The 57,654-nt window shown below is 44.0% G+C and carries 56 protein-coding genes, 2 tRNA genes and 2 rRNA genes; 3 read left to right on the forward strand and 57 right to left on the reverse strand.

Going from position 1 to position 57,654, the window contains the following annotated elements:
- The 20 genes from M3204_RS21795 to spoIIE form a co-directional block, all read right to left on the reverse strand.
- A 16S ribosomal RNA gene (locus tag M3204_RS21795) occupies nucleotides 1-76 on the reverse strand; the annotation flags it as partial.
- A 400-nt stretch (nucleotides 77-476) separates the two neighbouring features.
- Entirely contained in the window at nucleotides 477-1,961 is a 1,485-nt protein-coding gene (gene lysS, locus M3204_RS21800) for a lysine--tRNA ligase (protein WP_251487922.1), read from the reverse strand.
- A gap of 226 nt (nucleotides 1,962-2,187) precedes the next feature.
- Nucleotides 2,188-3,192, reverse strand: a complete 1,005-nt coding sequence (dusB, locus tag M3204_RS21805; RefSeq protein ID WP_251487925.1) for a tRNA dihydrouridine synthase DusB — start codon at nucleotides 3,190-3,192, stop codon at nucleotides 2,188-2,190.
- 208 nt (nucleotides 3,193-3,400) lie between these two features.
- The gene (locus M3204_RS21810) at nucleotides 3,401-3,604 is read right to left on the reverse strand and encodes a helix-turn-helix domain-containing protein (RefSeq protein ID WP_251487941.1); all 204 of its coding nucleotides are present in this window, start codon (nucleotides 3,602-3,604) and stop codon (nucleotides 3,401-3,403) included.
- A complete protein-coding gene (gene folK / locus M3204_RS21815) occupies nucleotides 3,556-4,083 on the reverse strand; it encodes a 2-amino-4-hydroxy-6-hydroxymethyldihydropteridine diphosphokinase (protein WP_251487944.1) in 528 nt (175 codons plus the stop codon). Before folK ends, M3204_RS21810 begins: the two co-directional genes overlap by 49 nt.
- 2 nt (nucleotides 4,084-4,085) lie before the next feature.
- Complete coding sequence (gene folB, locus M3204_RS21820; RefSeq protein ID WP_251487961.1) at nucleotides 4,086-4,445, reverse strand: dihydroneopterin aldolase; 360 nt, start codon at nucleotides 4,443-4,445, stop codon at nucleotides 4,086-4,088.
- Entirely contained in the window at nucleotides 4,438-5,283 is an 846-nt protein-coding gene (gene folP, locus M3204_RS21825; protein WP_251487965.1) for a dihydropteroate synthase, read from the reverse strand. Before folP ends, folB begins: the two co-directional genes overlap by 8 nt.
- Complete coding sequence (gene pabC / locus M3204_RS21830) at nucleotides 5,276-6,154, reverse strand: aminodeoxychorismate lyase (RefSeq protein ID WP_251487967.1); 879 nt, start codon at nucleotides 6,152-6,154, stop codon at nucleotides 5,276-5,278. The genes folP and pabC overlap by 8 nt, the downstream gene beginning before the upstream one ends.
- Nucleotides 6,154-6,744 carry an aminodeoxychorismate/anthranilate synthase component II gene (gene pabA, locus M3204_RS21835; RefSeq protein WP_251487969.1) on the reverse strand — a complete coding sequence of 197 codons (591 nt, stop codon included), beginning with the start codon at nucleotides 6,742-6,744 and terminating at the stop codon, nucleotides 6,154-6,156. The genes pabC and pabA overlap by 1 nt, the downstream gene beginning before the upstream one ends.
- Entirely contained in the window at nucleotides 6,741-8,141 is a 1,401-nt protein-coding gene (locus M3204_RS21840; RefSeq protein ID WP_251487972.1) for an anthranilate synthase component I family protein, read from the reverse strand. Before M3204_RS21840 ends, pabA begins: the two co-directional genes overlap by 4 nt.
- Before the next feature lie 189 nt (nucleotides 8,142-8,330).
- Nucleotides 8,331-9,257, reverse strand: coding sequence for a cysteine synthase A (gene cysK, locus M3204_RS21845; protein WP_251487975.1), 927 nt, complete (start codon nucleotides 9,255-9,257; stop codon nucleotides 8,331-8,333).
- Between the two features lie 451 nt (nucleotides 9,258-9,708).
- A complete protein-coding gene (locus tag M3204_RS21850; RefSeq protein WP_251487978.1) occupies nucleotides 9,709-10,593 on the reverse strand; it encodes a peptidyl-prolyl cis-trans isomerase in 885 nt (294 codons plus the stop codon).
- Nucleotides 10,594-10,614: 21 nt separating this feature from the next.
- The gene (gene hslO / locus M3204_RS21855; protein ID WP_251487982.1) at nucleotides 10,615-11,493 is read right to left on the reverse strand and encodes an Hsp33 family molecular chaperone HslO; all 879 of its coding nucleotides are present in this window, start codon (nucleotides 11,491-11,493) and stop codon (nucleotides 10,615-10,617) included.
- A 138-nt stretch (nucleotides 11,494-11,631) separates the two neighbouring features.
- The gene (locus M3204_RS21860; protein WP_251487984.1) at nucleotides 11,632-12,408 is read right to left on the reverse strand and encodes a type III pantothenate kinase; all 777 of its coding nucleotides are present in this window, start codon (nucleotides 12,406-12,408) and stop codon (nucleotides 11,632-11,634) included.
- Between the two features lie 488 nt (nucleotides 12,409-12,896).
- Complete coding sequence (gene ftsH, locus M3204_RS21865) at nucleotides 12,897-14,867, reverse strand: ATP-dependent zinc metalloprotease FtsH (protein WP_251487987.1); 1,971 nt, start codon at nucleotides 14,865-14,867, stop codon at nucleotides 12,897-12,899.
- Between the two features lie 118 nt (nucleotides 14,868-14,985).
- Nucleotides 14,986-15,525, reverse strand: coding sequence for a hypoxanthine phosphoribosyltransferase (hpt, locus tag M3204_RS21870; RefSeq protein ID WP_251487990.1), 540 nt, complete (start codon nucleotides 15,523-15,525; stop codon nucleotides 14,986-14,988).
- 24 nt (nucleotides 15,526-15,549) lie between these two features.
- Nucleotides 15,550-16,935, reverse strand: a complete 1,386-nt coding sequence (gene tilS / locus M3204_RS21875; protein WP_251488113.1) for a tRNA lysidine(34) synthetase TilS — start codon at nucleotides 16,933-16,935, stop codon at nucleotides 15,550-15,552.
- 189 nt (nucleotides 16,936-17,124) lie between these two features.
- Entirely contained in the window at nucleotides 17,125-18,204 is a 1,080-nt protein-coding gene (locus M3204_RS21880) for a serine/threonine-protein kinase (protein ID WP_251488116.1), read from the reverse strand.
- Complete coding sequence (locus M3204_RS21885) at nucleotides 18,173-18,910, reverse strand: vWA domain-containing protein (protein WP_251487993.1); 738 nt, start codon at nucleotides 18,908-18,910, stop codon at nucleotides 18,173-18,175. The genes M3204_RS21880 and M3204_RS21885 overlap by 32 nt, the downstream gene beginning before the upstream one ends.
- Nucleotides 18,911-19,068: 158 nt before the next feature.
- Nucleotides 19,069-21,543 (reverse strand): stage II sporulation protein E, encoded by a 2,475-nt coding sequence (gene spoIIE, locus M3204_RS21890; protein WP_251487996.1) that lies wholly within the window; start codon nucleotides 21,541-21,543, stop codon nucleotides 19,069-19,071.
- 291 nt (nucleotides 21,544-21,834) lie between these two features.
- Here spoIIE and M3204_RS21895 point away from each other — a divergent pair.
- Both M3204_RS21895 and M3204_RS21900 read left to right on the forward strand, forming a co-directional pair.
- Nucleotides 21,835-21,908: transfer RNA gene (locus M3204_RS21895), tRNA-Met, on the forward strand.
- 136 nt (nucleotides 21,909-22,044) lie between these two features.
- Nucleotides 22,045-22,116 (forward strand) — tRNA-Glu (locus M3204_RS21900).
- Between the two features lie 438 nt (nucleotides 22,117-22,554).
- On the opposite strand, the gene M3204_RS21905 is transcribed toward M3204_RS21900, so the two are convergent.
- The 26 genes from M3204_RS21905 to metG form a co-directional block, all read right to left on the reverse strand.
- The gene (locus tag M3204_RS21905) at nucleotides 22,555-23,025 is read right to left on the reverse strand and encodes a S1 domain-containing RNA-binding protein (RefSeq protein ID WP_251487999.1); all 471 of its coding nucleotides are present in this window, start codon (nucleotides 23,023-23,025) and stop codon (nucleotides 22,555-22,557) included.
- A 74-nt stretch (nucleotides 23,026-23,099) separates the two neighbouring features.
- Complete coding sequence (locus tag M3204_RS21910; RefSeq protein ID WP_251488002.1) at nucleotides 23,100-23,498, reverse strand: FtsB family cell division protein; 399 nt, start codon at nucleotides 23,496-23,498, stop codon at nucleotides 23,100-23,102.
- A 49-nt stretch (nucleotides 23,499-23,547) separates the two neighbouring features.
- Nucleotides 23,548-24,183, reverse strand: coding sequence for a spore cortex biosynthesis protein YabQ (gene yabQ, locus M3204_RS21915; RefSeq protein ID WP_251488006.1), 636 nt, complete (start codon nucleotides 24,181-24,183; stop codon nucleotides 23,548-23,550).
- The gene (gene yabP, locus M3204_RS21920) at nucleotides 24,180-24,482 is read right to left on the reverse strand and encodes a sporulation protein YabP (protein WP_251488119.1); all 303 of its coding nucleotides are present in this window, start codon (nucleotides 24,480-24,482) and stop codon (nucleotides 24,180-24,182) included. Before yabP ends, yabQ begins: the two co-directional genes overlap by 4 nt.
- Nucleotides 24,483-24,572: 90 nt before the next feature.
- Entirely contained in the window at nucleotides 24,573-24,845 is a 273-nt protein-coding gene (locus M3204_RS21925) for an RNA-binding S4 domain-containing protein (RefSeq protein WP_251488009.1), read from the reverse strand.
- A gap of 39 nt (nucleotides 24,846-24,884) precedes the next feature.
- Entirely contained in the window at nucleotides 24,885-26,348 is a 1,464-nt protein-coding gene (gene mazG / locus M3204_RS21930; RefSeq protein ID WP_251488012.1) for a nucleoside triphosphate pyrophosphohydrolase, read from the reverse strand.
- Nucleotides 26,345-27,970 carry a putative polysaccharide biosynthesis protein gene (locus M3204_RS21935; RefSeq protein ID WP_251488015.1) on the reverse strand — a complete coding sequence of 542 codons (1,626 nt, stop codon included), beginning with the start codon at nucleotides 27,968-27,970 and terminating at the stop codon, nucleotides 26,345-26,347. The genes mazG and M3204_RS21935 overlap by 4 nt, the downstream gene beginning before the upstream one ends.
- Before the next feature lie 146 nt (nucleotides 27,971-28,116).
- On the reverse strand, nucleotides 28,117-28,653 hold the full coding sequence (gene spoVT / locus M3204_RS21940) for a stage V sporulation protein T (protein ID WP_285857105.1): 537 nt from the start codon (nucleotides 28,651-28,653) through the stop codon (nucleotides 28,117-28,119).
- 455 nt (nucleotides 28,654-29,108) lie between these two features.
- Complete coding sequence (mfd, locus tag M3204_RS21945; RefSeq protein WP_251488020.1) at nucleotides 29,109-32,645, reverse strand: transcription-repair coupling factor; 3,537 nt, start codon at nucleotides 32,643-32,645, stop codon at nucleotides 29,109-29,111.
- Between the two features lie 185 nt (nucleotides 32,646-32,830).
- A complete protein-coding gene (locus tag M3204_RS21950; RefSeq protein WP_251488023.1) occupies nucleotides 32,831-33,061 on the reverse strand; it encodes an anti-sigma-F factor Fin family protein in 231 nt (76 codons plus the stop codon).
- 129 nt (nucleotides 33,062-33,190) lie between these two features.
- Nucleotides 33,191-33,769 (reverse strand): aminoacyl-tRNA hydrolase, encoded by a 579-nt coding sequence (gene pth / locus M3204_RS21955; RefSeq protein WP_251488026.1) that lies wholly within the window; start codon nucleotides 33,767-33,769, stop codon nucleotides 33,191-33,193.
- Between the two features lie 97 nt (nucleotides 33,770-33,866).
- Nucleotides 33,867-34,499 (reverse strand): 50S ribosomal protein L25/general stress protein Ctc, encoded by a 633-nt coding sequence (locus tag M3204_RS21960; protein ID WP_251488029.1) that lies wholly within the window; start codon nucleotides 34,497-34,499, stop codon nucleotides 33,867-33,869.
- Nucleotides 34,500-34,653: 154 nt separating this feature from the next.
- The gene (locus M3204_RS21965; RefSeq protein ID WP_251488032.1) at nucleotides 34,654-35,610 is read right to left on the reverse strand and encodes a ribose-phosphate diphosphokinase; all 957 of its coding nucleotides are present in this window, start codon (nucleotides 35,608-35,610) and stop codon (nucleotides 34,654-34,656) included.
- A 16-nt stretch (nucleotides 35,611-35,626) separates the two neighbouring features.
- A complete protein-coding gene (glmU, locus tag M3204_RS21970) occupies nucleotides 35,627-37,000 on the reverse strand; it encodes a bifunctional UDP-N-acetylglucosamine diphosphorylase/glucosamine-1-phosphate N-acetyltransferase GlmU (protein WP_251488049.1) in 1,374 nt (457 codons plus the stop codon).
- Nucleotides 37,001-37,227: 227 nt separating this feature from the next.
- On the reverse strand, nucleotides 37,228-37,518 hold the full coding sequence (gene spoVG / locus M3204_RS21975; protein ID WP_023613316.1) for a septation regulator SpoVG: 291 nt from the start codon (nucleotides 37,516-37,518) through the stop codon (nucleotides 37,228-37,230).
- A gap of 317 nt (nucleotides 37,519-37,835) precedes the next feature.
- Complete coding sequence (locus M3204_RS21980) at nucleotides 37,836-38,210, reverse strand: RidA family protein (protein ID WP_251488052.1); 375 nt, start codon at nucleotides 38,208-38,210, stop codon at nucleotides 37,836-37,838.
- A gap of 33 nt (nucleotides 38,211-38,243) precedes the next feature.
- Nucleotides 38,244-39,068, reverse strand: a complete 825-nt coding sequence (gene purR, locus M3204_RS21985; RefSeq protein ID WP_251488056.1) for a pur operon repressor — start codon at nucleotides 39,066-39,068, stop codon at nucleotides 38,244-38,246.
- 55 nt (nucleotides 39,069-39,123) lie between these two features.
- Nucleotides 39,124-39,993 (reverse strand): 4-(cytidine 5'-diphospho)-2-C-methyl-D-erythritol kinase, encoded by an 870-nt coding sequence (gene ispE, locus M3204_RS21990; RefSeq protein ID WP_251488070.1) that lies wholly within the window; start codon nucleotides 39,991-39,993, stop codon nucleotides 39,124-39,126.
- A gap of 669 nt (nucleotides 39,994-40,662) precedes the next feature.
- Nucleotides 40,663-40,842: a small, acid-soluble spore protein, alpha/beta type gene (locus M3204_RS21995; protein WP_251488072.1), complete on the reverse strand. Its 180-nt coding sequence runs from the start codon at nucleotides 40,840-40,842 to the stop codon at nucleotides 40,663-40,665.
- 154 nt (nucleotides 40,843-40,996) lie between these two features.
- Entirely contained in the window at nucleotides 40,997-41,260 is a 264-nt protein-coding gene (gene veg, locus M3204_RS22000; protein WP_125481632.1) for a biofilm formation stimulator Veg, read from the reverse strand.
- 206 nt (nucleotides 41,261-41,466) lie between these two features.
- Nucleotides 41,467-42,330 (reverse strand): sporulation peptidase YabG, encoded by an 864-nt coding sequence (gene yabG / locus M3204_RS22005; RefSeq protein ID WP_285857108.1) that lies wholly within the window; start codon nucleotides 42,328-42,330, stop codon nucleotides 41,467-41,469.
- Between the two features lie 209 nt (nucleotides 42,331-42,539).
- Nucleotides 42,540-43,418 (reverse strand): 16S rRNA (adenine(1518)-N(6)/adenine(1519)-N(6))-dimethyltransferase RsmA, encoded by an 879-nt coding sequence (rsmA, locus tag M3204_RS22010; protein WP_251488085.1) that lies wholly within the window; start codon nucleotides 43,416-43,418, stop codon nucleotides 42,540-42,542.
- Nucleotides 43,411-43,971: a ribonuclease M5 gene (gene rnmV, locus M3204_RS22015; RefSeq protein WP_251488086.1), complete on the reverse strand. Its 561-nt coding sequence runs from the start codon at nucleotides 43,969-43,971 to the stop codon at nucleotides 43,411-43,413. The genes rsmA and rnmV overlap by 8 nt, the downstream gene beginning before the upstream one ends.
- Nucleotides 43,972-44,493: 522 nt before the next feature.
- Nucleotides 44,494-45,678, reverse strand: coding sequence for a G5 and 3D domain-containing protein (locus M3204_RS22020; RefSeq protein ID WP_251488134.1), 1,185 nt, complete (start codon nucleotides 45,676-45,678; stop codon nucleotides 44,494-44,496).
- A gap of 237 nt (nucleotides 45,679-45,915) precedes the next feature.
- The gene (locus tag M3204_RS22025; protein ID WP_251488089.1) at nucleotides 45,916-46,683 is read right to left on the reverse strand and encodes a TatD family hydrolase; all 768 of its coding nucleotides are present in this window, start codon (nucleotides 46,681-46,683) and stop codon (nucleotides 45,916-45,918) included.
- A gap of 407 nt (nucleotides 46,684-47,090) precedes the next feature.
- On the reverse strand, nucleotides 47,091-49,046 hold the full coding sequence (gene metG, locus M3204_RS22030) for a methionine--tRNA ligase (protein ID WP_251488090.1): 1,956 nt from the start codon (nucleotides 49,044-49,046) through the stop codon (nucleotides 47,091-47,093).
- 593 nt (nucleotides 49,047-49,639) lie between these two features.
- On the opposite strand from metG, the gene M3204_RS22035 reads away from it, so the two are divergent.
- On the forward strand, nucleotides 49,640-49,927 hold the full coding sequence (locus M3204_RS22035; protein ID WP_041968001.1) for an AbrB/MazE/SpoVT family DNA-binding domain-containing protein: 288 nt from the start codon (nucleotides 49,640-49,642) through the stop codon (nucleotides 49,925-49,927).
- Between the two features lie 49 nt (nucleotides 49,928-49,976).
- Here the strand turns inward: M3204_RS22035 and rsmI are convergent, their stop codons facing one another.
- The 11 genes from rsmI to rrf form a co-directional block, all read right to left on the reverse strand.
- On the reverse strand, nucleotides 49,977-50,858 hold the full coding sequence (gene rsmI / locus M3204_RS22040; protein ID WP_251488091.1) for a 16S rRNA (cytidine(1402)-2'-O)-methyltransferase: 882 nt from the start codon (nucleotides 50,856-50,858) through the stop codon (nucleotides 49,977-49,979).
- 41 nt (nucleotides 50,859-50,899) lie between these two features.
- A complete protein-coding gene (locus M3204_RS22045; RefSeq protein WP_251488092.1) occupies nucleotides 50,900-51,643 on the reverse strand; it encodes a tRNA1(Val) (adenine(37)-N6)-methyltransferase in 744 nt (247 codons plus the stop codon).
- Nucleotides 51,644-51,730: 87 nt separating this feature from the next.
- Nucleotides 51,731-52,108, reverse strand: coding sequence for a DNA replication initiation control protein YabA (gene yabA / locus M3204_RS22050; RefSeq protein ID WP_251488093.1), 378 nt, complete (start codon nucleotides 52,106-52,108; stop codon nucleotides 51,731-51,733).
- Between the two features lie 13 nt (nucleotides 52,109-52,121).
- On the reverse strand, nucleotides 52,122-52,952 hold the full coding sequence (locus tag M3204_RS22055) for a PSP1 domain-containing protein (RefSeq protein ID WP_251488096.1): 831 nt from the start codon (nucleotides 52,950-52,952) through the stop codon (nucleotides 52,122-52,124).
- Nucleotides 52,945-53,952 carry a DNA polymerase III subunit delta' gene (gene holB / locus M3204_RS22060; protein ID WP_251488099.1) on the reverse strand — a complete coding sequence of 336 codons (1,008 nt, stop codon included), beginning with the start codon at nucleotides 53,950-53,952 and terminating at the stop codon, nucleotides 52,945-52,947. The genes M3204_RS22055 and holB overlap by 8 nt, the downstream gene beginning before the upstream one ends.
- 13 nt (nucleotides 53,953-53,965) lie before the next feature.
- Nucleotides 53,966-54,406: a YaaR family protein gene (locus tag M3204_RS22065; protein ID WP_251488102.1), complete on the reverse strand. Its 441-nt coding sequence runs from the start codon at nucleotides 54,404-54,406 to the stop codon at nucleotides 53,966-53,968.
- 28 nt (nucleotides 54,407-54,434) lie between these two features.
- Complete coding sequence (locus M3204_RS22070) at nucleotides 54,435-54,764, reverse strand: cyclic-di-AMP receptor (protein ID WP_226607344.1); 330 nt, start codon at nucleotides 54,762-54,764, stop codon at nucleotides 54,435-54,437.
- 165 nt (nucleotides 54,765-54,929) lie between these two features.
- Nucleotides 54,930-55,562 (reverse strand): dTMP kinase, encoded by a 633-nt coding sequence (gene tmk / locus M3204_RS22075; protein WP_251488105.1) that lies wholly within the window; start codon nucleotides 55,560-55,562, stop codon nucleotides 54,930-54,932.
- Entirely contained in the window at nucleotides 55,563-56,993 is a 1,431-nt protein-coding gene (locus M3204_RS22080) for an aminotransferase class I/II-fold pyridoxal phosphate-dependent enzyme (RefSeq protein WP_251488108.1), read from the reverse strand. It lies immediately after the preceding gene.
- A 71-nt stretch (nucleotides 56,994-57,064) separates the two neighbouring features.
- Nucleotides 57,065-57,268, reverse strand: a complete 204-nt coding sequence (locus tag M3204_RS22085; RefSeq protein WP_251488111.1) for a sigma factor G inhibitor Gin — start codon at nucleotides 57,266-57,268, stop codon at nucleotides 57,065-57,067.
- Between the two features lie 262 nt (nucleotides 57,269-57,530).
- Nucleotides 57,531-57,646: ribosomal RNA gene (gene rrf, locus M3204_RS22090) — 5S ribosomal RNA — on the reverse strand.
- Nucleotides 57,647-57,654: the final 8 nt, after the last annotated feature.

Raw genomic sequence — 57,654 nt, forward strand, 5'->3', positions numbered from 1 at the left:
TGAAGATCCGCTCGACTTGCATGTATTAGGCACGCCGCCAGCGTTCGTCCTGAGCCAGGATCAAACTCTCCAATAAAGAGTTATGAGTTAGCTCATAAGTTAAAACGTTGGCTCATGATCTTCTATATAATAGAAGCCATGAAAATTAATTGTTTGTTGACGCTTGTTTGTTTAGTTTTCAAAGAGCAATTTGTTTTTTGCTGCTCCGTCAGAAGCAACTCTTATATATTATCAGGTTGAAAACCCAATGTCAATAAGTTTTTTTATTTCTTTGTTGCTGACTAAGTAGCTCGTAGCAACAGATATAAATATAGCATCTTTATAATCCCAAGGCAACATGTTTTTGTTATTTTATTCTCCATAATTAAAAGAAAGATAATTCATATTACTGTGTTCAAATCTGCTCAGAATTGATAGGTGTGCTCAGAATAGAAAAGGGCAAAGCAACAATGTCGCTTCGCCCTTCCTTCTATCTATTAACGGTGACGCATTAGCGGGAACAGTAGTACATCCCTGATTGATGGTGAATTTGTTAAAAGCATTACTAAGCGGTCAATACCGATACCAAGCCCGCCAGTTGGAGCCATACCGTATTCTAATGCTTCGATGAAATCATCATCCATTTCGTGTGCTTCATCGTTTCCTTGTTCTTTTTCTTTCAATTGAGCTTCGAAACGTTCTCTTTGGTCGATTGGATCGTTCAGCTCAGTAAATGCGTTCGCATGCTCCCTTGCAACGATGAACAATTCGAAGCGATCTGTGAATCTTGAATCTTCATCGTTCTTTTTAGCCAATGGAGAAATATCAACCGGATGACCGAAGATGAATGTCGGCTGAATCAAGTGTTCTTCTACCTTTTGTTCAAAGAACTCATTTACAATGTGACCATACTGCATGTGCTCAGTAATTTCCACACCGTGCTCCTTAGCTAACGCGCGGGCTTCTTCTGTGCTCATCTGTGGCCAGAAGTCCACTCCTGTATATTCTTTGATTGCGTCTACCATGTGAACCCTCTTCCACTCAGGCTTCAGGTCTATTTCATACTCACCGTATTGAACAGTAGTTGTACCAAGGACATCCTCGGCGATGTGGGCAACCATGTTTTCAGTGAGTGACATGATGTCGCGGTAGTCAGCGTAAGCTTCATAAAGTTCAAGCATCGTGAACTCAGGATTGTGTCTTGTAGAAATACCTTCGTTACGGAATACGCGGCCGATCTCATACACTTTTTCCAAACCGCCAACGATCAGGCGCTTCAAGTGAAGCTCGATTGCGATACGCATATATAACTGCATATCCAGAGCGTTATGGTGAGTGATGAAAGGACGGGCAGAAGCTCCGCCGGCAATGGAGTGCATTAATGGCGTTTCTACTTCAAGGTAGCCTTGTCCATCTAAATAACGGCGCATCGATTGGATGATGCGGCTTCGGTTAATGAACGTATTCTTGCTTTCGCTGCTTGTGATCAGGTCAAGGTAACGCTGGCGATAGCGCTGCTCAACATCTTTAAGGCCGTGGAACTTTTCCGGAAGCGGACGAAGTGCCTTCGACAGGAACACGAAGTTTTGAGCCTTAATGGAAAGCTCGCCAACTTTCGTTTTGAATAGCGTTCCTTCTACACCAATGATGTCGCCAAGGTCAGCGGTATCAAAAACTTCATATTGGTCTTCGCCGACTGCATCCTGGCGAATGTAAATCTGGATTTGGCCAGCAAGGTCCTGAATATGTGCGAAGCCCGCTTTACCTTTTCCGCGCTTAGTCATGATTCGTCCAGCTATTTTCACCGAAACATTCTTTGCTTCGATTTCTTCTTTTTCCATTTCTCCGAACTCGCTGATCAGCTGATCAGTCAGGTGTGTGCGTTCGAATCGTTTACCGAATGGATCCATGCCCTTTTCCCGCAATGAATTCATCTTTTCCCGTCTGACTCTGAGCTGGTCATTTAATTCTTCATGACTCATGTCGCCTTCACTCCAATATATAAATAAATTTATTATGTAATCCTAGTATGTTGGGTGGATACTTTTATTATTTTACACAAACTATCGTGTTCAGACATTAAAAATCTCTGAATTAAGCTTGTTAGGGCGAAAAAAACGCTAAATAGAATAAAAACTGCCAGTTTTATACCACTGGCAGTTGCATTAATAAAGGTATTATAGGAAATGTCATTGTGAATGTCAATTTTTATCCAACTTGATGTTCTTTTTCTTCACTTGCTGCATCAACTTCATCAGCAAAGTTAGTCAATAGGCCTACAAGCTGTTCTCTAGTATCGCATTCATTTATTTGATTACGGACTATAGCATTGCCTCGGATTCCTTTTAGGTACCAGGCTGCATGCTTGCGCATTTCACGTACTGCGACATTCTCATTTTTCAAAGCAATTAATCGATCAAGATGAAGGATGCTGACATCGATTTTCTCGCGTGCATTTGGCTCGCCCATCAATTCGCCCGTTTCAAGGAATTTAACAGTACGATAGATCATCCATGGATTACCAAGTGCTGCACGGCCAATCATTACTCCGTCTGCACCAGTTTCATCTAGCATTCTTTTTGCGTCCTGAGGTGTTTCTACATCGCCATTGCCGATGACAGGAATATTTACAGCCTGCTTTACATCACGGATGATATCCCAGTTTGCTTTTCCTTCATACATTTGTACACGTGTACGGCCGTGAAGGGCTACGGCTTTTCCGCCAGCTCGCTCTACAGCCTGGGCATTCTGGATCGCAAAAATATGATCCTCATCCCAGCCCATACGCATTTTAACTGTAACTGGCTTTTCAACAGCATCAACTACAGCAGATACCATTTCATAGATTTTGTTCGGGTCAAGCAGCCATTTAGCACCTGCATCACATTTTGTGATTTTCGGAACCGGGCAACCCATGTTGATATCAATGATATCCGCATTTGTATTCTTGTCCACATATTGTGCCGCTTGCACCAGTGTTTCCTTCTTGCCGCCAAAAATTTGCAGGCTCAGCGGCTTCTCTCGCTCATCTATATATAACATATCTAAAGTTCTATCGTTTTGAAAAACAATTCCCTTGTCGCTGACCATTTCAGCACATACAAGTCCAGCGCCGAATTCTTTGACCGTCAGGCGGAATGCAGAGTTGCAGATACCGGCCATCGGTGCAAGAACGACCTGGTTTTTCATTTCGATATGGCCAATCTTAAGCACGTTATTCCTCCTTCTGGATCTTTCACTATTATAAAAAGGCTGTTTTCGCATAGATTGTTGTTTTTCGTGCCAAGTTATCATCCCGCATAGCTCTTAACTTCGAGAGGAGATTTCTGAACAAGGAACGCATTTCTAACTCGTAAAAATCCAAATGCCGATTTTTACTTGTAGAAGCAACAAGGTTTACGAAAAGAGCCTATATAAATCCTCACTGTGGGGTTAATTCTTCTATACTGACATCCAGGAATCCAGCGATTTTTCCGATCAAGCTTTCATCAGGCATCCTGTTGCCTCTTTCGATCTCGCCTAAAATCGAAACCGATATGCCAAGCTCTTTTGCGAAGCTTTCCTGTGTGAAACCCTTCAGTTTTCGATAAGCGCGAATACGTCTTCCCCATTTTTCCGCTTCCATATTCGTACTCCTTCTTTATCTGGTATGCTTTGTAAACAGGATTTCAGCGGCTCCTTCATTGTGGGGAGCATGATGTTTGGATCTATCTCAAGTAAAGGAAGGATCACAAACGCACGTTCACTCATTCGAGGGTGCGGAAGTGTAAGCTTCTCTGTTTCAATATTCTCTTGATTATACACCAAAATGTCAAGGTCTAACGTTCTCGGACCCCAGCGCATTTCCCTTTTTCTCCCAAGTTGTTCTTCGATATTAAGGCACACATCCAGAAGCTCGAACGGTTTTAGGCTTGTCATTACTTGGATGGCCATATTCAAGAATTGATCCTGATTTGTATATCCAACCGGATCAGTTTCATAGATTGATGAAGTATTTACCACTGTGATATTTTCGTGGCTTTCAAGGTGGAGGATTGCTTTTTTCAGATAATCTAACCGGTCACCCATATTGGATCCCAGCGCAATATACGCTTTATTTTCCACTCTTATCTGCTCCTTGTGATCTCGACTGCGACTGATTTGTAATGCCCTGGAATCGGCGGGTCTGGCTTGATCACTTTTACATGGCAAGCTTCTACTAACGAAAAACTCTCGAGGATGGTGTCCGCAATCTTTTCAGCCACGGTTTCTACCAGTTTAAAAGGTTCGCCCTCCACTATTCCCTTGCAGGCCTGGTACAGTTCTGCATAGTTGATCGAATCCTTGAGGTTATCGCTTTTGCCGGCCTTCGAAAGGTCCAGCTCTACCGTCAGGTCGACGCCAAAACGCTGGCCTAGCTTTGTCTCTTCTGGGAAAACTCCGTGATAGCCGTAAAACTCCATTTGGTTCACATGTATCTTATCCACTGAAATCACCCTTTCCAATAAGAGCGTCCATCATCTTGGCCATCCGCGACATTTCTTTTACGTCGTGAATGCGGACGATTTGGCAGCCCTTCTGAATGCCGTAGCATACAGTTGCTCCGGTTCCTTCCGTTCTCTCTGTAACCGGCAGGTCCAGAACGCCTCCTATCATCGATTTTTTCGAGGTGCCAAGCAGTACCGGATAGCCAAGTGAGACAAGCGTATCAAGGTGGCGCATCATCTCAAGATTCTCCTTAAGGTCCTTTGCAAAGCCAATCCCGGGATCGAGGATAATCTGTTCGTCACTGACGCCTGCTTTTTTTGCAATCGTGATGCTTTCATATAAGTCATTGAGGACATCCCTGATGAAGTTATTGTAATTGCAATCATTACGATTGTGCATCAGGATGATTGGAACACCGGTTTCCGCAGCTACATCGGCAATTTCCGGGTCTGCCTTCGCTCCCCAAATATCGTTTATGATCACCGCTCCGGCATCTACCGCACTTTTTGCTACCTTCGACTTATACGTATCAATCGAGATTGGAATTTGTAGCTCTTTTGTAATTGCTTCAATCGCAGGCACTACCCTGCTGATTTCTTCTTCATCCGAAATCCTTTCGTAGCCCGGCCGTGTCGATTCGCCGCCGATATCTAAAATATCCGCTCCATCCTCGATCATTTCTTTAGCATGTGCTTCGGCATTTTCAAGATGGCTGTACTTGCCGCCGTCTGAAAAAGAATCCGGAGTGACATTCAAGATTCCCATTATTAAAGTTTTATTGGTGTAATCCAAGGTATATGGACCAGCCTTTATTAAGGTCGATTGTCCCTTACTCATTCGCAAGCCCTCCATTCAATTGTGTTCTGCTCCAAAGTGTTTCGCGATGTGATTCATACTGTTCAAATAGCTTTTTTGCGATTACTCCTGCTTTTCCCGGGTAATTTCCACTTGAGAAAGTGGTCACTGGGACAATTTCCTGGATCGAGTTCGTCAGGAAGATCTCGTCGGCTGCTTCCGCTTCTTCCTTTTTGTAAAATCCTTCACGTACCTCGATGCCTGCCTCACGGGCAACCGCAATCACGAACCTGCGGGTAACACCGTTCAAGATGCCCGTCTCAATTGCCGGTGTGTAAAGAATGCCGTCCTTATACCAAAAAACATTCGAAACGATTCCTTCAGAAACATACCCATCTTTAGTCAGGAAAATCCCTTCGGTGTCCAGTGCGGCACCTACCTCCCGCTTGGCGAGCACATTGTTGAGATAGTGGTGCGACTTCAGCCGTTCCGTCCCTTCAGGGGTGTTCCGTTTTATATCAAGCACTACCGCTTTTTTCTCGGACATTCCCTCAGGAGATGACAAAGGCTTTGAAAAAATAACTACATTCGGATTTGTATAGCTTTCCGTCTGCAAGCCGATTTCGCCATTACCAGCGGAAACATTCAGGCGAATGTACGCATTGCGGAAAGCATTTTTAACTAAAAGTTCATTCAGGATCCTAGCCATTTCCTCACGATTAAATTCTGCATCTATATTCAGAACCCGCAAGCTCGCATTCAGCCGCTCTAGATGGTCATCCAATAAAAACGGATGGCCTTTATAGATTCGGAACGTTTCGAAGACGCCCAGCCCATATAAAAACCCATGGTCAAAAGGAGAGATCCGCACTTCTTCCTGTTTGGCAAATTCCCCGTTGATGTATACGTACATTACAGTTTGACTTCCTGTTGCAGCTTATAATACGAGATAAAGTTCCGCAGCAGCTGCTTTCCAGAAGTCGTCAGGATAGATTCAGGATGGAACTGGACTCCTTCAACCGGAAGTGTTTTATGGCGGATGGCCATGATTTCACCTTCCTCTGTCCATGCTGATACTTCCAGGCATTCAGGAAGAGTCTCTTTTTTTACGATCAACGAATGGTATCTTGCGGCAGGAAAAGGATTTTCCAGGCCAGCAAAGATTGTTTTGCCGTCATGGTAGACCATCGAGGTTTTCCCGTGCATGAGCCTTTCCGCGCGGACGACATCACCGCCGAACACCTGGGCAATCGACTGATGTCCAAGGCAGACACCGAAAATCGGCGTCTTTCCGGAAAAGTTCTTGATCGCCTCCAGGCTGATGCCCGCTTCATTCGGGCTGCACGGCCCAGGCGAAATCATCAGGAACTGCGGGTTCATTTCTGCGATTCCCTTAATTGAAGTCTGGTCATTGCGGATGACCTGGAGCTCCTCGCCCATTTCCCCAAGATACTGGACTAAGTTGTATGTGAACGAATCATAATTATCGATCATTAAAATCATGCTTCACCCTCCGCAAGCTCTTTTGCCTTCCATAGAGCAATTGCTTTCTTTAAGGATTCTCTGTATTCATTTGCCGGAACGGAATCAATGACGACACCGGCACCTGCCTGGACATGTGCCATTCCGTCTTTGACGAGCATCGTTCTGATGATGATATTCAATTCCATATTACCGTTAAAGCCTACCCAGCCTAAAGATCCAGTATATGGACCGCGGCGCACCGGCTCAAGTTCTTCAATGATTTCCATCGTCCGGACTTTCGGGGCACCGGTAATCGTCCCCCCAGGGAAGACTGCATTGACTACATTGAACCAGTCATGCCCTTCTGCAAGCTCGCCCCTCACATTCGAGACGATATGCATGACATGCGAGTATTTTTCAATCGCCATGAATTCATTTACTTCAACAGTTCCGTACTTGCACACCCTGCCAAGGTCGTTCCTTTCGAGATCGACAAGCATGACATGTTCAGCACGCTCCTTTTCGTTCCCAATCAATTCATTGGCAAGCGCTAGATCCTCTTCATCGGTGTTGCCTCTCGACCTTGTGCCTGCGATCGGCCTCGTGCTGACTTCCAAACCTTTTATTTTCGCTAAAAGTTCAGGTGAACCGCTGACGAGCTGGAAGTCTTCCGTATGCAAATAGCCCATATATGGAGAAGGGTTCAGTTTCCGAAGCTGCCGGTAAATTTCAATCGCATCAGTTTCGATTGGCTTCGACTGTCTGACGGATAGATTCACCTGGAAGACGTCACCCTGCGAAATGTATTGCTGGACTTTCTCAACGGCTCCGATAAATTCAGCCTCATTCACGGAAACTTCTAAATGATCGGCGGCTGGCTTTAACGCTTTTTCAGATGGTGCTTGTGCATCAGTCTCCCAGCGCTCCTTCCACTGAGATAGCCTGTCCTCTGCCTGGATTTCCTGCCCCTGTTCAGCCAATGCCATCAGCCATAACGTTTCTGTCTGATGGTCAAACACAAACCATTCTAAAAATAGCTGAAAATACACTTCCGGAATCCCCGAATCGTCTTTTGCAAATGCAGGCAGTTTCTCGATGTAGCGGGCATAATCGTAGCTGAGGTAGCCAATCGCACCGCCTTGGAAATCCGGGAGCCCTGCCACTTCTGCAACCTGGTATTCTTCCATTTGAAGCTTCATTAACTCAAGGGGGTTCCCCTCATGCGTAGTCGTTACTGCATCACAGCTAACGGTTAATTTGTTATCTTTCCCTGAAAAAATAACCTTCGGGTCGAAGGCAGCGATGCTGTAGCGGCCGCCCCTCCCGCTTTCAAGGATGACATGCTCTTTATATTGTTGTGCAATATGATCATATTGATGAAAAAAACGTGAAGCTGTATATGGAATCGTCAATGATTGAATGCTATAGTGCGGCAAGCTTTTCACTCCTATTTTTTTCTCTTAATCCATCATACATGATGAGGAGCGCGCTTTCATTTTTAAATTATAAAATTTAAGCAGTTATCATAGAATTTGTTGATTTTCTCGTTTATAAACGGACGTGAAGCTAACTTTTTTCCTAAGAAAATAAAAAAGAGACAGGCTCGAAGCTTGCCTCTCTCATGATTAATCTTCAAATTGATAAAGCGGTGTGCTCAGGTAGCGTTCGCCGTTGCTCGGGATGATTGCGAGAACTTTCTTGCCTTTGCCGAGCTTTTTCGCGGTTTCCAATGCTGCATAGATGGCTGCTCCGGAGGAAATTCCGCCGAGGATACCTTCTTCTTTGGCTGCGCGGCGAGCAAATTCAAATGCTTGCTCGTTTTCCACCTTGATGATTTCATCGTATACTCTTGTGTCAAGGACACCAGGAATAAAGCCTGCTCCAATTCCCTGGATTTTGTGTGGCCCAGGCTTTCCGCCAGATAAAACTGGAGAGTCGGTAGGCTCTACCGCGATGATTTTGATATCCTTGTACTTTTCACGGAGGACTTTTCCGGCCCCGGTGATTGTTCCGCCAGTTCCGATTCCGGCAATGAACGCGTCTAACTGATCACCCATCTGCTCAACGATTTCTGGTCCAGTCGTTCTTTCGTGAACGGTCGGGTTTGCTTCGTTTTCGAATTGCTGCGGCATGAAGTAGCCATGCTCTTTTGCAAGCTCTCCTGCTTTACGGATCGCTCCGCCCATTCCTTCAGGCCCCGGAGTCAACACAAGATTTGCTCCATAAGCGCGCAGCAAGTTCCTTCGCTCCATGCTCATTGTTTCCGGCATGACGAGGATTGCTTTGTACCCTTTAGCTGCAGCGACCATCGCAAGGCCGATACCGGTATTTCCGCTCGTTGGTTCAATGATCGTATCACCTTGTTTCAGTACTCCCTTAGCCTCAGCGTCCTCAATCATCGCCAAAGCAATCCGATCCTTTACGCTGCTTCCAGGATTCATATATTCAAGCTTCAAGTAAACATCCGCACTTTGATCATCCACAAGCCTGTTTAATTTAACGATTGGTGTCTGGCCGACTAACTCATTAATTGAATTTGCAATACGTACCATTTTACCCACCCCTCCAACTTTATTCCGACTATGTTAATTGGTTTTATTAAAATTTACCAGTACTTCTGACCGATGTCAATCAGATTGCTTCGACATTTCCAAAAATCAGTCTTATGCCCATCCTTTTTAAACTATCCTTTTTCATAGTGCCCTAAACAGAAGATTGGCTGATAGTGACTATATAAGAAAAGCGTAAGCGCCTTGGTCAGCCCCGACAAGCGCTGGAGGGCCGACCGATGAAGTCGTTCTTTGACTTCATTGGGCGGACCGAAGCGACTCGAGGGGCTAGGCGCTGGAGGGCCAACCGATGAAGTCGTTCTTTGACTTCATTGGGCGGACCGAAGCGACTCGAGGGGCTAGGCGCTGGAGCTGGACACTAATCTTAGTACAAAAGTTTATACTTTCTTAGCCAGTAAAAAAAGCACCAGTCTACATAACCGGTGCCACTCCATTATTGCTTCTCGCTGTCACCATAAAACCAGCTTACTTCCGCGTCATTCCAAAAAGCCCGTGCAGAGACCGGGATGTCCATTTGCTCGAGAGCGATCTGTCTGCGGATTTGATTTTTCACTTCTTCAAAAGCATATTTCTTCCCTTCAAGTCTTTCGTGAAGGTAAATGATCGCATAGCCATTCTCTACTTTGACTGGACCTGTCCACTCTTCAGGTTTCAGCGATTTCGCCGCCTCGACAACCTGAGGAGCCACCAGTTCATCTTCTTCATTGATGAATCCGATATCTCCACCCTGGTTAGCAGAAAATTCATCGGTCGATCGCTCCATCGCCATCGCAGCAAAACTCGATCCTTCCTTCAGTTCTTTCACAGCTGAGTCAGCCTCTTTTTTCGTTTCGACAACTATTTGCGAAAGAAGATAGGATGCCGGAATATCAAACAAGCTATTATTTTGTTCATAATATGCCTTCATATCCTCTTCCGACACTTTTACATCCTTTGTTAAAAGTTCTTCGAGCAGAAGGCTGTATTTGATTTGCTGCTTCCATTTATCTTCGGTTTTAGGTCCATTGCCTGCGGAAGAATACATCGCTTTATAAATGGTCAGTTCCCGATCGACCGCCTTGTCTGACACCTTGATATCGTAGTCGTCAGCCATTTGCTTGACTACTTCCTGGTCAATCAGATCCCTGAGCGTTTCTTCCCCGTATCTTTCTTCTAGCTCGGTAAGCCATTCCTGCCGGGAAATCGTTTCCCTGCCAATCTCCGCAACCGATTCTTTATTCCCTTCAAGGAAGGCAGGTTTGACTAGCAGCAGCACGAGCGTTATGACATTCAACATGGCCAACCCGGCAATCACATACCAAAGCTGCTTTTTTTCCACTTCTCTTCCCCCAGAAACTGCTTATTTTGCTTCTTTCTCCATCTCTTCCAGTTCTTCTTTTGTAAATAGGTATTTTTCATTGCAAAAATGACAGTGAGCTTCTGCCTGGCCGTCTGTTTCAATCATATCTTGAAGTTCTGCAGACCCAAGACTGATCAACGCAGTATGGAAGCGTTCTTTAGAACAATTGCACTCAAATGACACTGGCACCGTTTCTAGCACCTTAACATTTTCTTTGCCTAATAATTCTTCCAGCAATTCTTCAGGAGACAACCCTTTATCAATCAATTTAGACACCGGGGGAATTTCCTTTAATCGATTTTCAATAAACGCAATGGTCTCATCCTTTGTTCCCGGCATCAATTGAATGATAAAACCGCCTGCAGCTTTAATGGAATTATCAGGATTAACGAGAACGCCAACACCAACCGAAGAAGGAACTTGTTCCGATGTCACGAAATAATAAGTGAAATCCTCGCCTAACTCACCGGAAATCAACGGCACCTGCCCTGTAAAATAATCACGCATCCCAATATCTTTTACAACTGAAAGGGTGCCGTCTGTTCCAACACCTCTTCTTACATCCAGCTTTCCATGCTCATTTAAATCAAAGTGGACATGAGGGTTCGTTACATACCCTCTTACTTCTCCACGCGCATTGCTATCAACCAGAATAGGCCCTAAGGGTCCCCCACCTGCAATCTTAATGGTTAGTTTCTCATCACCTTTAAGCATGGCACCCATCATCAAACCGGCACTCATGGATCGGCCTAGAGCCGCGGAGGCAACCGGCCATGTATAATGGCGGCGCTGTGCCTCTCCTACCGTTTCTGTACTTTTGACTGCATAAGCCCTAATCTGCCCATTAAAGGCAAGAGCCTTAACTAAATAATCGCTCATTATTCTACTCCCTTCGTGCTGTTAAAAGCTATAATCGGATAGATAGTTTTTTTACATTAGCTCTTTTCGTAAACTTCGCCCTTCCCTAAAGGTTCAAATCGTCATTAAGGAAGCGTAAAAATCTCGGCAAGAGCTAGTCTAAATGTTTTTTTCCATATTACGCTTATAGATAAGCTGCAGACCTTTTAGTGTTAAAAATGGGTCGACGACATCAATTACCTTCGATTCCTGGGCAATCAGGTTTGCCAGCCCGCCCGTCGCAATCACCTTGGCAGGAACTGCACTCTTATCTTTCATCCGTTTAACTATTCCCTCTACCTGTCCAACATATCCATATAAGATGCCTGCTTGCATCGCTGAAACTGTATTTTTGCCGATCACATCATCCGGTCTGCTGATTTCGATCCTCGGCAGTTTGGCAGCCCTTGAATAGAGGGCTTCCGTGGATATGCTGATTCCAGGGGCAATCGCACCACCCATGTATTGGTTATGGTCATTGATGTAGCAATAGGTTGTTGCGGTTCCAAAATCAACGATGATCAGCGGGCTGCCATACTCATGGATGGCCGCGACAGCATTGACAATTCGGTCAGCACCGACTTCCCTCGGGTTTTCATATTTTATGTCGAGACCTGTCTTAATGCCAGGGCCTACTACTAAAGGCTTGATATGGAAGTACTTTTGGCACATTCTCTCTAGTGAGAACATGATTGGCGGAACAACCGAAGAAATGATGATTCCATCTATATCTGAAAAAGAAAGCTGGACATGGTCAAAAAGATTTTTGATGATCATGCCAAATTCGTCTTCTGTTCTGTGGCGGTTTGTCTCTACTCTCCAATGGTGTTTTAACTCTTCCTGGTCATAAACACCTAACACGATATTTGTATTGCCGACGTCAAAAACAAAAATCAAGCTACTCACCAACTTATCAATAGTTTTCTGAATCAATACTGCAAATATCATAACATAATCACTAGAAATTCACTAAATAAAGTCAATCCTGAAAAGACGGCGCATAAGAAAAGCGCAAGCGCCTTGATCAGCCCCTACAAGCGCTAGAGCTGGACATTTCTCGGAATGAAATTTTATACTTTCTTAAATCAAGGCTCTGTTAAAGCCTAATGTTGTTTTTAATACCTGTTGATTGTAGTGGAAGGCGCGTAGACTCCTCCGAAAATGCTAACGCATTTCCATCGTGCGTGGGCAGGTTCGAGGAAGCTCAATCAATGTCCTGCGGGCTTAGCTGGTCAGATGAGACCCCGCAGGAGCGAAGCGACGAGGAGGCTCAGCGCCAGCCCCGCGGAAAGCGAAGCGCCTGGAACGAAAATCAACAGCCTAGTTTAACAGAGCCTAAATCAAAATAAGCAGGTACCCTCAAGAGGGTACCTGCTTCATGTAATCTATTCTTTTGGATTTTCGTCAATTGCCTTCGGATCTTCGATGATTGAGTCGATTTTCTTATCAGTCTCTTCGATCGCAGGCATTTCATCCTTTTTCGTGTTGATCGTCACTTTCATGTCATCCTTGGCAATGCTGACACTGCGGTCAGGAAGACGTCCGTGATCCACTAAATGCTTGATTTGTTCTGCATCAAGAGTCTCAATCTCTAACAATGTGTTCGCGATCAAGTCTAACTTATCGCGATGCTCTGTAAGAAGTTTTTTCGCTCTTTCATAGCTTTGTTTGATAATGCTCTGAATTTCAAGATCGATTTCATACGCAATCGCGTCAGAGTAATTTTGGTCATTGTTCAGGTCACGGCCAAGGAACACCTGTCCCTGTGCCTGGCCAAACTGCATAGGTCCCAGTTTGTCGCTCATACCGAACTCAGTCACCATTTTTCTGGCAATGCCAGTTGCGCGCTGGAAGTCGTTATGTGCACCCGTGCTCACTTCGCCAAAGACGATTTCTTCAGCAACACGGCCGCCAAGCAGGCCGGTAATCTTATCAAGAAGCTCTGGCTTTGTCATGAAGTAGCGATCTTCCTTCGGAAGCATGACAGCATAACCGCCCGCCTGTCCGCGAGGTACAATCGTTACCTTGTGAACCATTTCTGCCTCATCAAGGACAACCCCGATGACTGTATGGCCAGCTTCATGGAAAGCAACTATATTTCGTTCTTTTTTGGAAATGACACGGCTCTTTTTAGCAGGTCCGGCAATAACACGGTCTGTAGCCTCATCAAGATCGAGCATGTCAATTTTCTTCTTGTTTCTCCGTGCTGCAACGAGTGCAGCTTCGTTTAACAAGTTCTCAAGATCCGCACCAGAGAATCCTGGAGTACGTGCAGCAATACTCTTCAAGTTAACTGATTCATCTAGCGGCTTGTTTCTTGCATGGACTTTCAGAACAGCTTCACGGCCTGTTACATCCGGGCGGTCCACTGTGATCTGGCGGTCAAAACGTCCTGGACGCAGCAATGCAGGGTCAAGGATGTCCGGGCGGTTAGTGGCGGCAACGATAATGATACCTTCGTTCGCACCGAAACCGTCCATTTCAACAAGAAGCTGGTTAAGCGTCTGCTCACGCTCATCGTGCCCTCCGCCAAGTCCAGCGCCACGCTGGCGGCCAACAGCATCGATTTCATCTATAAAAATGATACATGGAGCATTCTTTTTAGCTGTTTCAAATAAATCACGTACACGAGACGCACCGACACCGACAAACATTTCAACGAAGTCGGAACCACTGATCGAGAAGAACGGTACGCCCGCTTCCCCTGCAACAGCACGTGCAAGCAATGTTTTACCTGTTCCCGGAGGTCCGACCAAAAGTACTCCTTTTGGAATGCGCGCTCCAAGTTCAGCGAATTTGCGTGGATCTTTAAGGAACTCAACTACCTCGACAAGCTCTTGCTTCTCTTCATCTGCGCCCGCCACGTCTTTAAAGCGGACTTTCTTCTTTTCTTCGTTATAAAGCTTTGCTTTGCTCTTTCCGAAGTTCATAACACGGCTTCCGCCGCCCTGTGCCTGGTTTAATAAGAAGAAGAACAGGATGAAAATGATAATGAACGGAATAATGGACGTAAAGAACGTTACCCATCCGCTTGTTTCCTTAGCTGGTTTAATCTCTACGTCTGCTTGAGCAGCCGTTTCTTCAATGCGGCTCAGGGTATCTGGATTGTTCCAGACATAAGTAATGAACCCTTTTCCTTCTTCTTGCCCTTTAAGCTGGCCTCTTACCTCATACACCCCTCGCTCAGGCTGTAATGAAAGGTCTCCCTCAACATTGCCTGCTTCCAGTTCCTGCATGAATTTATCGTAAGAGATTTGTTCTGTCGGCTGGTTATTGCCGTTAAAGAAGCTCACTACTCCGATAATGACTAAAAATATCAATAAATAAAAGATGGTATTACGGAATATCCGATTCATCCCTTACCTCCTCCCACGGTAGACAAACTATATTAAATAGTATCATAGCAAATTATGCTAATACAAGAAATTAACATTCAGAATATTTTGCAGTTATTCAAAATGGATTTCTAACCGTTTATTTTGTATAGACTTCTGGCTTCAATACTCCAATGTATGGCAGGTTGCGATACTTCTCAGCATAATCAAGGCCATACCCGACTACAAACTCATCCGGAACGATGAAGCCAACATAGTCCGCCTGGATATCAGCTTTTCTTCCTGTCGGTTTATCCAATAGCGTTACAATCTTGATTGACTTCGCCTTGCGGTATCTGAAAAGCTCTACAAGGTAGCTCAGCGTCAATCCGCTGTCGATTATGTCTTCAATGATCAGGATGTCTCTTCCTTCTACAGAAGTATCTAAATCCTTCAAGATTTTAACCTCACCAGATGATACAGTGGAGTTGCCGTAGCTTGACACGTCCATAAAGTCCATTTCAAGATACGCGTCGATCCGCTTTAATAAATCACCCATAAAAGGCATGGCGCCTTTTAGGACTCCGATCGCAAGCGGAAAGCGGTCCTTGTATTCCTCAGTTAACTGAGCCGCCAGCTGCTTTGTTTTTTCCTGTAGTTCTTCTTCTGTAAATAATACCTTTTCAATATCATTTTTCATGATTATTGTGCCCCCTGGAAGATATCAATGCTTTATATAAGTTAATAGTAATAACCTGTTACCCTCTTTGCTTGCTTCATGGTGCGATTTTTTCAAACCCGGAAGCCAGAGTATGATGCCTTCCCGGTCGGTTATAACCGGCCATTCATCCCTTTGTGCCAAAGGGATCTTTAAATCGATAAAGATATCCTTTACCTTCTTAGAACCCGCCATCCCTTTCAACGTCATTCGGTCGCCATTTTGCCTCGTCCGGACGAACAATGGAACCCCTGATTGCTCCAGGTCAACGATGAACTGGTCTTTAGATGCAAATCTTCCATGAACATCATTGAGCAATTGGGCCTCAATCACATCACCATTCGGCAATATTACCTGATCTGTTCCAGATAGTTCGAAACAATAGCTATGCCTTTCAGGTGGATTCAGTTGAAAGTGGCAATTTCCATACGATCGTATGATTCTTAAACCGCTGGGGAAATCGAGTGTTCCTGATGGATGGGGATTGCGAATTATTGAAAATATTTTTTCAATATGTATAGCGGAAAGAGAAGCAGGTCGCTCTTTGTAAAGATAATTTAATATTAGTTTAATCCCTCTCCTTTGTAAAGGCATTGGCATTGCCCGAAAGGAACTAATATCAATTGTTATCTCACCGGCCTCTTTCATCATTACTTTATTCAATTTTTCGGTTGTTAATTCAATAAGATATTCTTCATCCATCTGCAGATCGTCGCTGAATCGCTGGAAGTGCTCATGTACAGCTGGATTCTCTTCTTTTAGGAACGGCAAAATAGTTTTCCTGAAACGGTTCCTGCTGTAGTATTCCTTATCATTGCTGGGATCTATTCGCGGTGTGAGCAGATTTGCTGCACAATAATCTCCCAGATCCTCTTTTGTCAGACAGAGAAAAGGACGGAAGAGTATATATTCCCCAAAACTACGTGAAAAAGGAATTCCAGCCCGGGCCTTTCCTGAACTGCCCCTAGTCAGCCTCATCAAAACCGTCTCTATCTGGTCATCGCCATGGTGCCCCAGTGCGAGATATTGCAGACCATGACTTTTCATTACTTCCCCGTAAAAGCGGTAGCGGCAATCACGGGCAGCCTGTTGCGAGCTCAAGCCTGTCTTGCCCATATATTCCGGGACATCCACTCTTTTCATTTCGAAGGGAATTTGGCGTTCTTCACAAAACCCTTTTACAAAAAGAGCGTCTTGATAGGACTCGTCTCCACGGAACATATGATCAACGTGGACAGCCACTAACTTCAGGGAGCGATTCTCCCGCTGCTCCCATAAATAATGAAGCAGCGCAAGTGAATCCGGACCTCCTGATACTCCTACTGCAATCGCTTTGTTATTAAGCTGAAAAGCATGCCTCTCGAGAAAAGCATTCACCTTAGATTCGATCATCATCGTACTTCCTTACAGGCATTGCCGGTTTAAGACTATACCCATGCCGGCAAGCGATTAATCTTCTAATTCAATCCGTTTGTTATTTTTCAGCTTAACACTTTTAAACCCTTATTATCAAAAAGAAACACGCATTTAAAAGAAACTATTCCTTTATTACGGAGCAAGCAGCAAAAGGTTTCAAAAAAATTATGTTATTTGGCTATAAATATAAACAAAATATAAAACTGAGATGACGATGATAATGGTGACAGTTTCTAAAAGGGATGAACTCTTCTTACTTTTCTTCTTGTTGTAGCTATTCCTCGTTTGCCGTGCGGTTCCATTGGCTGCCATACTATGGCTCATCGGTGAATTTGCTGTTGACCGCTGTTGCCCTTGTTTGCCTGTAGTCGTTCTTTGCTGTTGCCGCCCCTGGTTTCCTGATGTCGTTTTTTGCTGTTGCCTCCTGCTCCTTGAGTAAGTATCTGGCTGGTGGATTTGTAATATTTCTTCCCGCATCTCCCTTGCGGAATGATATTTTCCTGTTAACGCGTTGAATATCACTGTTTCATATCTTTTCAGATTAGGGCTTTGCTTTACTTTGCCAATGATTTCACCGATTCCGCCCGAAACTTTGTTGAACCTTTTTGGATATGCTGTGTTGACCATGATCATTCCAACCGCAAACAAATCATACCCTGGCTCTGCCTTTCGGCTGCCCAGCCCCCAATAGCCCCTGTCGAAAAACTCTGTGAACTCCTTGATGGAACGCCCTTGCAATGTTGTTCCTCCGACATCGATACAGCGAATCCTCGCAGGCGGCCCAGTCACGATTAAATTATCCGGCTTCAAGTCGCCAAACACCCAGCCGTTCTCATGCAATAACTGCAGATCAGCCAAAAGCTGCAAAACCATGACTCCTGTCCAATCCGGTCCCTTTTGCTGCAAAAAAGTGAGGAAATCCGGTCCCTTGATGAATTCCATTACGTAAAAGCTTACCATTTTCCCCGGCCGCTCCCAATCATCTACATCCAGCAAAGAAGGCCCGAGGGCAGATCCCTGGACCTTGGCAAAAGACTTTAATACATTGACCTCCGAAGTAATCGACATTCCGTTGTCACTCATTTTCAACGCAACCTGAGAATTGTTGTACCTGGCCAGATAGACAATCCCATTCGCTCCAAAACCAAGCTCTTTAATAATCGTATAGCGATTGTGATGCCATTTCCCTTGAATGATCGTTCCGGGAATGACTTTACACAGATTCTTCAAAGAAGGATTCATCATCACGGGACAGAAGGCTCCTTAAAGATCGTTTTTTATTAAAATAGGATAATGCTTCGCGAAGGGCAGGTCCTGTTGGAGTTATTCCTCCAGTCGTCAGCTTGGCAAAAATGCTTGTCAATGACTCAAGCTTCGGTGTCCAGTCCAGCAATTTTTCGACATCATTTCGTTTCCCGGGAAATACAAACACCGAAAACCGATTGTCTCCTGATCTGGCATTCAGGCTTAAACTCAGGTCCAGCAAGGCTTCTTTTACAGTAGGAAGCTTGTGCTTCATGCTCGCGCTCGTATCGACAAGAATCAACACATCGAGCTCAACTGTCTCACCCAGCTCATCCACGACCTCCATGACTTCACCGCGCTGCTCAGGAGGCAGGTCCTCCACCGTTTTCCCACCGCCCAGGATTTGCTGGAGTTCCTTATTAACGACACCCTGGAGAGTCTGGGTCATCGCTTTCCTGGTTACCATCTGGACAGTCTGGGAAAGCTGCTGTGCATAGACAATTTGGCTCACACCCCCGCCCGAAAGCGCAATCCCTTCTATTTCTCTCATACCCTGGTCATCTATGACATCCTGCTCCATTACACCAATAACATTAACCGTGATTCCTTGCTCCTTTGCCAACGCAGCCATTGCAATCGGGTCTTCTCCCTGGTTGGAACAGCCATCTGTGATGAGTAAAATTTGTTTGATTGTACCTGTCTTCATGAAATCCCCTCCACATCCAGGCCATTTCATTCAATTTCTGTTTTACAAGATTCATAAACAGCAACTGTTGAGAAAAAGCCTTGATAAATTTGTTACCATTTTCGACGAAGTAAGGAGGAAATATACATAAAGTAAATGCAGATTGCCCAAAATAACTGTTATGCTCTTTTTTGATAATTCGACATCGGGATCGATGCCCATTTAGGAATATTGTGATCGATTTTCGCGACAACCACTGTCATGTCATCCTCAATGGAACCTCCGCGGGACCGGATCACTTCCTCCATGATCAAGTCAGCAATTGCCTGAGGGTCATCAGTCTGCAATTCATTGATCTTCCGTTTCATCCATAGATCATAATTTTCAACATGCTTCGGCCCTTCAAAAACACCATCGCTCATCATGATCAACAAGTCTCCTGCCTTCAGCTGCTCGCCGACCACATCGACCTCGAATTCCTGCAGGATTCCCATTGGCAGATTGCTTGCCTGGACTTTGATAATCTTTCCTCCGCGTTTAATAAAACTTGGGATTGACCCTATTTTCAAGAAACGTGCAGCAGCATTCTGCAGGTCGATCATCACAAGATCTAAAGTGGAGAAAATTTCATCCGTCGTCCTCAATGCCAGGATGGAATTGACAGACTTGATTGCGACCTTCTCCTCAATTCCAGATTGCAGGATCTGCTGCAACAATAAAAGGGTATCCCTGCTTTCGGAATGTGCCCTTTCGCCATTGCCCATTCCATCGCTGATTGCAATCGCATATTTTCCTCCGCTCAACTCGATTGTCGAATAGCTATCACCTGAAACGAGGTCTCCATCCTTTGCCGCATGGGCTACTCCTGTTGACACCGTAAAAGCTTTTGCGGAGCGGAATGTCACATGGCAAAATCCATTTGGGAAGGTGGAGCATTCTTCTGAGTTAACGACGATATTTTCTTTCAGAATGTCAGAGAGCATCGGGGCGATTAATTTTTCACATTCACCATGCCCCTGGCAATATGGAATCGTCATGTCGATGTCGACATTCCCCTGTTCCAGGCTGTATATCTCAACATGTTCGATATGGATGCCAAAATCCTGTAAGGCTCCAAGGATTTGCTCTTCCTGCTTCGAGTGGTTTTCTCGCTCTCTCTGGATTTCCTTTGCAAAGTCTCCCATTACTTCTGACACTCCGAGCAATTGGTCTGCCACGAGGCGCCTGCTTTCCTGCACCTGTTTTTTCAGTTTCCTGTTCGCCTGGTAATACGTCAGCTGCTGCTGCATGATTTCCATGACCTTTTTTGACCTTGTGCAATGCTTGTCCCATTCCCGAGAAAGTTTTTGCGGTACTGCGCCAGAATTTTGATCCATCTCTTGCATAATCTCGCTCATATAGTCATAGGTTGTATTAAAGTTCCTTGTCCAGCAATGGTCTTTCTTAAAACATGTCTGGCATGTCTTCTCCGTGACATTGCTTAGAAAATAATCCATATCTCGGTCAGTTTCAATCGTTTCATCCTGGACCTGCAACGTTGAGAAGCTTTTCGACAGCGCTTCAAACACATTTGAAAACTGGACGACGCGCTGTGCTGTCACATCTCTCATCTTTCTCATGTACTGCTGCTGTTCAGCAGAATATTCCGGCGTACCCGGAATGTATTTCGCAATCTTAGAAGTAAGGGATTGAGGGGTAAGCAGGAACAATAGTACGGCTGCTGCCGATTCGGTCATCGTTTTGCTAAGCGTGCCGCCGCCCTCGCCATACATGCCTATAAGCATTGTGGCTATGAATAATCCCAGGGCGACACCCGGCTTCCTTCCTTCTTTCAACAGCCCTCCAAGCAATCCTGAGAAAGCAAGCAGGCTCATATGGTAAAAGCTCGACACGTTAGCGAGACTGAAAATCAAGCCGGTTACGACCCCGACTGTCGAACCAACCGTGGCCCCGGCAACAAAAGCAAAGATCAGAACCAAATAACGGGACATCACGTGCTCTACCGACAAATCATAAACTGACCAGCCAATCGTTCCCGTCATCACGGAAGCGAGCATGATGATCAAACAGACGATTTCTTCTGTCTTTAATGACTGTTTGCGCTTGCTGATCGTTATCAATGGAATGCTTTGGAGAAAGATGAAGGTCAACACAAGACTCAAGCCCGCTTCGACTCCAGCCATCATTCCTTCATAAATCGTTATATTTCCCGAAAAAATAAGAGCTTTCATTATTTTGCCTATTAAAATAGTAAAAAATATATAAAAGGGCAAAACTTTAAGGTCATTCTTGATCCACTTTTTCGTCGAACGGTACAGCAGCAGGAATAAAAATACCGAACTGAACGTATACACGGCATCGCCGAAAGATAAGGTGGCAGCCCCGGCAACCAGTCCAAACAAAGCAAGCGGAGCACGGTCTTTCCGGATGAGATAAACGGCTGCGAAAAATGGAAGGCTAAAAGGGGTCAACTTTGCCAGTATCAAGGCCCTGCCAAGCAAAAATCCAATGATCAGAAAAACATAGCCTTTTTTCAGGAAAAGGTTTTCGATTTTGGATTGCAGCTTCGCCATGCCTTTTGCAAACCTGAATCGTGATTCCTCGAGATGAACTTCACCGATCGGTTCCATCAAGTTCCTTTCTACCTTTTGCATTCAATACACTCCCCGTTTTTTTATCGTTGCTGATTATTATAAAAGGGAGAGGTACAGAAGTTTGTCAAAAACAAGGACAAGCACCAAAGTTTCGTTCGACGCATTTCCCCGTAAATAAGGTAATTCCTCGAAATTACACGTCTATTTCATAGTGATAGTCTATTAACCCCATGAACCACAGGTATTCACACTAAAATTTACCTAATAATAATTTTATCTTTTCTACTAAAATCCATTGACACTAATTTAATATCTAGGTATTATATTTCTTGTGCCTCAAAACAATATCATGGCGGTGTAGCTCAGCTGGCTAGAGCGTACGGTTCATACCCGTAAGGTCGGGGGTTCGATCCCCTCCGCCGCTACTTAGAAAAGCGTAAGTGCCTTGGTCAGCCCCGACAAGCGTTGGAGGGCCAACCGGTGAAGTCGTTCTTTGACTTCATTGGGTGGACCGAAACGTCTCGAGGGGCTAGGCGCTGAAGCTGGACAATAATTTTATATGGCCCCTTGGTCAAGCGGTTAAGACACCGCCCTTTCACGGCGGTAACACGGGTTCGAATCCCGTAGGGGTCATCCTAAGTAAAAAACTCGTTCCTTTTATAGGAGCGAGTTTTTTTGTTGGCTTTCATTGTGGATTAACCTGAAAGTATAAGATTTCATACGCGGAGAATTTCCGGCTATTGTATATAAAGAAAGCTTAAGATGCAGATATAAGCGGAGATATTCCGATTAACTACTCTAAATAAGACAAAATCCAAAGGTTTGGATGCTATAAACGGAAAAACTCCCTTTATTTTTCAGGAAATAGGGCTATTTCCCAATTTAAACGGATTTTCACTGTTTATTTTTTCAACAAACACAGTAAAATCAACACAGTCTTCCATTTGAATTAGGAGTAAAGGGAGCGAGGTTAATTTAACACATTCTGCTAAATAAAAAAGACAAGCCCGCAAAGGACTTGTCTTGATATAGCATTATACCTGCTATTATATATATTCACTTAGCAGCAAGTTACCCTCTTCTAGCTCCTCTTCCACCGCGCTTAGATTCGGTAGCGCGTTTCAGAGTGGATAGGCGGTCTTCGCTGTCCTTCAAGAATTTCGCCATTTTTGATTCAAAATTCTCTGGACGAACGTTCCGGTTATCGTTCGGTCTTCCTCCACGTGGACGTTGAGAGTAAGGTCGATCAGGTCGATCAGGTCGATCAGGTCTTTCTGGTCTTGCAGGTCTTTCTGGTCTTTCCGGCCTGTCTACAGCCTTCTTGATTGATAAACCAATTTTGCCGTCTTTCTCAACATTGATAACCTTCACTTCAACCTGGTCGCCCACTTTTAGGTGGTCATTGATGTCCTTGACGTAATTATCAGCAACCTCACTGATATGAACGAGTCCAGTTGAACCGCCTGGCAGTTCCACGAACGCCCCGAAATTTGTAATGCCTGTTACCTTTCCCTGTAACTTGCTGCCTACTTCGATTGACATAAAAAAGTTTTGCCTCCTTAAAGATATAAAAAATCAAACTTACTATATATTATACAGAATATCAAAAAAGAGTGTCAATAAGGCGAATCTTGGGAGTCCTTTTTCTCTTTAGGAAGGTTGAAGATAATTTCATTTTTTTCGGAAAGGAAATATTCCTTGCGAGCCAGCTTGGCTATGTATTCGTCATCATTCAGCTTAACGATTTCTTCATCAAGGATTTCCTGCTTTTTCTGCAGGCCTGCCAATTTTTGTTCTAGTCTTTCTTTTTCAGCCTGCTTCTTATCCAGTGCCGAAGACTGGGTAATGAAGGTAGAGATCATTAAATAAGAAATCACCGATGCAAAAAGGGCAAAGACTGCGAGGCGCCTGAATAGCAGCTTACGCTTCCTGGTTTCCGCAATCCCTGCTTTTTCACGCTGCTGCACATATTGATTTTCTATTTTGGCTATGTTCCGTTTTCTGATGACACTCATTCCCCGCAGTCCTCCTTACATTTATTTTTTGTCTCTAATTTACACAAGTCTACTTTTTAAAGTTCTTTATCCATTTTATCGGTATAGAAGAGTAATTCTTTACTATATTTAGAATTCCTGCCAATTTATTATATAACTTCTCGACGCTTTTTTTAACCTTTTTCGGCAAAAGTTTCCAAAAAAGCAGGAGAATCATCTTAACCGGCTTCCATAATAGATTTTTCAATAACCATAGTAAAACGGCAAGAAGCCATTTCACAAGAGAATAAAGGCCTCTTCCCGTCATGAGCAGCAGCGATAGAACGGTAGCCGCCAAAAACAGCAGCGGCCGGACAACCAGCATTCTGACAGCCTTCACGAAGAATATATAAACATTGATCGTGATCGTAATGGCCCGCTCGAGAATCTTTAAATAAATCTTTTTGAACAGACTCTGATAAGCTGCGAAGCCGCACAATAATGCAATGAAAATATAAAACCGCAACTCTCCCATGTTAACCGAAAACAAGACATAAAAGACCGACAGTCCCTGGACCAGCCAAAACATGATGTCATTGATGAAGACGATCCATGACTTCCTCTTTGACCTCTTTAAGAAACGGTTATGCGTATCAAGTGAAGCTCCGAATAAGCTGCCCATCCCAATCATGGCGAGCATCGTCAAAAATTGGGTCGACAAAGTCATCGGAATAACTTGCTAAAGAAGCCTTTAGCTTTCTCCCCATGCTGGTCTTCCAGATAGACCAGATCAAAGATTTTCCCTTTGATCGATACGACGCCTTTGTCGACATCAAGGTTTTTCATCTGGAGGTTCTGGCCCTTGATCGCAAGGAATCCCATGACAGTCTCTAACAAGAACTCCTCATTATCGAAGCTTTCAACTTGCTTTACTCCTGTGATCTCAAGTGTCCGTCTGCCCCTCATCACTAAATCATGGTCTGGCAAATTGCTTTTCGTCTGGTTCGTTTCATAATATTGGCTCATCATTATCCCTCACAATCGCATAATGCACTTTAGTACATGTTTATGATTTAGAGAGAGATAATAGAACAAGCCTTCAGGAGGATTCCTGTTTTACTCTTCGTCGTCACCCGGGATTCTTTCTTCGCCTAGCATCGTGTACATCTCAGCTGCTTCCTCTTTGCGGGACGTTTCCTGGATACGGTCAATTCTGACAGATACAACCTTTTGGCCAAAGCGGATCGCCAGTTCGTCGCCCGCTTTCACATTCGTGCTTGCTTTTGCTGGAACACCATTCACAGAAATCCTTCCCTGATCGGATACTTCCTTCGCCAAAGTTCTCCTTTTAATCAATCTTGACACCTTTAAAAATTTATCCAGCCTCATAGTATTTAAACCCCTTTTCCTTTATTGGTTCGATTTACCTTATAAACCTTTTGCCTTCGCTTCATCCCAAAAACGATCTAATTCTTCTAGAGTGTATTCTTCAACACCCCTGCCGTTTTCCGCTGCCTTTTGCTCGATGTAAGCAAAGCGACGCATGAATTTCTGGTTCGCCTTGAATAAAGCTTCTTCTGGATTAATCTCATAGTGCCTGGCAAAGTTGACGAGCGCGAACAGCAAATCTCCGTATTCCAGCTTAATATCTTCCTGCTGTCCACTCTCCTTGATTTCAGCTGAAAGCTCATCGATTTCTTCTTTCACTTTATCAAGGATTGGTGCCGCCGTCTTCCAGTCAAAGCCAACCTTGGCAGCTTCCTTTTGCAACTCAAAAGCTTTCAAGAGGTTTGGCAGCCCTTTGCCTGCTCCCTCCAAGATGGACTTTACCGCCGCTCCCTTTTCCTGTTCCTTGATTTTCTGCCAGTTTTTCATGACTTCCTCTTCATTCTCAGCCGTTATATTGCCGAAAACGTGTGGGTGCCGGCGGACCATTTTCGAGGAGAGGCCTTCAATGACATCGTCAATAGTAAAGTATCCTTCATCCTCGCCTATCTGGGCATGGAGCATAACCTGCAAAAGGACATCACCTAATTCTTCGACCATATGGTCAATGTCATCGTTATCAATCGCTTCAATCAGCTCATAGGCTTCTTCTATCAAATATTTTTTAAGAGATTGATGAGTTTGCTTCTTATCCCAAGGGCAGCCATTCGGACCGCGTAATTCTGATATAATTCCACGCAGCTTCAAAAAATCCTTGTATAAAATTTGTTCTTCTTCAACAGGCGGAACGTAAATAGAGGTTAGATTGCTTAATTCCATCTCCCTGTCTAGCTCATACAAAGGGACTTTCTTGATGATCTCGTCCTTGCTGCCTGCCGCTGTAACGATAAAAACATCGTATTCATCAGGCAATTTTTCCATCAGTGTGAGCTTTACGTCAGAAGCAACGAACGAATCATATACCTGACCAATGATCGTGTGGCTTTGCAGCAGCAGCGATTCCTTCGTCAGTGCCGTTCCATCAAGCAGCTGAAAGCCCTCAATTGGATCGATGGCCAGCGCCTGGAACATCGCATCAAGGAAGCTCTGGCCGCCGCCGATTTCTATTTCCGTGTTCCGTTCCGGACCTCTTTCGAGTAAAAGCTGGACTGTACGCTCGGCGATTAATGGATGGCCAGGGACAGCATAGGTTACGGGGCCCTTTTCCGCTTCCGCAAGCAAAGTCTCAGTGATCTCCTCATAAACGTCTGAAAATTGATCGTGCTTCTCATAAACGGCATCGAACGACTGAAACTGAAGTCCTTCTTGCTCAAGCTCACTTACTACAGGATGTTCTTTCGTCCGCAAGTAAAGGTTTTTTTCATGCTTTAATTTTCTATATACACCAATAGGAAGCTGGTCTAAGTCACCTGCGCCCAATCCAATGATCGAAATCTTGTTTGTCATTTCCTGCTGCCTCCTGTCTTGTTTAAAAATAGCTGCACGAGCCGGCTGCCAAAAGGCAATGTCATTAATTCCTGTTCAGTCAAAGCCTTGATTTTTACTAAAACGATAAAATAAACCACCGCTCCAAACGCAACGGCGCTCAAAGACTGTAACACAGCAGCTAGTCTGTCCGGTTCAATATAGATATAGAGAAAATCTGTCATATATAAATATACATGCAAAAACACTGCCATCACAGCTGATGAAAACAGGATTTTTGCCATAAAAGCCAGCGATAAGACCGGCCTCCCAAGCTCACTCCTCAATTTCGCAATGAGAATGACCATAACAGCCAGCATTGCCACTATAGTAGCAACCGCTGCACCCTTAGTTCCCTCTTCCGGAATCAAAATAAGGTTCAATCCATATTTCAAACCAAATCCACCAAGAATGACTGCGGCTGGAAAAAGCGGCTTGTCTAGTCCCTGAAGAATGCTTGTTATTGTCAAAATCACTGATCCGAACAAAATCATCCAGCTCAGAACAGCAAGCACATTTGAGCCCTCTGCATTTTCAAACAGCATGATATTTGCTGGCACAATGATGCTGTACAGTCCCACTGCCGCCGCAGCACCAAAGATCAGGCTGGACTGCAGAGCGAGCCTGACTTTTTGCAGGATTCCATCGCTGCGATTTCTTGATTTTTCGGCTGAAATAGCTGGAACGAGACTCAAAGACATCGAAGTGGCAACAACAGTGCCGAGCTGAATCAGCGGCTGCCCCCTGTCAAATATACCTTTTGCCGCCTTTGCCTCATCTGCTGTCAGCCCCATTGCCAGTAAAGAAGAGTACATATTCATTGAATCAGCCAGCTGAAACAGTATTAACAGCATGCCACTAATGCTGATGGCAAATCCCTGGATCACAAGAGCTTTTACTACCCAAGCCGCATCTGCTAACAGTGCCTTTGGCTGATAGTGCCTGAATGGGTTCGCTTCTTTACTTTTCAGATAAAAATAGCTGAGCACCGCTACCGAAACCACTCCCCCGGTTATTGAACCGAACACAGCCCCGGCGCCGGCAAAATAAAGCGAGTATCCCTGCTGGACGATTACCGCTGACAGGATCAGAATCGTTCCGACACGGATGAATTGCTCGGAAACCTGGGAGACTGCGGTCGGCACCATATTTCCCTTCCCTTGAAAATAACCTCTGAATACAGAGGTGAACGGGAAAATGAGGAACGGCACAGATACCACCTTGAATAAAAGGCTGAGTTCAGGGTCACCGATTTTTCCAGCAATCCATTCTGAACCAAAGTAAAAAAACGAAAAGAGCAAAACACCAAAAATCCCTAGAAAAGCAAGAGAAAGGATTAGCAGCCTGTCCGCCCTGCCGCTGTTTCCGGCAGTCTGCTGCTCAGTATAAAGCTTTGAAATAACAACAGGAAAACCATATGTAGATAAAACCATGACAATACCAAAGAAAGGGTACACCTGCTGATAAATATAAAATCCAATATCCCCGACAATATTTTGAAATGGGACACGGTAAACCGCGCTTAATATTTTTGTAACCAGGGCCGCCAAAGTCAAAATCATGGCTCCCTTAACTAATTCTCTTGAGTCTGCAACGGGCTTCATCGCCCATCTCCTTCCAGTTCGAGTATCAAAAATTATTATATCATAAGGAATAGTACGGAATGATTAAACCTGAAAACATGAAAAGGGGCAGCCTCGGCAGCTGCCCTTTTAGGTATGATAAAATTTCAGGTAAACTAGAATCTTGATTATTGCTCCATTTGCCTTGCAAGGAAGCCAGCGGCTGTTTCGACTGCTTTTTGTTCCACTTCGCCCAATGAGCCTTCTTTCGAGAAGATGATCACTGCGCCAATTGGGTCACCGTTCGCAATAATTGGCCCAATTGTATAAGAAGATATAGGTTCCTCGGTGCCATCGACAAGCGAAATGTTAGACTGCTGGTTCACAAGTGTGGAGTTGCGGTCTTCCATCGTCTTTTCGACAAGTTCACTGATGTTTTTATTTAAGAAGTCCTTCTTTGAGCCCCCGGCCAATGCGATATAAGTGTCACGGTCGCAAATCAATACTGGGTTGCCTAAACTGTCATATAGCGCTTCTGCATACTCTTTTGCAAAATCGCCTAACTCGCTGATCGGAGAATACTTCTTTAAAATGACTTCACCATCGCGGTCCACGAAGATTTCAAGTGGATCTCCTTCACGAATACGCAGTGTTCTTCTTATTTCTTTAGGGATGACGACACGACCTAAATCATCGATTCGACGAACAATACCAGTTGCTTTCATCCAACGTTGCCTCACTTTCATCTGATGATTATTTTTTAAAGCTGTTTTCGCATTCTTTATTGCTTTAAGGCTTTGCAAATTTCACGGCGGGGAATGAATTCGTGCCCTTTTCCTCTCACATCGAAGTCATTTCCCCTTATTTAGTTACCAAAGTGAACGAAAAAAATCCAAGTATCAATTTTTCCCTATATGCTTCGCCTCAACAGTTTACGAAAAGAGCCATTGGTAATGACAATTTAAACCTTTATTAATCATCCTTACCAAGATTTGAACTTAGTATCTTTCATATGGAAAGTTCTATACACTTCTAAAAATATTTTCTCTGAAGTGATAAAGGTGGCAAAAACGGATAAACCTTCCAGCTGTTTAATGCGTACAGACAAAAAATACCCTTGTCTACCTTTTTTGAAACACTTTCCAGTTTTACATTTTCATTACAATATATTTCCACATGATTACGATACGGTATTTTCCTGTTCTTTTTGGGAGTCGTGAAGTCCCTTAACCATCTCGAAAGTGATATCGAGCCAACGGTCGTTTTTGAGGCCCTTTGTATGAATGACCATCTTCAGCTTTTTGCCGTCCATTCCAAGGCCTACTGCACTCCGGTATTGGCTGCTGATTTTGAATACTTTCTGTCCGTCGATTCTGCTGCTTCCTTCTTCTGATAAAAGAATCGTTACATCCTGCTTGATCTGTTTGATTGTTTCCACACCCGCGGTGATTGCATACACCTTCAATTCGGCAACCTTGAACAGTGTATTGACCTCTTCTGGGTAATCCCCATATCGGTCGGTGATTTCCTCTTTCAATTCCTCAATATCCTTCAAAGTATCAATTCCACGGAAGCGTTTATACATTTCGATTTTTTGATGGCCATCGGAAATATAAGTGTCAGGGATATAGGCATCAAGTTCCAGGTCGATTTCAATCGAAGGCCTGCGGACTTGATCCTTCTCCGGCTTCCGCTCCTCGATTGCTTCCTTAAGCATTTGTGAGTACAAATCAAAACCTACTGAATCAATAAATCCGTGCTGTTCGGCGCCTAGCAGGTTTCCAGCCCCGCGAATCGACAAGTCACGCATCGCGATTTTGAAACCCGAACCAAGCTCCGTGAACTCCTTGATCGCCTGGAGACGTTTTTCAGCTACCTCGGTAAGGACCTTGTCTTTGCGATAGGTGAAATAAGCGTAGGCAACCCTGTTAGAACGCCCTACCCTTCCTCTAAGCTGGTAGAGCTGGGAGAGCCCCATTTTATCAGCATCATAGACAATCAGCGTGTTGACGTTTGGTATATCAACACCCGTTTCGATGATGGTAGTACTCACTAGAACATCATATTCACCTTCAAGGAATCCAAGCATGACTGATTCTAGCTCATTTTCAGACATCCTGCCATGGGCAAAGGTGACTCGCGCATCTGGAACAAGCATTGATATCTCTTCAGCCTTCCGTTCAATATCCTCGACGCGATTATACAGGAAGTACACTTGACCATCCCTCGCAAGCTCACGCTCAATCGCCTCGCGGACAAGTCCGCCGTTATATTCCATGACATACGTCTGGACAGGGAAACGGTTCTCAGGCGGAGTCTCGATGACAGACAAGTCCCTGACCCCAAGCATCGACATATGAAGCGTCCTTGGAATCGGTGTCGCCGTCAATGTCAGGACGTCGACATTTGTTTTCAGCTGCTTGATCTTTTCTTTATGAGTGACCCCGAAACGCTGCTCTTCATCGATAATCAGCAAACCAAGGTCGCGGTAAGTGATTTCCTTAGATAAAAGTCTATGTGTCCCGACAGCAATATCTACGCTGCCAGCCTTCAGACCTTTGATTGTTTCTGTCTGCTGTTTACGAGTGCGGAACCTGCTCAGCAAGCCGATATTAATCGGGAAATCTTGAAATCTTTCTCGAAGCGTTTCAAAATGCTGCTGGGCCAGAATCGTGGTCGGTACAAGCAAGGCAACCTGTTTTCCATCAGCAATTGCCTTGAAGGCAGCCCTGATTGCGACCTCAGTTTTTCCGTAGCCCACATCGCCGCACAGAAGACGGTCCATCGGGCGTTCGCGTTCCATATCCAGCTTGATTTCATGAATTGAACGGATTTGGTCTTCCGTCTCCTGATAAGGGAATGAGGACTCAAAATCACGCTGCATCTCACCATCTGGTGAGAACGCATGCCCCACGCTCGCCTCACGCTCAGCATATAGCTTGATCAAATCGTCAGCGATATTTTGGACGGATGACTGGACCTTGCTCTTGACCCGTTTCCAGTCGCTTCCGCCGAGCTTGTAGACTTTTGGTTCTTTCCCTTCGGAGCCTACATATTTCTGGACAAGATCGATTTGTTCAACAGGGACATAAAGCTTATCTGTACCCTGGTAGCGAATATGAAGGTAATCTTTATGGACTCCATTGATGACAAGCGTTTCGATACCAAGATATTTACCAATCCCGTGGTTTACGTGAACGACATAATCGCCGACCTTCAATTCGGAATAGCTCTTGATCCGCTCCGCATTCGACAGCTTTTGGCGTCTTGGAGCTTTCTTCGTCTTCTTATTGAAGAGCTCCTCTTCCGTGATCACGGCAATTTTTTGAATCGGGAACTCAAAGCCTGTATTCAGGCTGCCCTGGATGATCTGGACTTTGCCTGGGAGCAATTCCTGCTTGCTGCTTGCTTTTACCGCATCAATCTCATAATCCTCAAGGACACGTTCGAGCTTTTTAACCCTTTCAGCATCCGGTCCCAGGAAAATGACTGCATAATTCCCTTTTCGCCAGCGGTCGATCTCACCCTTCAAAACATGCATCTGTCCATGGAAGTTTTGCATCTGCTTGCACGAAATATTGATGATGTTTTGCGGGCTCGTATTTGGCACATGCCTTAAAAATAGTGATAAGTAAACAATTGGCTTCGCTGCTTTACTCATCAATTCCGGAAGATGGTGCGATATTTTAAGGTCGTGAATGATTTGTCCTTCACCCAGGAGGCTCGTATACCATTCTGCTTCTTCTTTATTCAGCGATTCATTCATTTCCTGGACCCTGCTGATTTCATCAACAAAGAGGAAGCCGCCAGATGGCAAGTAATCTATTAAACTTTGAGGCTTTTCATAAGCGATCGACAAGTACTTGAATACCTGGTCTGGCTTTTGCCCATTCCGGAGCTGTTCCAGTTCATAGCCGATATTCTGGGCCATAAGCGTCTTTGCCTTGTCATCCTTTAATTTCTTAAGACTTTTTGAAAGGCCAGCATCAAGGCCAGTTACCAGGCGGTCAAGCTGTTCATTCTCGATAGGATTCTCTGCAGCCGGTCCAATAGAAACGGATTTCATTTTTTCCTTCGAGCGCTGATCCTCAAGCGAGAACGTCCTGATTGAATCAACCTCGGCGTCAAAAAGCTCAATCCGGATCGGATCTGCCGATGTCAGCGGATAAATATCAATGATTCCGCCCCTGACACTGAACTCGCCAGGTGCAGAGACCATACCAGCCCTTGCGTAACCCATGCTGACAAAGCGGTTGAGAACAGCATCCAAATCAATTTCTTCACCAAGTTTGAAGGTTATCTGGAATTTGGACCACAGCTCCTTTGGCGGCAGCATTTTTCTTAAGCCTGCCATCGGAACAATCACCATTCCGTTTTTCTTTTTGCTCCAGTGATTCAGTGCTTCAATCCGCTGTGCCTTCAACTCGGGGCTCGAAATACTGATTTCAGCGGCAATCAATTCATTTGCCGGGTAAAGATAGACTTCGTTTTCCTCTACTAAATTAACAAGATCATCATATAATTTTTGCGCTTGCAAAAGATTATGCGTCACTACCAGGACGGGACGTTTTGTCTGTTCGTAAATCGCCGCTAAAAAGACCGTCCTCGCCGAACCGGACAGGCCGGCGACGAGCTGTTCCCTAAGCCCCGCATCCATTCCGGATATAACAGATTGGACATCATCCTGATGACTAAAAAGAGCTTTCAGCCCCTGCATCCAAACCTCTCCCTCTCTTAAAAAAACACTCAATTTTTATTTGTTAAATTCCTGCTGGTTTTCACTCAAATCAACAGGACTTTCAAGTCAACGTTGTCCTATAACAAAGCCAAAATATTAAAAATGATGTAATCATACTAATTTTCCAAATAGAAAAATGCTTTGGATAAGAAATCCAAAGCTTGTCAGTGAATTAAGTAGTCATGTTGATGGAAGTCTGGATTCCGCTCCAGCGCTTCCTGACAGTCTTCACAGATCGATTTTATATGGATGTCACCATTGCCTGCATAAGAAACCATCTCCTGCCGCTCTTCATCGGTCAGCTTATGCAGCCCAAGAGTTTCACTGTGGACAGACATCCTGTCCAATGAACCGATATTCGTGCCGCAATGACGGCAATTATAATGTATAGCCATGCCCGTCCCTCCAAAATTAAGTCATTATCATTATTGACCCTTTGGCAGAAACTTATGCACTTAGCCTATTGTATGTCACTCTTTTAAAATTATAGTACTAAATCGACGATTATGCATGTGTGTTATTTACTAGTCCTCGTTTAAGCTTTTCTGATTGAAGGTATTCATGACTTCTAAAAATGGCTTTTTAAACCATTCTTCACAAGCATCAGCTGATTTTTGCACTGCTTCCTCCATCTGAGCCTGCTCTTCACTCGTGAAACGGCCCAGAACCCAATCGGTAACCTTCATTCCATTTGTCGGACGGCTGATCCCTACCCGGATTCTTTTGAATTCCTGAGTCCCTGTATGTGCAATGGTCGATTTTATCCCATTATGTCCTCCGGCACTGCCTTTTTGCCTCAGTCGGATTCTGCCATTCGGCATGTCAAGGTCATCATAGATCACTACAAAATCCTCAATATCGATGTCATAGAAATCCATGACAGCCCTAATCGACTCACCAGAAAGGTTCATATAAGTGAGAGGCTTCAAAAGGATTACCTTTTCTCCGCCAACGAAACCTTTACCATACAGACCTTTATGCTTTGCCTGTTCTAAAGGGATGTTCCACCTTTTTGATAACTCATCAATGACTTCGAAGCCAATATTATGCCTGGTTTTTTCGTATTGTCTTCCTGGATTGCCCAAGCCAACAAATAATTTCATCTTCCACACCCCTTAACCAAAAGCGCAAGCTATCTATTTTCACTATATAGTAAAACCGCAAAAGACGTAACCCTTTCAGGCTACGTCCGCTGCTGCTTTATTCTTGGCTGGCTTCTGTTTCTCTTCCTTCTTCATTTTCAGGTTGTCCTGGTTCTTGTTCTTCACCGGAATTGATTTCTTCTTCCTGTCTCGGTGGAAGGATGGAAACCACCACCGTACTTTCGTCATCATTCAATTCGTAATTTCCTGTTTTGATATCCGCAAGGGTCAGGTTTTCGCCGACTTGCAGATTCGAGACATCAACATCAATCGACTGAGGAATGCTTCCTGGAGTCGCTGTGATATTCACTTCATGTACTGGCTGTTGCATGACGCCGCCATCCTTCACGCCGGCAGCATCGCCTACAAGATTCACCCTGACGCTTGCATGGACTTTGGAACTCTTGTCCACTACAAGGAAATCAGCATGGAGAACCTCATTTTTTATATGATCCTGATGGTAGTCAGTCAGCATGACATCATGCTTGCTGCCATTGACATCAAGTGAAATGACACCATTCTTGCCATTTTCCCGGATCGTCTTCAGAAATTCTATGCTGTTTACAAAAATCGATTTATTTTCTGTATTCCTGCCATATACGACTGCCGGAATGTTCCCCTCCTGGCGTAATTGTCTTAGATTAGAACGTTGAGAACCTGTGCGTTCTTTTGCTTTCAATATTGCACTCATGATTTTGTCCCCTTCCTATTCAATAAGTTCTTGTCTATATAAAAAATGCCCCAAAATAGGAAGGTCTAAACGTTCTACTTTTGTTTACTGCAAGCTTTCCAGAAAAAACAGGATTAGGCTTGCCGGATGGCAAGCCTGTTATTCCCTATAAATATCAATCAAAAAGTGTGCTGACTGATTGCTCTTCATGTACACGGATAATTGCTTCACCGATTAATGGAGCAACAGATAGCTGATGAATCTTGTCGACGCGCTTTTCTTCTGCAAGCGCGATTGAATTTGTCACAACCAGTTCTTTAATCTTGGAGTTTTCGATACGCTCAATCGCAGGTCCTGACAATACAGGGTGTGTACAGCAAGCGTATACTTCAAGTGCCCCATTTTCAACCAATGCATTAGCTGCCAAAGTAATCGTTCCTGCCGTGTCGATGATATCATCGATCAGGATTGCCACTTTGCCTTCAATATTACCAACGATGTTCATGACTTCAGCAACATTTGGCTTCGGACGGCGCTTATCGATGATCGCAATCGGCGCTTTCAATCTTTCTGCCATCTTTCTTGCACGTGTCACTCCGCCATGGTCAGGAGATACAATGACAACGTCTCCGTTCAATTCTTTGCTCTTGAAGTGGTCAGCAAGAATTGGCACACCCATTAAGTGATCGATTGGAATATCAAAGAATCCCTGGATTTGCGGAGCGTGAAGGTCTAGCGTGATCACGCGAGTCGCGCCAGCTGTTTCAAGCAGGTTTGCCACAAGCTTAGCCGTGATTGGTTCACGCGCACGTGCTTTGCGGTCCTGACGTGCATAGCCGTAGTAAGGCATAACTATATTGATTGTTTTAGCTGAAGCACGCTTTAATGCATCGATCATGATAAGAAGTTCCATGATGTTTTCATTTACAGGTGAACTTGTAGACTGGATGACGTATACATCACAGCCACGGATGCTTTCTTCGATATTAATCTGGATTTCTCCATCGCTGAACTGGGAAACAGAGCATTTACCTAGCTCTACTCCAATTACCTTAGCGATTTCCTCGGCAAGTTCAACATTTGAGTTAAGTGAAAAAACCTTTAAATTAGGGTCTAGATACTGGTTTGACATTGTGGACCTCCAAGATTTATTTCTTTACGTTCATTTTCCCTACATAATCTTCTTTGTTGACTTGACGTGCACGTGCAACAGCAAGCGCTTCACCTGGTACATCCTCAGTGATTGTTGATCCGGCTGCTACATAAGCTCCCTTGCCGATCGTAACTGGTGCAACAAGATTGGAATTGCAGCCAATGAATACGCCGTCTTCAATCCTGGTCAAGAACTTGTTTTTACCGTCATAGTTTACTGTGATGGATCCGCAGCCGATGTTCACATCAGCGCCGACCTCAGCATCACCGATATAGCTTAAGTGGGAAGCCTTGCTTCCTCGGCCAAATACCGCTTTTTTAATTTCGACGAAATTGCCGATTTTTACTTCATCATGAATATCAGAATCAGGCCTGATATGCGCAAATGGTCCAATATTTACTTCCGAACCAATTTTGCTGCTATAGGCCGCTGATTGGCGAATAACTGTATTGTTTCCAATTTCACATTCGCTAATTTCACTATTTGGCCCTAGCTGGCATTCGGAACCGATTGCTGTTGTACCTGAGATTGTAGTCCCTGGGAAAATGACCGTATCCTGTCCAATTGTCACATCTGGTCCAATATACGTGTTATCAGGATCAATAAGTGAAACGCCATTGCGCATGTGGAACTCATTGATTCGCTTCTTCATTGTGCGTTCAGCTTCTGCAAGGGCAACCCTGTCGTTGACACCTAATGTCTCCGCAAAACTATCCGTAACATAGGCAGACACGATTTCACCCTGGTTTTTCAAAATCTCGATTACATCTGGAAGATAATATTCTCCCTGTACATTGTCATTTGATACATTATGGATTGCCTCGAACAATAGCTTATTGTCGAAGCAATAAGTGCCAGTATTGATTTCATTGATGCTTCTTTCTTGTTCAGTCGCATCCTTATGCTCAACAATTTTTTCTACAAAACCATCAGCATTTCTGACAATCCGGCCGTAGCCAGTCGGGTCTTCTGCCCTCGCTGTCAGGATTGTAGCTTTTGCGTTCGTTTCTTCATGGTGTTTGAAAAGAGCTTCCATTGTTTCTGCCTTGATCAGCGGTGTGTCTCCGCAGACGACTATCGTGACGCCTTCTTTTTCGGCAAGCATTCCTTCTGACTGAAGGACCGCATGGGCAGTACCAAGCTGTTCTGCCTGCAGTGCGTATTGGCTGTCAGTGCCAAGCTGCTCTTTTACTTTTTCAGCGCCATGGCCGACAATTGTCACGATTTCTTTTATATTAAGACTTTTCACCTGGTCAATAACATGCTGTACCATTGGCTTGCCGCATACAGGGTGAAGTACTTTATATAGCTTAGACTTCATTCTTGTTCCCTGACCGGCTGCTAAAATGATTGCATAACGATTAGACATTAGCAGGCCTCCAATTTACCTTTTTATCCATTACGAATATATCTTAAAAAGCCAGCCATTTCAAGAATAGAAGAACAAGTACAATTATTTGTCAGTTTAGGGAGGGGGGCATTTTTTACGAAAAGAGTCTAAAAAAGACTTAAAAATAGGTTTAGTCAGGGGAATAATGGGGATATAAAAAAGAGCCTTACTTATGCAGCAGGCTCTTGATGTCTTGCGTTCTATTTCTAGGAAGCTCCAGCTTCTTCGAATTCAACTTCTAATTCACCTAAACGGTGGTACTCTGCCAATACAGCATCCTGAATCTTTCCGCGTGTACCCGAGTTGATCGGATGCGCGATATCACGGAACTCGCCATCAGGAGTGCGTTTACTTGGCATTGCAACAAATAGGCCGTTGTTTCCATCAATCACCCTGATATCATGGACAACAAACTCGTTGTCAAGCGTGATGGAAGCGATCGCTCTCATCCGTCCATCTGTATTAACGCGGCGTAATCTTACGTCAGTTACTTCCATTCTGTTCACCACCTTTACAAATAGATAAAATTCTAGTTAAATAATTCCACAACGAAATCAAATCTCCTTCTTTCTGCAGAAAATTTTTTTGAAAAAATAGGGCAAATTCGTGAACATTTTCATATTGAAAGCCCTAACATTCTCATTTCCTCTTGAAAAATAGGCTTTTATAGCTATTGACGCTGAATAATTCCTCCTCTTTGTTTTGGCGATTTCTACCTAATCGATCCGTTATCTCGTTCAATTTCTATATAACAAAAGCTTTCTAAACTAAACTTCTGCGTCGCTATTAAAAAAAAATAAAAAAAACGCCCGTTTTATTTAACGAGCGCTACTACTTCGATTTCTACCAAGGCATCTTTTGGCAGCCTTGCAACCTCAACCGTCGAGCGTGCAGGCTTATGTACATTGAAGTACTCTGCGTACACTTCATTCAATTGAGCGAATTCATCCATATTCTTGATAAAAACCGTTGCTTTTACGACTGTTTCCAGGGAAGCTCCCGCCGCTTCAAGCACAGCCTGCAGATTTTTGAATACCTGATGCGTCTGGGCCTTGATATCCCCTTCTACCATTACTCCTTCAGCAGTCAAAGGAATCTGCCCAGAGCTGAAGAAAAGATTGTTCACAACCACGCCTTGTGAATATGGGCCGATTGCCGCAGGCGCATTTGAAGTTTGTACAATATTCATATTGTCACCCCATCTTTTTTATCGTCTGAACAATTATTCTTTACGCAAGAAGTAATTTCCTTCACTAACGGTAATATTTCGTTCTTTTACATCGACATTTGAAAGGCGGACGAGGGAGAGGTACTCATCGACAAGCCTTTCTTCAATGTTTTCCGATTCCACCAGAACGGCAATGCCCGCCAATTCAGCCTTAAATTCTTCAAGCAGGTTGATCATCCCGTTCACCGTTCCGCCTGCCTTCATGAAGTCATCGACGATCAATACCTTCGAGCCTTCCGCCAGGCTTCGTTTGGAAAGCACCATGGTCTGGATCCTTTTTGATGAACCAGAAACATAATTGATGCTGACAGTCGAACCTTCTGTCACCTTGCTATCCCTGCGGACGATTACAACAGGTACATTCAAATAGCTTGCCACTGCGTAAGCAATCGGAATACCTTTGGTCGCAACCGTCATGACTACTTCAATATCTTTCTTGGCAAAGGCAGAAGCGAGCAGCCTTCCGACCTCCTGGACAATCGCAGGATTTCCAAGGATATCATTCATGTAGAGGTAGCCGCCTGGCAACAGCCTGTCCGGGCTCGCCATAATCTTGCAAAGGTCATTTATTACATCCTTTGCCTTGTCATCGCTGACGTTGACGTTGAACTTAACCCCTCCGGCAGCGCCTGGCACCGTTTGGAGGACTCCGATTCCCCGCTGTTCAAATGTTTCTTTGATAATTCCCAGATCTTCACTGATCGAGGACTTCGCTGAACCATATTTATCCGCAAAATAGGTTAGCGGCACCAAATGGCGAGGATGTTCAAGCAAATAAGTCGTCATATCAATCAAACGCTCGCTGCGTCGAAATTTCATTAAAGAACCCCCAAAATCCGAATATTTAAGGTTAATATACCACCATTATACGGATTTAATCAAGGGTATGGCGCTCCCCGAGCATCCTGACAGCAAACACCTGATCACAAAATCCTCTTAAGCCATTATAAATTCGGTGCATCCGAGAATCATGCTCCACGAGGCTGAACACAGTCGGGCCGCTTCCGCTCATTAAAACAGCATCCGCGCCGAAGCGCTTCATCTGATCCTTAATCTGCGCAACCTCAGGATACAGAGAAAGGGTCACATCTTCCAGGACATTTCCGACACTGCTGCAGACCTGGTTGAAATCACCTTTTTCAATCGCAGAAATCATTTCTTTTGTAGGCGGATGCTGAACCTTATCAACATTAAGCCGGCGATAAACTTCCGCAGTCGAAACCCCGATAAAAGGCTTCGCCAATACGATCCAGCATGTTGGCGGTGCTGGGAGCTGTTTAATGATTTCTCCCCGTCCGGTCGCAAGAGCCGTTCCCCCATATACACAGAAAGAAACATCCGACCCTATTTCAGCTCCTAGTACTGCAAGCTCATCCAAATTCAGGCCTAGATTCCAAAGCTTATTAAGCCCTCTTAACGTAGCGGCCGCATCACTGCTGCCGCCAGCCAGTCCCGCTGCCACAGGAATTGTTTTCTCGATTCCAATGACTACGCCCTTTTTTACCTGGAACCTCTCCTTCAACAAATGAGCTGCCTGGTAAGCAAGGTTCCGCTGGTCATCCGGAACAAATCTATTGTGTGATTGAATCACGATCCTGTCTTCATCTAGCAAACTAAGCTCAATGCGATCAGCTAAATCAATCGTCGTCATGACCATCTCAACTTCATGGTAACCGTCCGGACGTTTATGTAAAACATCAAGCGACAAGTTGATTTTCGCTGGCGCCTTCACTAAAACCTTCACTGCTTCCACCTACTTTAAACGAAATCCATATTTTGTCCTATTTTACCACAAAAAGATAAGAAATGCGCAAGCGCCTTGGTCAGCCCCGACAAGCGCTGGAGGGCCGACCGGTGAAGTCCGTTCTTTGACTTCATCGGGCGGATCGAAGCGACTCGAGGGGCTAGGCGCTGTAGCTAGACAATTATCGAATTTGAATAATACGCTTTGAGTAATAAAAGTAAGACTCCACTGCTTAAAACATTCCTCTATTTTATCATTGGAATAATGTCGAATACAGTAATTTCACAAAGAATTAGAGAATGTATGCGGATCTTCTTTACCATTTTCCGCTTTATGAAAGGCTCTTTTCATAAACTTTGGTGCTTTTTCAAACCGTTTTATGGCATTGCGGGTCAGGAGCAACAAGAAAAGAGCCCGAAGCCTGACTGAATGCGGCAAAGAGATTTTGTACGAAAAGCAACAATCAATGCGAAAACAGCATTATATAAAATGAAAAAGCCGGAGCAAATGCCCCGGCGCCGCGATGGATCTGAATATATAAGAAAAGCGCAAGCGCCTTGGTCAGGGGAGCTGAACATTTCTCGAAGTGAAATTTATACTGCCTTATCTCTATATATAAACAGCCACAAAAGGCAGGCTGTCCGGCAGTTCAAAAAATATCTATCTAGGTCAGTGTTTTTGGTTCGCAAGCTGCTGTTCGGCTAGTTCGATTGCGCGCTTTACCATATTTCCTGCATCCTTGGCCCGGATACCGCCCCATCCTTCCGTTTGGACGACATCATAAAAACCAAGCTCCTTGGCGAGCTCTTCCTTCAACCTATCAGACATAATCCCTCTTCTTCTGCCCATTGCTACCATCTCCTTTCACCATCGCTGCATATTTAGTATCTTTTTAAAAGAAGTTTTTCATGTGACCCTATTTTATCCTGTGAATAGGGAAATTTGGGCAAAATAAAAAGCAGCCAACCCGAAAGTCCACTGCCTGTACCGCATTGAGCCGTGATTAGCTCAAAGCCATTGATCCTGTTGTATCTTCAAAGAAGGTAATTTCAACCGTTTCAGTTAAAACATCTGCGTAGCTGTACGAAACACGTTCAAAAGCATTTTCATCCTGGTCAAGCTCAATGACGAAAACTGAAGGATAAGTTTCAGCTAATACGCCTGAACGTTCAATCGTTTTTCTGCGTCCACCATTGGCCTTTAGCAAAAGTCTTTTTCCCAAGTTTGAATCAAGTGCTTTTTTGATATCCGATAATGTTTTTGGCATTCGGTCCACCTCACTGTGTAAAGTATAACACGCTGACATAATTTAGTCAAACAAAAACATAAATTATAACAGTAGACAAAAATAAAAGTCAATGTTTTTTCGTCTTCTTTTTCTTCTAATTTTCAACATTTTTAGATTAGCCTTTAACACGGTAAAATATGTACCCTATTCCATAAAAAAACGCCGGATGAGACTGAATCCCAGTCTTAATCCGGCGAATTTTTCTTATATGGCATTCCTGTCCTTAAAACTCCCTTGGTTTCGATGCCTCCGAGACCTTTTTCCCCTGTCAATGTATTTCTCAATACATCCCAGACATTAATGCGCTCCATGAACGGCGTGAAGCTGATTTTAGCTACTATATAAACCGGATCGAGCGCGTGAATATTGACTCTGGAAGGCGAACTGGCAAAATTAGCCCCAGCATTGATCAGTGATTCAAAATGGGATTGACATGCCCCAGCAAAGATTACCAGCTGATCAAGATGAGGGATCTTCCGCCTCGCTTCCCTGACTGTCTGGACAAAATGCTTGGAATGGCGGTACGCATTTATGTCGTCCATGGATCCTTTAGATTTTGAATAGGCGTCATGACCGGTGATGACCAATATATCCGGCCTGTAATAATCAATCAAGGTACCGACTTTTTCAGGCATCTCCTTTTCATTGCAGTGAATGCCGTAAACCGGAACGCCGACCTTTTCATAGAGGGTCAGGCATTTTTTTAAATAATTTGGGTCTCCATCTATATGGAGCACCTTTCCCGGCATCTGAAAGTAATTATATGATTTGCTATATCCCTCAGTGGCTTCATATTCTTGCTTCTGCTGCAATAAATCGACATCCTGCCGAAAGAGCTTATATGACTGTTCCTCAAGTGACCGGAATTCCTTTGTCAGCCTCATGCGCATATTCGGATCAATCCTTAATAAATCCTCATAGGGAGCATCCGCTATCAGCCGAAAATCCTCACCGTATAATATCGCGATTTTCTTGCCATGTATCTCTCTGATATCGATTACCCGGAACATAATGTCGCATTGATACGAAACCCTGCCGACGATATCCATGAGGTTAATATTCACAATCCTCACTCCAATTGCCCCGCACAAAGGCTGCGCTAAATGGTTTTCATACATAAACTATGCAAAAACCCATAAACATGTGCTTTTTAGGCATTTTGGGGATTGCCTTATGGACAGTAAAAGGAGCATCCCAAGGAATATTCCTAAATTCGTTCGTTTTTTTCTAAATCAAAAAAGCCCGGGAACACCGGACTTTAGTGGAAGTATGGATACAGCGCTTCGCTCAAGCACGCGAATTCTTCAATTGACAGAGTCTCTCCCCTGCGGGATTCCTCAATTCCAGCCTGCTTTAACGCAGCAAGGATGTCTTCCTTTTTTTGTTTCCCATCCGGAAGCTGGCTTGTCAGGTTGTTCAGGATTGTTTTTCTCCGCTGGGCAAAGCTTGACCTTGTAACAAAGAAGAAAAACTTCTCATCAGTCACTTTGACAGGCGGTTCATCATGAAGCGTCAGCCTGATGACCGCAGAATCGACGTTTGGCTGCGGCATGAATACGGTTTTAGGAACGATCATCACTGTCTCGGCCTTCGTATAATACTGAACCGCAATTGATAGTGATCCATATTCCTTCGTTGATGGCTTGGCCGAAATCCGGTCAGCTACTTCCTTTTGGAGCATACAGACGATTCCCCTGATTGGCAGCCTTTCCTCAAGCAGCTTCATAAGGATAGGCGTCGTAACATAATAAGGAAGATTCGCAACAACCATGACATCCTCAAGCCCGGCAAATTCTGTCTCAACGACAGCCTGTACATCGGCTTTTAAAACGTCGCTATGGATGATTTTAACGTTTGGATAAGGTGACAATGTATCCTCTAGTATAGGAAGCAGTCGCTGATCGATTTCAAATGCCACGACCTTTTCGGCTCTTTTAGCCAATTGTTCGGTCAAAGCCCCAATCCCGGGCCCGATTTCAATTGCCCCGCTTCTTTCCTTTAGTTCAGCATGATCGACGATCCGATTTAAAATATTCGTATCGATCAAGAAGTTCTGGCCAAGGCTCTTTTTAAAAGAAAACCCGTATTTATCAAGTATCTCCCTCGTTCTCACCGGGGTAGCAATATCCTTATGCATCTTGTTCCTCCTTAAGGATCTCTGCCAGTGCACCGGCGAAATCCTGTCTTTTCACTTGAAACATCATCAGGCGCTTGTGCAGCTGTTTTCCATTTGTATAGCCAATCTTAAGCAGCCTGCCAAGCTTTTCGCGTCTTTCCTTGGCCCCCTGGCCGCCAATCAGGCCGGCAACGAGCAGATCTTCCTGGGTAATCACTTCGACCGCTTCCGCGTCCATTATCTGCGCATCTTTAAGGGCATCTCTTATCACTTCCGGGGACGCGTGCTCAACCCCCAAGCCCCTCCCAGATTTAGGTTTGGCCAATTCTTTCGGGATAAAAGCATGCTTACAGCCCGCGATTTGCTCGGAAATCGTCTTGCGAATTTTTTCCCCCGGGAAATCCGGATCCGTAAAAACAATCACTCCCCGCTTTTCATGGGCATTCCGGATCCGCTCAATTGTTTCCTCATTGATCGCCGACCCATTCGTTTCAATCGTATCCGCATCAACAGCACGCCTGATCGCTGTTGTATCATCCTTGCCCTCAACTACGATAATTTCTTTTATTTTCATGATTCCTCCAAGCACAATACATTTACTTATTTTTTGGCTCTGTTAAAGCTCGATGTTGTTATTTAACCCTGTTGATTGTAGTGGAAGGCGCGAAGACTCCTCCGAAAATGCTAACGCATTTCCATCGTGCGTGGGCAGGTTCGAGGAAGTTCAATCAAAGTCCTGCGGGATCAGCTGGACAGCTGAGACCTAGGTGAAATGATTCTCGTGAGAAATCATTTGCACCCCGCAGGAGCTTGCGACGAGGAGGCTCAGCGCCAGCCCCGCGGAAAGCGAAGCGCCTGGAACGAAAATCAACAGCCTAATTTAACAGAGCCTATTTTTTAAAAAATCTTTTAAAAAAATAAAAAATCCTGTGAAATAAATGAAACATTTCTGAAATATAATCGTCTATATAAGTGAAATCTTTTTTGATTAGCTTTAACTGAAACGGGTAATGAATAATGAATACTTTTCTTATTATACCTTAAACGCAAAATGAAAAAACAAAAATGCAGAGGAAGGTTCCCCTGCATCCATGAATTAATTTAGAATTTTGATTTTGACGCGTTTGCGGCCCCAGCGGTATGCATCTGATGTTGAAGGGAAAAAGACATCGATCTTATAGCCCTTCACGGCTGATCCTTTATCGGCAGCGATAGCATAACCATAGCCTTCGACATATACTTTTGTTCCTAAAGGAATGACACTTGGGTCGACTGCAATTACCTTAATATTCGGATTTGCCCTCAGATTAATCCCAGTAGCAGTACGTCCAGAACAGCCACTGCAATTAGCAGTATAAGCGGTGGAAGTCACATAAAATTCCTTTCCTGCCGGTTCGCTTGTGCCTCGAGAAACTTGAGCCACGATGACTTTGGTTCCCATCGCCACGACTTTATCCTGTTTTTCCTTCACTTTCTTTTCGCTGACCAGTTTTCTGGATACTTCCTTGCCGTTTTCCAAGATTACTTCGTAATGCTTGGATAACAAGCCTTCCTGGCCTTGAGATACGACCTTTTGTTTACCTTTTTCCAGATTGCTATCGTTCTTTGTGATGACTGCAAAGTTAATTGGTTCTTCCACTACATCGGTGACTTTTTCAACTCGAATGACATTAATCACGTCATCCTTTGTGACTGTCTGCTTTTGTTCAGGCTCAACACGGTCTAATTCGTTTAGTGTGATTCCTTGCTGTGATAAAAAGTCAGCGACCGTAGTCGAAGTCGACCATACATCTTGCTCTTTTCCGCCTACTACAAGTTTAAGCGAGAAAGCTCTTTGAATGGCAATCTTCATATCTTTCTTTAACTTAGCGTCTGGGTTTAGGTTTAACTTGTCGTGTTCACTTACAACTATATTTTGCTCCTTCAGGAAGTCTTTCACCGTATCGGCTGCTGTCCAATACGTTTTCTTTTCCTGATCCTGTATTACCTCTACCTGTTTTGCCGGCTTCCACACGATCGATAGGTTATCCTTGACTTTCGTGTTAACTGCCAGCGATAAATAGTCCTCTGAGCGCAATGAAATATCGAGATCATTAAATAAATCTTGGATTGTATTCGCATGTGTTTTAATGACTCTTTCTTGGCCATCAAGCGTTAATGCAACTGTATTCTTGGTTCCTTCGTACATGAAGATCCCCAAAGCAGCCACAAAAACTAGGAAACTAGCAGAAAAAATCACCAGCTTCTTCTTACTCAAAGTCTTGGAAAACAGGTTTTTCATACTATTAATCACGATGAAAAACGCCTCCTCTTCTCGGAGTGATTATAAAGATTTTGTTGCCGACTTGTCAACCCAGACACCCTTGCCAAGCGTAATCCCTATTATGCAAGATGCTCCATAAAAAGAAAAGCAAGAGTTATCGACATGGTTATCCTATGTCATAAGTGAGACATGTAGAACTTTTTAGAATCATAAAAAGTTTGGACAACCTTACTGAAAAATCGACAACATTCTTTATCACTTTATGCCGAATAATTTTTTTGCATTTTTGGCGGTTGCGTCTGCAACCTCTTCAAGAGTTAACCCTTTCAGACCTGCAATTTGTTCGGCGACCAGTTTTACGTAGGCTGGCTCATTTCTCTTTCCGCGATATGGATGCGGAGTCAAGTATGGGCAGTCTGTTTCAACCAACAGTCTGTCCAATGGAATCGATTCTGCGACTTCTTTCGGCTTTTTGGCATTTTTAAACGTTACCGGTCCGCCTAGCGAAATATAGAAGTTCATTTCAATGCATTCGAGAGCTGTCTCAACACTGCCGCTATAGCAATGCATGATTCCTCCAACTTCCCCGGCATTCTCTTCCTTTAATATTTCAACTATGTCAGCTGTTGCGTCACGATTATGTATGATGATAGGAAGTTCCACTTCTTTCGCCAGCCTGATTTGCTTGCGGAAAACCTCTTTCTGGATCTCCTTCGGTGATTTGTCCCAATAATAATCGAGACCCATCTCTCCCAGGGCAACAACCTTTGGATGGCTAGACAGCTCTCTCAGCCAATCAAGATGCTCTGGAGTCATATCGATGGCATCAACCGGGTGCCAACCGACGCTTGCGTAGATGAATTCGTATGTTTCAGCGAGTTCTATTGCTTTTTTGATTGTGACTTCATCGAATCCGACCACTACCATGTTGGTAACACCTTCTGTAATTGCGCGGTCTATGACCTCCTGGAGATCGTCGTTAAATTGTTCTGCGTTTAAATGAACGTGTGTATCAAAAAGCATTTCTAAACTCCTTTACTTGCACCGCTTACAGCTTCATTCTACCTGTATCGTACATCGGACTGAATAGACAGGAAGAATTGTTCTTGAATTTGTGATAAAGATTTGACGATATCATAACTTTTTTCAGCTGCGCCGGTCAAATTTTTGGTTCTTGATTTGAAAAAACCCGACACTTGTCGGGATCATATTACATATAAAGGATGCACTTTCAATGTGAGAAAAAACCTGGAAATGTTACACATGGAACATTTCCAGGTTTTTTATTTTAAATAAGAATGTATAAAATTCACTTCGAGAATTGTCCAGCTCCAGCGTCTAGCCCCTCGAGTCGCTTGTCTAGCTGCGGCTCCTAACTCCTCGAGACGCTTCGGGGCTGACCAAGGAACTTGCGCTTTTCTTATTTTATGTTATTTAACCTTTGCTCCTATAGACAATGAGTCGTCAACTGTTGCCAGTGACATGACGCCATCTTTTTCCCCTGCAAGGATCATGCCCTCGGAAAGCTCCCCGCGGAGTTTTACCGGCTTAAGGTTTGTGACGCAAATGACCTTCTTGCCAACAAGATCTTCCGGCTTATAGTATTTAGCTATGCCTGAAACGACCTGACGTTTTTCATAGCCAAGGTTCAACTGAAGCTTCAGCAGTTTATCAGCCTTTTTAACAGGCACTGCGTGGATCACTTCTGCTACCCTCAGTTCAACCTTCATGAAATCATCTATCGTAATTTCTTCCTGAGGCTCAGGCTTTTTTTCTTCAACAGGTGCCGCTGCCGGAGCCGAACCCTGCATCTTTTCTTTAATAAAATCAACCTCTTCCTTCAGATCAAGGCGAGGGAAAATCGGCTCTCCCTGAACAACCTTTGTGCCTGCAGGAATTTCCCCGAATGATTCAAGGCTTTCCCATGTTTGAATTGCTTCAGAAGTAACATTCAGCTGGGCAAAGATCTTATCAGGAGTCCTGGTCAGGAATGGCTTCAACAGTATTGCTGCTCTTCTTAATGATTCAGCAAGGTGGACCATCACATCTCCTAAAGCAGCTTTCTTTTCTTCATCCTTTGCCAGCACCCACGGCTGTGTTTCATCAATAAATTTATTGCACCGGCTGACCAATTGCCAAATCGAAGTAAGCGCTACTGAAAACTCCATTTTCTCCATTGCTTCTTCATATTTTTGGACAGTTTCATTATTTACTTCAAGAAGCTGTTTCTCAAATTCCCCTTCGGAACCATTGTAGGCAGGTATTTCTCCATCGAAGTACTTATTGATCATGGCAACCGTTCTGTTCAACAGGTTTCCAAGATCATTGGCCAAATCAAAATTAATTCTTTCGACAAATCCTTCAGGAGTAAAAACGCCATCAGAACCAAATGGAACTTCACGCAGCAAGTAGTAGCGAAGGGCATCAAGGCCATATCTGTCTATCAAAGTAACCGGGTCAACCACATTGCCCTTTGATTTTGACATCTTGCCGTCCTTCATCAAAAGCCAGCCATGGGCGAAAACCTTTTTAGGAAGCGGAAGGTCTAGCGCCATTAGCATGATTGGCCAGTAGATTGTATGGAAACGGACGATTTCCTTGCCGACAAGGTGTACATCCGCCGGCCAGTAATTCAAATACTTTGAGTCATCGTCAGTACCGTAGCCAAGGGCTGTAATATAGTTCGACAACGCATCGATCCATACATAAATGACATGCTTAGGATCTCCTGGAACCTTCACGCCCCAATCAAAGGTAGTACGGGATACAGCCAAATCCTCAAGTCCTGGTTTAATGAAATTATTGATCATTTCATTTTTACGTGACTCAGGCTGGATGAATTCAGGGTTTTCTTCATAATATTGCAGAAGCCTGTCAGCGTATTTGCTCATCTTGAAGAAATACGATTCTTCCTTTACCTTTTCAACAAGCCGGCCGCAGTCTGGGCAGTTGCCGTCTTCTAACTGTCGATCTGTATAGAAGGATTCACATGGAGTACAGTACCAGCCTTCATATTGATCGAGATAGATATCGCCCTGCTCGAGCAGCTGCGCGAAAATCTTCTCGACAATCTGTTTGTGGCGATCTTGCGTTGTACGGATAAAATCATTGTAAGAAATATCAAGCTTGCCCCACAGATCCTGGATGCCATCAACAATCTCATCGACGTATTGCTGCGGCGTAATTCCTTTTGCTTCGGCATTGCGCTGGATCTTTTGCCCGTGCTCATCCGTGCCTGTCAAGTACATGACGTCATAGCCCCGGAGCCTTTTATAGCGGGCCATCGCATCGCCAGCAACCGTCGTATAAGCGTGGCCGATATGCAGATTGCCGCTTGGATAATAAATAGGGGTCGTAAGATAAAAGGTTTTCAGTTTCTCTTCCATGAAGATCCTCCTTAACTAAAACTGCTAGTTCATTCTAATAGTAGTTATTATACCAGCTAATGCACTGGGTTTCCCACTCTAGTGTTAAAAAAGCCCCGCCCATAATGGACAAGAGCTTTTACATGCAGCTTATGCTTGATACGCATCGCCACGTCATCACTTTTATTTATCCTCGACTCTTTTTCCCAAAATGGTTAAGGAAAAGAGCCTAGTAGAATCATTGCCTCTTCTATCCTCAAAATATACCCAATTACAAGAAAATGTGCAATACATCTCAAATATGTCAAACACGTGACATTTTGTCGAATCAAATGTAGAATTTTGTCGAATTGCGCGCAGAATATTATTGCGGCAAACATAATTCCCGTAGATCCCTTGCGTTAAAAATCCGCGCCATTCCTTGAGTTTATAAGACTAATCCATCTAGAACGTTGATATGAAAAGGTTTGCACTTGGTGTTAAATTTTGTTAATGGAAGAAAAATAAATTAATTGACGGTAATTGGAATCGCTGGTATTATAAAACCAATAGAGAAAAATATGTCGAAAAATGACGAACTTATATAAGGGAAATTGAGAGGAGACAAACTTACTATGAAATCTACTGGTATTGTACGTAAAGTTGATGAACTTGGCCGCGTGGTTATTCCAATCGAACTAAGAAGAACTCTTGGCATCGCAGAAAAGGATGCTTTGGAAATCTATGTGGACGATGACCGCATCATCCTTAAAAAATATAAGCCTAATATGACTTGCCATGTCACTGGCGAAGTTTCAGATAACAACATCACTTTGGCTGGCGGCAAGCTGATCCTTAGCCGTGAAGGTGCAGAACAGCTTCTAAAAGAAATCCAGGGAAGCTTCGAACCTGTAAAAGCATAATAAAATTTCAAGGCCGAGGAGTATGCTCCTCGGCCTTTTTTATCTTGGCTTACTCACTGATATGGTAGGCCTGGTAAACATCTCGCTTTTGCATGTCCCTGTCCTTGGCTGTTTGCTTAATGGCAGCTTTTGAATTCATATTTTCTTTCGAGATATAATGCTCCACATGCTCACTCAGGCTCAATGTTTCCCACCAATGGGTTTCGGCCACTTCAATCGAACTTAAGGATGCACCTTCGATGACCAGCACGAATTCCCCGCGTATTTCTTCGGATTCTGCCCATGCGAGCACTTCTGAAATCGTTCCCCTGATGAATTCCTCAAATTTCTTCGTCAATTCACGACAAAGGACGATGTTACGGTCGCCTAATCCATCTAACATTAACGACAGCGTTTCTTTAAGCCGATGCGGAGACTCATAAAGGACGATGGTCCCCGTCTGCTTTGATAAAAGCTCGATTTCCTTCTTTTTATCCTTTTTTCCTCTCTGGAGGAAGCCGTAATAATAAAAGGGCTGGGGCTGGATACCCGAAGCAATCAGTGCCGTCAGCGCCGCATTCGCTCCTGGCAGCGGGACGACCGTCAGCCTTGCGGCAATTGCTTCGACAACGAGCTCCGCACCCGGGTCAGAAATGGTCGGCATCCCGGCATCGCTCACAAGTGCAACTTTTGCGCCCTCTTTGATTTTTTCAATTATTTTATGTCCGCTGCTTTCCTTATTATGTTCATGATAGCTTGACACAGGCGTTTCAATCTCAAAATAATTGCAAAGCTTCTTCGTGTTCCTTGTATCCTCCGCAGCAATTAAATCTGCTTCTTTCATGATTCTGATCGCCCTGAAAGTCATGTCTTCGAGATTGCCGATCGGTGTAGGCACAAGATACAAGATCCCTTTTTCATTTTCCTGTTCAAAGCTTTTCTGCTGTTGCATATAAATCACCCGTTTCTCTCAAAAAAATACTGTTTTAGTGCTTACTTGCTTCCATATAAAATCTCTTTTACGATCGGTGTGTATTCATTATTATCATCATAGACGATCAGCGGCTCAAGGATTTTAAGATCAGGGCTGCCATCCTTGATTGCCTCAATCAATAATGTGTTGGCTTCCTTCCCGGCCTTAGGATAGACGAACTGAATCCGCTTAGGTTCTAAACGGTATCTCCTCATCATCTCGATGATATCAATCAGTCTTCCGGGACGGTGGACGAAGGCAACCTTGCCCCCCTGCTTTACAAGCTGGCTTGAAGACCGGATCGCATCCTCGAGCGTACAGAGAATTTCATGGCGTGCAATCGCCAAATGCTCATTCACATTTATTTCTTCCCTTGAAGGTGTTGGAAAATAAGGAGGATTGCATGTGACAACATCATATTTTTCATACCCCAGCTGTTTCGGTGCTTCTTTGATGTCTCCATGGACCATATGCAGACGATCTTCAAGCTTGTTATATTCAATGCTGCGGACAGCCATATCAAATAAGCGCTCCTGGATCTCCACCCCAGTAATCGTCCCCTTAGTCCTGGCACTTAAAAACAACGGGATAACGCCATTGCCGCTGCAAAGGTCGACTATCTTCCCCTTTTGGATCGGCATCCACACAAATCTTGCGAGCAGTACCGCATCCAGGGAAAAAGAAAACACATTGGGACTCTGGATAATCCTCAAATCCTCAGCTAATAGGTAGTCGAGTCTTTCATCTTCACGTAAATTAACCATTTTTCTTGTTCCTCCAAAGCAAAAATGCCTGTACAATATCAACCAGACCTTATAAAAATAGCCTTCCCAATGAAGGAAGGCTGCCAATTATTTTTTATTAAGAAAAGATAAACAAAACAGGCAATCCTCTTTGCGCGGGCTGCCAAAATGCAGATTGCAAATGTGGAAGCCTTCCTGGTAAAGCCGGGCCAGGTTGTCGTAGCCTTCGCCAATATCCAACACATTTTTATCGCCCTCGCCCTGGACTGCATTGCTGTTTCCTTTACTGCCCTTCTTAATGTTTGGATCTTTTTTACCAATGGTTTGATCCAGACGGCGTCTTATATGCTCATTTTCCAGCTTTAAAGAGTTATTCTCTTCTAGAATCTCTGCTAAATGCTGTTTTAACTCACCAAGCTGACGATACAAATCACCGATTTGTGATTCCATGTTACTTACTGAGTCAAAGATATCTTTTTTATCCACCTGTTCCACCTCATTAATCTGTGGATGATTGCAACGATACAGCTCCTGCTTCCTGTATTTCCTCAAGTGTATATTCCAGCACGCGTTCCTGGCCGGCAACATCGACTTGCATCACACGTTCCAATATATTCAGCCCTACTACTTTCCCTGGACCGTTAGGCGTCACGATCATCTCACCAAGGTCTGGGAGCAGCTCTTTCGCTGTTTCATATTCATCATTCTCATATTTCAAACAGCACATCAGCCTGCCGCAAAGCCCGGAAATCTTTGTAGGATTAAGGGAGAGGTTTTGATCCTTGGCCATCTTGATTGAAACTGGATCAAAGTCTCCCAGGAACGTTGAACAGCAAAGCATTCTGCCGCAAGGCCCTATACCGCCAAGCATTTTTGCTTCATCCCTGACACCAATCTGGCGAAGCTCGATCCTTGTCCTGAAAATAGAGGCCAAGTCCTTGACCAATTCCCGGAAATCGACGCGGCCGTCAGCCGTGAAGTAAAAAATGACTTTATTGCGGTCAAATGTATATTCAACATCAACTAGCTTCATATCAAGCTGATGTTCATTCACTTTTTCACTGCAAACATCGTATGCTTCCTTTGCAGCCGTTTGGTTTTCCTCGACAATAAGACGATCCTTCTGATCTGCAATTCTGACTACCTTTTTCAGAGGCAGGACTACATCCTTTTCGCCTACCTGTTTCCGGGGAGTAACCACTCTTCCGTACTCAACGCCCCTTACAGTTTCGACAATGACGAATTCGTCCTTTTGAATTGAGAGATCGCCGGGATCAAAATAATAAATCTTTCCCGCTTTCTTGAAGCGGACACCTACTACATCATACAAGTGTAGATCCCTCCTGCAATTTTAACACCAGCTCTTCCATGAGCAGCTGGGGATTCATATTGGCATGCAGCTTCCTCTTCGCCTCCAGAATGGCTGCCATTTGTTCGGTAAGACGCCGTCCGGATGTCTGTAGTGCAAACTGTTCTAAACGTGAGCTTTCGTTTAGATAAACAACCTGGTCCTTCTTGCCAAGCTGAATATATAATAAATCCTTAAAAGTAAGAAGTAATAAATCCAAACCTCGATCAATCTGTTCTTTCTCTTTGAAGTGCGTAAACCAGTTTTCCTGAAGCGTGACCATTGCTTCAAGTGAATTCTTTTTAAGCACTTCATATAATTTTAACACTATTTTTTGTGCTTGTGCAAACCAATCATCATGACTAATTGCCAAAGCTTCTTCCAAATTGTTCGTTAGCTGTGCCAACAGCGGTGCCATCTGAGGTTGAACCCCATTTGCAATCAGCTGTCCTGCCATATTTTTAGGAGATAACGGTGTAAAATTAATCATCTGACATCTGGATAAAATTGTCGGCAGCATTTGCTGTGCCTGCTCGGTTATCAGAACCGCGACTGTCCCCGCATGCGGCTCTTCCAAGAACTTCAGCAAACTGTTAGCCGCATTTGTCGTCATCCGGTCAGCATGGACAATTGTGTAGAGTTTGTTCCTGGACTCCACTCCCGTTTTCGAAAACTCCTCTTGCAGCTGCTGGATCTGTCCCTTCTTGATTGACAATCCATCAGGCTCGACAAGATGAATATCAGGGTGGTTGCCGCTGTTGATTCTTTTGCAGTTTGAACAGCTTTCGCAAGGTTTATAGCCTTCAATAGGATCATGGCAATTGATGCTTTTAGCAAGAAGAATACTAATCTCCTTTTTGCCGGTGCCCCTCATTCCTTCAAACAAATACGCATGGGCTATTCGATTTTTCAGGATGCTGTTTTTAATCATCTTCAAAACATTCGGCTGCAGTCTCTCCAGCTCGTCCCACGTTTTTGCCAATGCGATCACTCTCTTACGTATATAAATTGATCAAAAGACCTTTGATTTCTCCGATTCTTCCGAGAATATCAATCTGTTCGTCCTTATTTTTCATTAACTCTTCAGTCAAGTCGACGAGTTTTTCATCAATTGTTTCGACTAGCCTCAAGGAACGGCCCTCGCCATATTGATTCCAGCTATGCGAGTGCTTGAGCTCCATCCCAAAGCTTACAGTTTCCTTTACAAATTGCTTTACTAGAGTTTTAAACTTAGCCATGTCTTTAAAAGTCCTGGATCTTGCAAGACGTTCGCCAGCAGACTCCACTTCCTTCATTAACTGCTGCAGCTGTCCGAGCTGTAATTTATGTTCTTGCTTTTGAACTAATTCATTGAACTTTATTCCGCCTCCAGCCTGCTGCTTTTGATCTTGACGGACTTTATCTAAATTAAGGCGCATGTCTTGATTAATCTTCATCTTGTGCTAAACCTCCGCGCGCTTCCTGTTAAAATTGATGAAACTGTTCAACAGGCAATACAAAAACGGTCGCTCCCCCGACTTCTACTTCCACTGGGTAAGGAACATACGAATCCGCATTCCCTCCCATTGGGGAAACTGGTGCGACAAGCTGATCCCGCGATTTGCAATTATCCCTGATGACCTCCAGCGCTTTTTCTATCCTGATGTCTTCAGTTCCTATGATAAAAGTGGTATTTCCCGATTTTAGGAATCCACCTGTACTAGCCATCTTTGTTGCACGGAAATTATGGTCCACTAATGCATTGGACAGACGGTTGCTGTCCTGGTCCTGGACCACGGCTAAAATTAACTTCATTCATGTTCCTCCTAATTTTATAATACCGTACATTTGTATTCTCATTATAACAGGATTCACGTGACAAGACATGATATAAACGTAAAATCCCAATGGCTTCCAAAATTCATCAGATTCAATATAAAAAAACAAGCCTCAATATCAATCAAGGCTTGATTCAATTGCTCATTTATTCAATAAACTTTTGATTTTAGCTTCAGCTTGCTTATAAACTGCCTGCAGCTCTTTAGAGGCATCAATTTTTACAATGCGGTCTGCGAACCTATCAGCAAGAATCAAATAACCTTCTCTGACCTTTTGATGGAAATCAAGTTTTTCCATATCAAGGCGGTTCACTTCGCGTCCCTTATTTTTATTGATTCTTTCAAGCCCAACCTCTGGAGCTATGTCAAAATACAAGGTTAACTCCGGCATCATATCCTCGATGGCAAACTCGTTAATTGAGTAGACCTCATCAATTCCCAATCCGCGTGCATGTCCCTGATATGCGAGAGAACTATCGACAAACCTGTCACATAAGATGATTTTCCCCTTTTCGAGAGCTGGTCTCACCTTTTCAGCCAGATGCTGCCTTCTGGCTGCCGCATATAATAACGCCTCGGTTCGTGAATCCATTTCGGTGTTGTCAGGATCCAGAATCACTTTTCTGATTTGCTCTGCTATCTCTATACCACCGGGCTCGCGTGTTGCAATCACCTCGAACCCTTCCCTTTCAAGATTTTCAGCAAGCATTTGGATGATCGTTGTCTTACCCGAACCATCTGGCCCTTCGATAGTAATGAATATTCCGTTTGCCATTTAAATCCCCCAACTCTTGAACACTTTTATTTTACCAGAATGCAAATACTCTCCACCCTGGATTTTTGCACCTATGTTTCTCAAATATACAATCATTTGCAAATCTTCTTCTCTCACTTCTTCTCCCGGGAGACAAAGCGGAATTCCCGGCGGATAAGGAATGATCGATTCAGCGCATATTCGCCCTATTGATTGCTCAAGTGGGATGAACTCAGCCTGTTGCTGTTCCATTTCTTTATAGCCGACTGCTAATGTCGAAATTTCCTTGTTAAAATATTTTTTTTCCTGTTTTTGTTTTCCCTGAGGCATTGAGTCAACAACCGCTGCAATTTTTTCAGCAGCCTCCCCCATTCGATGCTTCATTCTGCGTTTCAGTAAAGGGAGAACGAACAGCACATTATACGGATCCGCTAATTCTGTAAAAATCCCTTCGGACTCAAGATTCTTTTGCAGCTCAAATCCCGACCAGCCCCCTGTAGACTGTATCGTTATTTTCAAAGGGTCGTACCGGTTCAACAAACGGATAGTACCAAGCTTGTGTATCCCACTTCGGAAATTCTCAATCTCTTCCTGCAGGTACAAAAGATCCTCATGACCGTATGTACCCAGATAACTGCGGGCCAAATCAAGAGAAGCCATCAATGGATACGATGGACTGCTTGATTGCAACGCCTGTAAATAAAACTGCAAATTGTTCAAAGATACCAAACTGCTTTGATAATGAAGAAATGCCCCCATTGTCATCGCCGGCAATGTCTTGTGTGCAGACTGTACTACGATATCCGCACCTAAATCGACAGCCGATGGCGGAAAAATATCTCCTGCGATAAAATGCACACCGTGCGCCTCATCCACTAAAACTGGTATACTCTGTAAATGCGCTAAATCGATGATGCTCTTCAGGTCATAGGTCATCCCGTAATAGTTAGGGTACGTTAAAATAAGCGCCTTTGCATTTGGATTTTGGCTAATTGCAGACTTCACTGCTTCAATAGTCAATCCCCCGGCCACGTTGTAATCCGAATCGTATTCAGGACTGATAAACACAGGCCTCGCTTTTGCAAGTCTGATTGCATTCATGATTGACTTGTGGGAATTACGCTGCACGAGCACCAAATCATCCTCTTTAATCACAGACAGAATCATCGCCAGATTGCCCACTGTAGACCCATTTATTAAAAAAAAGCTCTTTTCAGTTTGATACAAACCTTTAAGTAAATTCTCCGCTTCTAAAATAACGCCCTCAGGAGAATGAAGGTCATCTAGTCCTGTTATTTCCGTTGCATCCAATTTCAATATCTCAGCAAAGAAAGATTGTCCCTTTTCCAGAACAACATTACCGAACTTATGTCCCGGTACATGAAAGGAAATAGGGTTCCTCTTTTGATGCTTGATCAATTGGTCATATAAAGGTGTTTTTGACTGGTCCATTATCTCACCTTAACTTTAAAAATTCACACCTATCTATTCTAACAAAAAAAATAAAAGCTCGATATGAGCTTTTAACTGTAAATCTCAGGTTTTGTTACTTTCCTTAACTTCTCGACGTAATATTTATATTTAGGATCACTCGTATCTGTCTGGATCATGATGCTCTCACACTCTGTGCATATAAAAGAAGTATACAGGTGTATGCCAGCCATTTTTGTCTGTTCGCAAATCACACACGTTTCCCCGACTTGTTTTTTTGCTAAAAGCGAACCCAAATCCTCCACCTCCGTACACCTATTGTTGCCCGCAGCCTAATTTTGTATACAATTTTCCGAATAATATTTTAGAAAGTTTAGTTGTTTTATATTTTATGATTGACATTCCATTTCCTTGTATGTCTTATAACAATTTAGGTAGTTTAAATTATTTTTAGGACTTAGAAGAATGAAAACCTTGTTGCTTTTCTGCTAATAATACAGCTTTAAAGGAGATATGGAGCACAAAAAAAGAACAGCCATTACAGCTGTTCTTTCGTGTGCCCGGCGGCGTCCTACTCTCACAGGGGGAAACCCCCAACTACCATCGGCGCTGAGAAGCTTAACTTCCGTGTTCGGTATGGGAACGGGTGTGACCTTCTCGCTATCGCCACCAGACTATTTGG

Source organism: Mesobacillus subterraneus (assembly GCF_023715485.1).
In the GTDB taxonomy this organism is placed as follows: Bacteria; Bacillota; Bacilli; order Bacillales; family Cytobacillaceae; genus Mesobacillus; species Mesobacillus subterraneus_B.

Bases quoted from the DNA above. Each gene is read 5' to 3' on its own strand.
- M3204_RS22045 (WP_251488092.1), bottom strand. From the start codon at position 51,643: ATGGTTAATTTACGTGAAGATGAAAGACTCGACTACCTATTAGCTGAG.
- yabP (WP_251488119.1), bottom strand. From the start codon at position 24,482: ATGAGCCAATATTATGAAACGAACCAGACGAAAAGCAATTTGCCAGAC.
- M3204_RS22070 (WP_226607344.1), bottom strand. From the start codon at position 54,764: ATGAAGTTAATTTTAGCCGTGGTCCAGGACCAGGACAGCAACCGTCTG.
- hslO (WP_251487982.1), bottom strand. From the start codon at position 11,493: ATGAGCGATTATTTAGTTAAGGCTCTTGCCTTTAATGGGCAGATTAGG.
- pth (WP_251488026.1), bottom strand. From the start codon at position 33,769: ATGAAATTATTTGTTGGCTTGGGCAATCCAGGAAGACAATACGAAAAA.
- hpt (WP_251487990.1), bottom strand. From the start codon at position 15,525: ATGAAAAATGATATTGAAAAGGTATTATTTACAGAAGAAGAACTACAG.
- spoIIE (WP_251487996.1), bottom strand. From the start codon at position 21,543: ATGCAAAAGGTAGAAAGGAACTTGATGGAACCGATCGGTGAAGTTCAT.
- mfd (WP_251488020.1), bottom strand. From the start codon at position 32,645: ATGCAGGGGCTGAAAGCTCTTTTTAGTCATCAGGATGATGTCCAATCT.
- yabQ (WP_251488006.1), bottom strand. From the start codon at position 24,183: ATGACTTTGTCGACCCAATTTTTGACGATGCTCGCCATGATTGGGATG.
- M3204_RS22025 (WP_251488089.1), bottom strand. From the start codon at position 46,683: ATGCTTTTTGATACACACGTTCATTTAAACGCAGAACAATTTAACGAC.
- spoVG (WP_023613316.1), bottom strand. From the start codon at position 37,518: ATGGAAGTAACTGACGTAAGATTACGCCGCGTTAATACAGATGGACGG.
- yabG (WP_285857108.1), bottom strand. From the start codon at position 42,330: ATGGATATCGTCGGCAGGGTTTCGTATCAATGCGACATTATGTTCCGG.
- M3204_RS21885 (WP_251487993.1), bottom strand. From the start codon at position 18,910: ATGAAGACAGGTACAATCAAACAAATTTTACTCATCACAGATGGCTGT.
- M3204_RS21965 (WP_251488032.1), bottom strand. From the start codon at position 35,610: ATGTCAAACCAGTATCTAGACCCTAATTTAAAGGTTTTTTCACTTAAC.
- folP (WP_251487965.1), bottom strand. From the start codon at position 5,283: ATGAGTAAGGGACAATCGACCTTAATAAAGGCTGGTCCATATACCTTG.
- tmk (WP_251488105.1), bottom strand. From the start codon at position 55,562: ATGGCAAACGGAATATTCATTACTATCGAAGGGCCAGATGGTTCGGGT.
- M3204_RS21995 (WP_251488072.1), bottom strand. From the start codon at position 40,842: ATGGGCAGAAGAAGAGGGATTATGTCTGATAGGTTGAAGGAAGAGCTC.
- M3204_RS21880 (WP_251488116.1), bottom strand. From the start codon at position 18,204: ATGATGAATCCTTCTTTGAAGAATCTGTGTAAAGTCATTCCCGGAACG.
- lysS (WP_251487922.1), bottom strand. From the start codon at position 1,961: ATGAGTCATGAAGAATTAAATGACCAGCTCAGAGTCAGACGGGAAAAG.
- M3204_RS21935 (WP_251488015.1), bottom strand. From the start codon at position 27,970: ATGAAGCCCGTTGCAGACTCAAGAGAATTAGTTAAGGGAGCCATGATT.
- M3204_RS22035 (WP_041968001.1), top strand. From the start codon at position 49,640: ATGAAATCTACTGGTATTGTACGTAAAGTTGATGAACTTGGCCGCGTG.
- M3204_RS21910 (WP_251488002.1), bottom strand. From the start codon at position 23,498: ATGAGTGTCATCAGAAAACGGAACATAGCCAAAATAGAAAATCAATAT.
- rnmV (WP_251488086.1), bottom strand. From the start codon at position 43,971: ATGAAAATAAAAGAAATTATCGTAGTTGAGGGCAAGGATGATACAACA.
- M3204_RS22020 (WP_251488134.1), bottom strand. From the start codon at position 45,678: ATGAAAAACCTGTTTTCCAAGACTTTGAGTAAGAAGAAGCTGGTGATT.
- M3204_RS21810 (WP_251487941.1), bottom strand. From the start codon at position 3,604: ATGGAAGCGGAAAAATGGGGAAGACGTATTCGCGCTTATCGAAAACTG.
- mazG (WP_251488012.1), bottom strand. From the start codon at position 26,348: ATGACAAACAAGATTTCGATCATTGGATTGGGCGCAGGTGACTTAGAC.
- glmU (WP_251488049.1), bottom strand. From the start codon at position 37,000: ATGTCTAATCGTTATGCAATCATTTTAGCAGCCGGTCAGGGAACAAGA.
- cysK (WP_251487975.1), bottom strand. From the start codon at position 9,257: ATGGTACGTATTGCAAATTCAATTAATGAGTTAGTCGGCCAGACACCA.
- pabC (WP_251487967.1), bottom strand. From the start codon at position 6,154: ATGTACGTATACATCAACGGGGAATTTGCCAAACAGGAAGAAGTGCGG.
- veg (WP_125481632.1), bottom strand. From the start codon at position 41,260: ATGCCAAAAACATTATCGGATATCAAAAAAGCACTTGATTCAAACTTG.
- spoVT (WP_285857105.1), bottom strand. From the start codon at position 28,653: ATGAAAGCAACTGGTATTGTTCGTCGAATCGATGATTTAGGTCGTGTC.
- pabA (WP_251487969.1), bottom strand. From the start codon at position 6,744: ATGATTTTAATGATCGATAATTATGATTCGTTCACATACAACTTAGTC.
- M3204_RS21980 (WP_251488052.1), bottom strand. From the start codon at position 38,210: ATGAATATTGTACAAACTTCAAATGCGCCTGCGGCAATCGGCCCATAT.
- M3204_RS21925 (WP_251488009.1), bottom strand. From the start codon at position 24,845: ATGAGGCTGGATAAATTTTTAAAGGTGTCAAGATTGATTAAAAGGAGA.
- rsmA (WP_251488085.1), bottom strand. From the start codon at position 43,418: ATGCATAAGGATATTGCTACCCCGGTGAGAACGAGGGAGATACTTGAT.
- ftsH (WP_251487987.1), bottom strand. From the start codon at position 14,867: ATGAATCGGATATTCCGTAATACCATCTTTTATTTATTGATATTTTTA.
- metG (WP_251488090.1), bottom strand. From the start codon at position 49,046: ATGGAAGAGAAACTGAAAACCTTTTATCTTACGACCCCTATTTATTAT.
- rsmI (WP_251488091.1), bottom strand. From the start codon at position 50,858: ATGCAACAGCAGAAAAGCTTTGAACAGGAAAATGAAAAAGGGATCTTG.
- M3204_RS22080 (WP_251488108.1), bottom strand. From the start codon at position 56,993: ATGGACCAGTCAAAAACACCTTTATATGACCAATTGATCAAGCATCAA.
- M3204_RS22065 (WP_251488102.1), bottom strand. From the start codon at position 54,406: ATGAAGATTAATCAAGACATGCGCCTTAATTTAGATAAAGTCCGTCAA.
- tilS (WP_251488113.1), bottom strand. From the start codon at position 16,935: ATGATCGAATCTAAGGTGAATGCTTTTCTCGAGAGGCATGCTTTTCAG.
- M3204_RS21960 (WP_251488029.1), bottom strand. From the start codon at position 34,499: ATGAGTGCAATATTGAAAGCAAAAGAACGCACAGGTTCTCAACGTTCT.
- M3204_RS21905 (WP_251487999.1), bottom strand. From the start codon at position 23,025: ATGTCAATCGAAGTAGGCAGCAAGTTACAGGGAAAGGTAACAGGCATT.
- M3204_RS21950 (WP_251488023.1), bottom strand. From the start codon at position 33,061: ATGGCTATACATTATAATTGCCGTCATTGCGGCACGAATATCGGTTCA.
- purR (WP_251488056.1), bottom strand. From the start codon at position 39,068: ATGAAATTTCGACGCAGCGAGCGTTTGATTGATATGACGACTTATTTG.